The organism is Pseudomonas sp. TREG-RG-20F-10-E-6-01 (assembly GCF_022662455.1).
In the GTDB taxonomy this organism is placed as follows: Bacteria; Pseudomonadota; Gammaproteobacteria; order Pseudomonadales; family Pseudomonadaceae; genus Aquipseudomonas.
Genome location: NZ_JAKNQP010000019.1, coordinates 1 through 57,671, shown reverse-complemented (window position 1 = coordinate 57,671; position 57,671 = coordinate 1). Strand labels below are relative to the sequence as shown.

Below are 57,671 nucleotides of genomic sequence, written 5' to 3'. Positions count from 1 at the left end.
GAGTACCCCACGCGCCTGGAAGAAAGCGACGTGGTGCTCAAATTCAACATGACCTCGCTCAAGGGCCATCGCGCACCGCACCCGGCCTACATACCCGGCGCGCTGCTGACGCTGACGATCTGGATCTGGGTCAACGGGCCGATCTACGTCGACAGCTTCGACGTGGCCGGCAACCTGGTGATCGTCGACCGCAACGGCAAAGAATTGGCCACGGCCGAGCAAGCGCTCAAGTTCGAACACAACGTCGGTCTGTATGGCGGCGAATACTGGGCACCGTCGATGGGCGCCCAGCAGCTGAACAAACTGGTCGCGCAACTGCTCGACACCGCTACCGCCAAACTGGCCAAACCCTGAATTCAAGGAGCAACACATGAAAGGATTGATCAAGCACAGCCTGGTCCTCGCCGCGATCTTGCTGAGCGGTTGCGTGTCCTACTCGCAACACGAACTGCCACCGGTGCAGACTTGGCCGCCGACCGCCAACGCGCCAGCGCAGAAACCCAGCGCATTCGTGCGCACCACAGCGCTGAACCAGGTCAACGGTGGCCCCGCCAACGCCGCCGCCGGCGCCCCGGCAGCGCTATGGGAAAAAGCTGTGGCGGATGCCTTCCGCCAGTCCAACCGCTTTGCGCGGGTAAGCACTGACAAAGTGGACTCGGACATTTACGCCGACGCCAAGCTGTATAACAACGAACAGTTCAGCATGGCCTCGGCGATCATTACCGGTGCCACCTTCTTCATTATTCCGTCCACGGCGAAAAACACCTTCACGATGGAAACGGTGTTCAAGGACAAGGACGGCAAAGAATTGGGCCGGGTGAGCAAAAGCGAATCCGTGCGCACCTGGATGCACCTGGTGCTGATCCTGGGCATCCCGTTCCAGGCGAACACGGGTGAAGTGGTTGAAGCGTTGACGCGCAGCACACTGGACGAGGCGGTGCAGCGCAAGTTGTTCTGATTCGGTGGCGATCGCACCCTGTGGCGAGCGGGCTTGCCACGCGTTGGACTGCGTAGCAGGCCCATTTTTTTGGGGTCGCTTCGCAACCCAACGCGGGGCAAGCCCGCTCGCCACGGTCACCGTGCTCGCCTTGGCAAGTGCGTCGCCGGCTCAGTCCGCGGCCACTGTCACCTCCACCGGTTTGCGCTCACCCGTCGCCGTCACTTCATAAATGCTCATCACAAACGCATCACTGATGACCGTCTCAATCAGGTAATGCTTCTTCGGCTGCACGGTAGCGATCGCACCCTGTGGCGAGCGGGCTTGCCCCGCGTTGGACTGCGTAGCAGGCCCATTTTTGGGGGGCGCTTCGCAACCCAACGCGGGGCAAGCCCGCTCGCCACGGTCACCGTGCTCGCCTTGGCAAGTGCGTCGCCGGCTCAGTCCGCGGCCACTGTCACCTCCACCGGTTTGCGCTCACCCGTTGCCGTCACTTCATAAATGCTCATCACAAACGCATCACTGATGACCGTCTCAATCAGGTAATGCTTCTTCGGCTGCACGGTAGCGATCGCACCCTGTGGCGAGCGGGCTTGCCCCGCGTTGGACTGCGTAGCAGGCCCATTTTTTTGGGGGACGCTTCGCAACCCAACGCGGGGCAAGCCCGCTCGCCACGGTCGCAGTGCTCGCCTTGGCAATTGCGTCGCCGGCTCAGTCCGCGGCCACTGTCACCTCCACCGGTTTGCGCTCACCCGTTGCCGTCACTTCATAAATGCTCATCACAAACGCATCACTGATGACCGTCTCAATCAGGTAATGCTTCTTCGGCTGCACGGTGACGATCGCACCCTGTGGCGAGCGGGCTTGCCCCGCGTTGGACTGCGTAGCAGGCCCATTTTTGGGGGTTACTTCGCAACTCAACGCGGGGCAAGCCCGCTCGCCACGGTCGCAGTGCTCGCCTTGGCAAGTGCGTCGCCGGCTCAGTCCGCGACCACTGTCATCTCCACCGGTTTGCGCTCACCCGTCGCCGTCACTTCATAAATGCTCATCACAAACGCATCACTGATGACCGTCTCAATCAGGTAATGCTTCTTCGGCTGCGGCGTAAACACCTGAGTCGCCGGTTGCGCCGTAATGGCATAGCCAAACATGGAATGCATCGGAATGCCGTTGAGCGTCGCGATCTGCTGCTTGACGTTGGCGTGTATGCGCAGCGGTTTGTTGGCCTCGATCACTTTGTCGATAGAGTCAGTGCCACCGCCGATTTTTTTCAGGTAACCCGGGACGCGGCTGAAGTAATACCCGTCGTAAACCCGCTCGCCAGCCTCGGCCAGGCCATAACTCGACTCCGCGTACGCCAGGGAATAGGTCACGGGGTTGTCGCCTGCGCCGCCCTTGGTGCGAAATGTCAGGCTGGCCTGATGGTCATTGGTGGCCAACGGAACCACCGGCTTCGAGAAGTTTTGCTCGGCAAGCCGATGGCTGCTGCACCCCGCCATCAGCACGGCAAAGGCCAGCGCGACGGGGATTGCGATGGATGCTTTCATAAGAACCTCGAGGTTGAATAATCGTGGTCCGGGGCCAGCACGCCCCGGACCGAGCCACGCCGTCAGCGCTTAAAAGGCATACCGCGCCTTGAGCATTACGCCATCGGCGTCAAACCCGCTGCGCGCCTGGCGGGTGTAGCTCGCGCCCACGGTAAAGTCCGACACCTGGTAGTTCACGCCCACGCTGGCTTCATAACTGTCACGCGCCACCGAAGCGCCGGTGACGGTGAATGGCGAGCCACCCGCCACGAAGCTGGAGGTTTGCGCGACGCGATCGCCTATCAGGTCGTGATAGGCCATCAGGGTTGCTTCCGGTTGCAGCTTGCCAGCACCCATCGGCAGGTTGCCTGCCAACCGCAGGCCGGCGCCCAGCTCACCCACTTCATAGCGTTGCGAGCGGGTGCTCAGCGCTGCCGAAGAGCCCTTCTCGTCGTAGCCATCCATGCGCACGTTGGCATAACGTGCCGCCACGCGCGGCTCGATCACCACCGCCTGCGACGGCTTGAAGCTGTAACCGCCGATCACGCTGGCCGCCAACACATTACTGTCGTAGCTGCCCTTGGCCGTGGTGCCCGCCACATGGCGTTTGCTGTCGTTGTCGTTGTGGCCGTAGCTGAGGCTGCCGTCGACAAACCAGTTTTGCAGCGCCCAGTTGCCGTACAGCGACAGCGCGTGGCCCTCGACGTCAGTCTTGTTGCCCAGGTCGGAATGGATGTTGGAGTTGAGGTAGCTGTAGGCCAGGCCCAAGCGGGTGGTGTCGTTCAAGCGACCGTCCACACCCACCGCCATGCCGCTGCTGTTGGCCGAGTAGCCGTTGTTACCGCCACGGCCGTCCTGGTCCATGTTGCTGCTCAGGCCCTGCACCCACACACCGCCGGTTTGATGGCCTTCGCGCTGATCAGTGAGGCGGTTGAAGATCGCGCCGTTGATCACGGTTTGACCCGACAAGGCCACATCCAGCGCGCCACGGTTGACGTCTGGCTTGAGCTGCTCGCTCACCTGAGCAAGCTGTTGCGCAGTACCGGCGTTGGCGAGGGACTGGAACACGAGGTCGTTCTGGTTCAGCCCGCCGAGCACCTCGTTCTTGAAGGTATTGACCGCCGTCGCCGCTGCGGCGGTGGCACCCGCACCGGCAAGTTCCTGCTGCACTTGCTGGTTGTCTTTAACCGCGACGACAGCCTTGACCGTTTGGGCATCCGCCGAGTAGCTGAGCACGTTGAGCAGCGATGAAGAACTGGCAACAGACAGCCCGTTGTTTTGCACGCTGCTGGCTTGCAGCAGTGTGTACTGGGTGCCGTTGTTGGTGCGGGTGAAGTCGCCAGGGTTGGCGCTCACGGTCAGCTTTGAGGCCTGGGCAAAATTGGCCGTGCCGTTGACCGTCAGGTACGGCGTGGTCGGCACCACGCTGTCGGCCAAGTGCATATCAATGCCCGCGCCGCTGGCGACGTTGAGGTCGCCGGTGATCGTGGTGCCCGGCGCAGAGAGGTTCAACGAACCGGCGTTGACCGAGACCGGCGCGATGATGCGCTGGCCGACGAAATCAGCCTGGCCCGCGACATTCACCGCGCTCAAGTTGAGCAGGTCGCCGGTGATTTTGCCGCCGGTCCAGTTCAGCGTGGCGAGGTTGGCGGCGTCGATGGCGGTGCCGGCGTTACTGCGGATCTCGCCGGCTTGCTGGTTGATTTCGAAAGGCGAGGTTTGGTACCGCGCATCCACCAGGATCGCCGTGCTGTCGGCCTTGATCAGGCCACGGTTGACGATGCCGCGCGCGCCCGTCTGTGGGTTCAAGGTAAAGGTCGCCCCCCGCAGGCTGACAGCGACCGCGTTGGCGCCATTAGCTTCGATGGTGCCAGTGTTGAGCAGATAGTCGTAAGTACCGGAGTCGAACCGAACCGCTCTGGCAAGGCCGCCATTGACCGTCACCAACCCGCTGTTTTCAATGCGCAGGTCACTGGTGTCGGTTTCCACCTCGATGCCCAGTGCCTCCTCACCGGTAACGCGAATGGTCCCGGAGTTGAGAATCTTGCCGCCGACGGTCACCGGCAAATTGTTGTGGGTGTCCAGGATCAGGCCGAAGCCGTAGTAGGACGTCACGTCCACCAGGCCGGAGTTGACGACATCGCCGCCTACGGTGGTGCCGTTGAGGTAGATCCCCTCGCCATCGCTCTCGGGGCCGGAACCCGGCACGTCGACGGTGATGATGGTGCCAGTGTTGATTACGTTGCCGCCGACGGTGGCGGCGCCTACCTCAAACCCTTCGGCCCAGGTCTGGTTGGTCAGCCTGATCACACCGGACTGAACCACATCGCCGGTGATAATGCCGCCACGGGCTCTGAGATCTGAGTCAATCGCACCATCCACCACGAACCCGCGAATGTTGAGGCCACTGCCATCGATGGTGTAGTCGGCGCGGTTGATCAGCGAGCCCTGAATATCGGTCTCGGCAACACTCGCCCCATCGACATAACGCTGGGTCGCCACCACATTGCGCGAACCGACCAAGGTCACAGGCTCGTTGAACACCTGGCCTTTCCACGTGTTCTGGCCGCTGCTGACGTCAAATTCCACCGCAGCAACGTGCGCGGCGCCTGCGCTGACCATCAAGGCCAACAGGGTTTTCTGGAACGGCTTACGCTTCATTTCAAACTCCATGAACTACAGTCAAAGCCGCCAATAAGCCCGGCGGCTGTAGGTGTGCTGAGCGAAGGATCACTTGATCCGAGTGCATGCCCCCAAGGCGCCTTTCTGAAACGCAGGCGCGAGCAAACGCACCGCAGCCGGTGGTGGCAGAAAAGGGAATAGGGAGGCGAGGTTCACATTAATCCTTAATGTATTTTGAAAACGCTGCAGTCCATGCAGCCCGACCGGTTGCGGGTGGGCGGGGTAAAGACCCGGGCTTGAGGGAAATGGTTCCTTTTGCGGTAGGACGCTTCCCGAAACGACTGGGGATTTGCGTAATACCCGTGAGCAGACGGCGGGAAGCGTTGGCGTCGGTGGGGGTTGGGGATAGGACGCAGGGGTTTGAGTCAGGGCGTTGATGCCTTGCGTGGGTTTGGGTGCGGGGCTTATAGTCCGGCCCGTCGCCCATATGGCGATCAGGTTTGGCGACCTGACAACAGAGTGCAAAAGCAACCCGCTTCCATGCAGGTGTTTTTGCACCCGCAAAGCTGTGCATGTTATGGCGGCTGTGCGCGGGAGACCTTCGGGTCTGCCGGTTACTCTGTTCCGGTTCGCCAACCTGCGTACAGCTGCCACCCATTCGTTTGGCGACGAATGCGTGGTGGCTTAATCCACCAACAGAGTACTGAAAATGAACCAATACATGCCCCTAACGGGCCACGACTGCACCGTCCCCGCTCTGCTTATCGACACCAGTGCACCCCTCGACGTGCTCCACGACGCCGCCGCGTACCGGATTCGCGCCGTCACGCAACTGCTGGAAAACCTGGCCTTCCGCGAACAGCTCAGCAGCGATGCCGTGGTGCTTCAAGACTTCGCCCAATTGCTGGCTATTCCGCTGCGTGATGGGTGTGATTTGCTGGATGTCATCAGTCGCAGACTTAACAGCGTCAACTGACCGCGACAGGGCGGCTGACGAGTTGCCCTGTTAACGGTGAGGCAGTGAGTAGGTGCGGGCCACGCCTGGGCAGTAAAAGTGGCCTGTTGCCTATGCAACCTTGGCGCAGCGCTAAAAGCGTGAACAGCTGCTAGCCCAAACCGCCAATTACCTTTATTTTCTCCCGCAACTATTCGACGGAACGTGTGCGATAGCACCAGGCGTCTCTAGATCAGAGAGCAGTCGAATCACGCCACCGCACTGCCAGTCTTGCCTGTGTAGGTACGCCTCATAATCTTTACCTGCCTCAGGAACAAATACACGTGGATCAGGCACACAAGACGCCTCGGCGGCAACCATCTTCATCACAACCACAGACGGCACACCCGCAGGGATCACAAACTCGGCATAAGACTCGCCATAGCTCAGGTGCTCGCTCCTCCAGGAAGCGGGCATTCCGACACTTCGCTTGGTGTGTTGCCCCAAGGTGGAATTGACCTTATCCGCAACGGTATAACCGTAGGCAAAAAGAGGTTCTTTACTCGACGCGCAGTCTTGTCCGGGGTTGATGGCGACAGGCAAGCCGTTATTCCCAAAAAGACGGATACGTGCGGTGGTGGCCTGGTCGTAGGGGATAGGCTTCTCATAGCGCGCAGAGCCGCAGCCACTCAGCAATAGAGCAGAAAAAAGGGTCAACAAAAGTATTTTCAAGACGACTCCTAGGCTCACATATCAAGCGGTTATAGGCGAAAAGGGGATAGATTTATTTAAGCAACAAAGGGCTCGGAAAATTAAATAAATCCTTCCCCTTTCTCTACTGATTGTTTCCCCGCTGTATAATATGCAACGGGATATCCGGCAGTAAAACCCTAGGACGGCGAGCCATATAAACCCCTAACTGGATAAGAGCTTACAGTTTAGCCGCCCTTCAACAGGCCAACAGATTGGAATAATTACAAAAAATAAATCACACTTTTAAAGAGCAACTCTGCTTAACTCTAAAAAACAAAACCGTGGTCTGACCCTTATTTCATGCCCCTATTTCACGCTCGGTCTTGTATACCTGTCACAGATTTCAGAGTACTTAATGGTCACAGAATTAACATCATCAACAACACAATTCCATTTTTTACCAAACTCGTACGCCAACCATAAATACATTTCCATCGACCCTTTTGAGTGTCCCAACTGCATTTCAATCATTGTCCTCGGTGTGGCACCCAACAAAGTTTCCCAATCGAGAATATCTTGCGCATCATAAAAACCTATGAACTTTTCGGAGGTGAGTAATGACACATACAAAGTGGCCTCACCCCAGATCAATACTCCACGACTACGTTTACCCGCGCTGACGACTCCACCTATAGCGTGGAGAAAATCAGCGAACGCGTCTTCATCAATTACCACATCCGATATAATTGATGCTGAGTTGCTCACAGCTATAACCCCCCTTTTTTTGGCTCCATACTCGAATAACTCGTCGACGCTATTAATTACTTTAACCCCTACCTTTTCATAAGCTTTGATCTGCTGCGGCTTAACCACGTTCGGAGCAAAAAGTATGACTTCTTTACGATCAGGGTTAAGCATAGTGTTATTTTGTAACTTCTGTAACTGTTCGATTTTTCCAGGCTTCGGACTGCTGGCAACCTCAATGATAAAACGAGGTGTTTCAGCGTCAATCTCGCCAATCCCCACAGGCCTCCCATCAACAAAACCAGATCTGAATTTGCTTTGATAATCCAAAAGCATCCCTTTTTCGCTCAATGCCCTTCCAACTTGCCCCTCTAAAACCTCTCCCGTGACATCTGATTTAAGAGGGGAATAGGGGTCAGACCACTATTCCTCTATTCTTTTAACTGACACTTTTCGGGCGTCCTGACACGCCCTGCGAAACTCTTTTACCTAACGCCTGCGCGATCTCGGACGCAAACTTCTGATCGCCCAAAACATAATTACCGTTTGTAGAAGATCGAATTTGTTCTATCAGCCCAGGTGAAAGTCGTTCATTGAATATAGACCGGTAAGCTTCGGCTCGTTGCGCGGTGCCGCTACCTAATTCGTTATAAACCGCATGCGGGCTTATAAAGCCTGACAGCTCGCCCTGTGCGTTTGCCCTATAGCTGGTCCAGCGATAGTCGCCCGGATGAGCAACCATACCGGCTCTAACAGGGTTCATTTCGATATATCGATAGCAAGCTAAAACATAGTTGTCTTGTTGAACCAAACAGGAGCGGAAACGGCCTTCCCACAACGTGCCCGTTCGTTGATATGTTCGATTGACATATTGAACGTAGCGCTGCCCCAGCCCCTTCATAAGCAGGCCGGCCCCTGCGCAGCAGCTGGGAGTCAACAACAAATGAACATGATTTGTCATCAAGCACAATGCGTGAACTTTACAGCCGTACAATTCAGCAAGCACGGCTAATGTATCGATGTAAAAAATATAGTCTTCATCTGAATAAAAACACGCAGACCGATTGTTTCCCCGCTGAATAATATGCAACGGGATATCCGGCAGTAAAACTCTAGGACGGCGAGCCATATAAACCCCTAACTGGATAGGAGCTTACAGCTTAGCCGCCCTTCAACAGGCCAACAGATTGGAATAATTACAAAAAATAAATCATGTTTTTAAAGAGCAACTCTGCTGAACTCTAAAAAACGAAAAACGTGGTCTGACCCCTATTTCTGACCCTGCATCTTTTGCACCATTAGATCATGTTGAGCTCTCGCAATCTTTTCTCACTCACAAACTCCAACTCTCCACCACCCACCTTAGAACCATCTGAATAAGTGGAGTGACCACAGACGTTACACTGATAAGCAAGCAACCCGTTATATTTACCGACAAAAATACGCATCCCGTCGGATTGACACCTAGGGCATTGTCTATCGGTCTCGACAGTCACCAACGCTTCCATTGTGTCACGTAAAAATCTCGCAATAAGCTCTGCTTCATTAGCTTGACACCCAAAAATCACTTTCTTTAAATGAGCTATATCGCCAGGTAGAAATGACGAAAATTCAACCGGCATCAAATTCTCATCAATATGCGAAAACTCATCAATCCCATAGGTCGAAAACGGCTCAACCGTGAAGTATTTGTAGTTATCTCTAATCCACAAAAGAATCACCCCAAGAGCCTCCCTTAAAGATGAATTCTCATCCAGCAGTGTCATAGCCAATTGAAGTTCACGCCACACATACACAGGGAGAGTTCGCATTAGTTCACTGCCTTAGCTGGGAAAGCCGTTATCAAGTTACCCGCCTTATCGGTAAATACTTTTATCGCAGAGGTAGGAACACCTCCATCTTTCAGCGTAGTAGTTCCGATGACTCTGCCCGTGTCAACGGTCCTTACAAATTGACCATCTGGTAGCGCAGTAACAGGTGACTTTACGACTGGGCTACTCTGAAGAACCCCCTTCAATTCATTTGGGCTAATAGTAAACACAGGGGGAAAATAAGGGTCAGACCACGATTCTTCTAAAAATATAGTCTTCATCTAAATAAAAACACGCAGACCGATTGTTTCCCCGCTGAATAATATGCAACGGGATATCCGGCAGTAAAACCCCAGGACGGCGAGCCATATAAACCCCTAACTGGATAAGAGCTTACAGCTTAGCCGCCCTTCAACAGGCCAACAGATTGGAATAATTACAAAAATAAATCATGTTTTTAAAGAGCAACTCTGCTGAACTCCAAAAAACAAAACCGTGGTCTGACCCCTATTTCCTTTTTTTACTTTAAGCATTCAACACTGCAAAGCTTACATCACCGGACCTCAAAAATTCTTGAAAACAAGAAATAACGATTTCTATATTTCTTGTGACAAAACTCTCCGGATAGTAATCGCCCAGAACATCAACCAATTTTGCTCCAGTCGACGTATTATTAAGAGTACGCACAACATGCTCACCATCATCAAGGTATTGGTTCAGCATCAGAATATAATTTCCAGAATCAGCATAAAGATTGATTTCGTAAGGTCCGGCTTCAGGTGCCGGGGAAATAGACAACGAAGCGACGCCGTCGACTTTACTATATTCACATATAATGGACCTTACATCTTCCATGGTCGGCTGATCAATGAGAGGGATTTGCGATCTGCCGTGCTCAGGACTAAGGGTATACCCTCCGATGATCATCTATTTTTTCTCCTTAATAGACTTCATACCTGACTCCCAGTAATAGCTTTTCGGAAGTCCTGTTTTATCATCTATAGCTCTTACGGTTAAAGATTTCAACTCAGCCTTTTCTGCGGCAGCGGCTATGTCACCTTTGCAGAATCCGCATACATCTTTCCCTGCGACTGTCATAGACATGTCCGCTCCGGCAGTTTTACCAGAGCTATATGCTTGCTGGATCACACCGATTTCAGCGTGGGCATCTTTCATATTTCCGTTTGGATAAAGTTTGCCAGGATTCGCAGCGGCTTTATCTGCAATCCTATCCGTGATCAACGAAGGTATTTTCGGGTCCGCCTCGTTGAGTGGACGAGCGGTTTGATTGACGTCTTGGAAGGTCTGACCTCCTACTTTTCCCTCTGCCGCCACTTTTGGTGCAGCGCCCTTAGCCGTTCCTTCGATAACATATCTTTCGGTTAATACCGCAGTCTCCGAATCCGTAAGCATGCCTGTTGCATTCGCATTCTTAGACGCAGCGCCTTTTGCATCAAGAGCGCTACCTTTTGCGGTCTCGACATTTCGCGCCGCAGCCGCAGCATCCGCAGTAGCAGCTAACTCCTTGGCCGCAAGACTACCAAATCCTCCTACACCCAACGCTGTACCGCCAGCCGTTGCGGCACCAAAGGGCAACTCAACTGCTGTTAATGACAGTTCGGTACAAACAGCTGGGTTCATCGCACAGGAATTTAACAAGGCAGGACCGAGCAGCACTGCTCCGGCTACAGCTCCAACACCCGCCACGGTATAAGCAAGTGTTTCGCGACGCTCAGCATACATTTGCGCCGAGCACGCATCCGCGCTCATTCCTGCACAGTTTTGCTCCTTGTATCGCTCGTTTTCAGCCTTGACGCGCTCTTCGGCCTTTTGTTCAAGTGTTTTACGTTCTGCTAATGCTTCTGCAATATCACTGAGGGAGTTGTTCTCCACCGCATTGCTTCCCGCCTTTGCCCCAGTAACCGCACCGCCCAGATCACCACCAGCAATCCCCCCAGCCAACCCTGCTGCTAGACCCGAAAGTGCAACAACCGTCTCTCTCTCCTCCTCCGTCAACTCGATTGTCTTCTTGCCCGGATACAACTGATGGGCGATGAATTCACCCGTCGCAGCTCCCGCAGCCCCCGCTCCCGCAGAGTTGCCTTGCGCCTGCGCCACCACCGCACCCAATACGGCATGCGCCATGGTGTTGAGTACAGCGTTGTCTCCGGTGGTTTTCCTGATGACTTGCGCCATGTACGGCGCCGATGCGCCCGCAATGGCTGAACCGATATCGCCTCCCACCAGCCCTTGCAATGCTGCCGTCACCGCCTGCGCTACACGCGGGTAATTGCCGCCGACCCCGTAGTCCGCCATGATCCGTTGATAAGCGTCAGTGGCAATCAGTTGTTTCTTGTAGGCGTCGACGTCCTCTTTTTTGGCATCTTTTCCAGGTTCCTTGATGCCACGCTTATCAAGTTCAGCACGCGCCTCTTTATCAGCATCGATCTGGCCTTGGGTTCGAACGATGTCTACTGCCTGAGTACCAATATCCGCAATCAACTGCACCTGGCGCAGGCGCTTCTGCTCTTTTTCCTTATCAAAGATCGGGCTGATGCTGCCGTTGGCGTGTTCAACATCGTGGCTCAGCGTTGCAACGTCCTGCTGCTGTTTAGCAGGGTCGCGGATGTCGAGAGTACCGTTGGAAATGGCCGATGACGTGGTGCCGCTGTCACTGTCGCCATGATTGAACGCGATCAAGCTACCGGAAGGCATATTGCTGATGAAGGCGTTCGCACTGCTTGCGCCACTGCTGACGCTGGCGCTCTGCAACTGGCTTGTGTAGTCGGCTTTGTTCTTTAAAACGCTCCAGCCGAGGGTGCCGGTGCTCAGGCGGTTTTTGTCCGCTGTTGCAGTGCTGGCGATCACGCTGCCATCGAGTTGCGTGTGGTTGCCCACATCAATCTGATAGCCGCCCTTACCGCCGAACAGGCCGGTTTGCTCCTGCACGCTTTTATAGTTGGAGTCGATCTTGCTCTTGCTGATGCTGAGCGAACCACTGCCCGTCATGGTGCCAAACGTGAAACTTGCGCCACCGCTGACATCGGTTTGTTTGGACTTGTAGTCATCGGTGTCTTGCAGGCTTTGCAGCATAAGATCGCGGCCTACCGCGGCCTTGATCTGATCTGCACTGACCTGCGCACCTTTGAGGACGGTGTCTCGCCCACTGATCAGGCTGACTTGCTTGCCCGCATCCAGCGTCGTTTCCGTCCAGGTTGTGCCATTGCCTTTCTCGCTGCCGGTGCCCTTGTTGGCATTGGCGAAGATGCTAAGGCCAGCACCATTGGAACTCGCCCCAAAGCTAAGGCCTACGGCCCCGCCGCCACTGCTGTTCTTGCCATCGAGTTTTTGTGTGTTGGCGGCTGCTTCCAGGCGGATATCACGCTCTGCTGCCAACAGCATTTCATTACCGGCCTGGAGCTTGCTGCCCTGAACGCGGATGTCTCCATCTGCGCCAGGCGTGCCGTTACCGGCGGCTACAATACTGAGGTTATTGCCACTGGTGAGGCTGCTACCTTGGCTTGCTGTCTGCTCCTGGGTCTGTTTGGAGCTGGATTTTTGCGAGCCGAGCGAGATGGCGATGCCGACAAATTCCCCGGCGTTAGCACCGGTCATGCCGCCATTCTGCTGCGCCGCTTGCCACGCCTGCACGCCCGTCAACCCTGCCTTCACACCCTGCAGCGCCGAGAGGCGGCCGTCGTCCTCGTTCTTGGCTTGCTTGGCGGTCTTATAAGCGGAGTCCACCGCGCTACCCACGGTGCCGGACAACGCCAGGGTCAAACCACTGGTTTTGCTCTTGGAGGTCTGCTCGCTGCGGTTGTTGTTCTCGGAAGCCAGGATGCTGACATTTTGCCCAACCAGGCTGATGTCCTTACCGGCAACCACGTCAGAGCCGCGAATGGTCAGGTCTTTGCCAGCCTGAATATCCACGCTGCCCAGCACACTGCCGATGTTGCTGGCCCGGGTGGTCTCGGTGCTGCTGGTGAAGGTGTTCTGGTTGCTGCTTGAGCCCAACGTAACGCCGATGCCGCCGCTGCTCATCAAGCCCGATTTTTTGGTCGAGGACGAATGGCTTTGTTCAAAGGTTTCCGTCGCCCCATCAATCACCACATTGCGCCCGGCAATCAGGCTGGTGGCGTTGGTAGAAACCACGTCGCTGGCGGTAGTGCCGATGTCCCGACCGGCACGCACAACCACGGTATCAGCGCTGATGGAAGAGCCCTGCTGGCTGATCTGGTTACTGCTGTCGATGCGCGTTTTCTGGGTGCTGGACAGCAACCCTTTGCTGGTTTTGGTTTTGCGGTAATAGCTGTAGTCGCTGTCTTGCGCAGCGTTCAACGCCAGGTCATTGCCTGCGTACAGGTAGGCTTCCTTGCCGGCACTCGCACGGCTGGCGCTGACCACGAGGTCGTTGCCGGCACTGAGGGAGAGGTTCTCACCGGCCACCAACGATGTGCCCACTTGCTGGACGTGGTCTTCCTGGCTGGTGACCTTCTTGGAATTAAACGCCGAATGCTGTTCATTCGCCGCCGACGCCAGGTTCACATTGCCCTTGGCTACCAGCGCCAGATCACGCGTGGCATTCAACTGGCTGCCGATGGCACTGATATCCCGCGCAGCCACCACCTGGAAGTCGCGCCCGGCTTCGATCACGGTGCCGTACTGGTTTGCGCTGCTGCTGCGCATGTTGGTGCTGACGGTGTTGGCATTGCGCTGTTCGGCGGTGGCCAGGTTTACATCGCGCCCGGCTTGAACGCCCAGGTCGGCGCCGCTTTTGAAGGCACCGCCGGTGCTGTTGACGTCGCGCCCGGCTTGCAGGGTGAGGGTGTTGGCGGCTTCGATGCGGGCGGCGTTGTCGACGAAGTCGGTGCGCTCGGTGCGGTAGCCGCTGCTGCTTTGGTGGCTGGTGACGGTGCGCTCGTTGAGTACATCGCCATTCACTGCGCTGACGCTGACGTCGCGCCCGGCGATGATGCCGCCGGCGCGGTTGGTGAGGTTGTTGCCGGCGAGCAGGTCGAGGCGGTTGCCGGCTTGCACGAGGCCGCTGTTGACCATGTTGCGTCCGGCGCTGGCAGCCAGGTTGTTGGTGGCGCGCAGGGTGCCGACGTTGTTGAGGTCGGCGCCACTGACCAGGTTCAGGTCGCTGCCGGTGATGAGTGCGCCGTTGGGCGCCAGGCGGTTGTTGGCCTGGGCCAGGTAGAGCACGGGCACCAGCACTTGCTGGCCAGCGACGGTGGCGTTTTCCATCCACACGATGTCGTGGGTCAGGGCCGCGACTTGCTCGGCGGTGAGGCTCACGCCCACCGACAGGTTAAGCGCCTGCTGGGTGCCAATGGCGTTGTCCATCAGGTACTTGAACATCGAGGCGTCGCTGGTCTGGCCATCGATGAAGCGCTGGCCGGTACGCGCGATCACGGCTTGCTGGATCAGGCGTTGTTCATACAGGCCGTCACCCAGGCGCTTTTGGGCCTGGTCTGGGTCGTAGCCCAGTTTGGACAGCATGTAATCAGAGCTTAAAAACTGGCTGAGGTTGGTCAGCAGCGGGTTGGTTTCGATCAGGTATTTCTGTGGGTTGGAGACGAACTGGCTGTCTGGCAGGCCTTGCACACGGTTGATCACCACGCCGTCGGCCGAGGTGCCGCTGCCGGGTAAGACCGGGCCGGTAACCGGCGTGCGGTCTACACCGCCGCCGCCGAGGGTCCAGCCTTGCGGGCCGGTACTGGCCGGCGCGCTGGCGCTTTCGCCACTGAGGCGGAACAGCCCGCCCTGCCCGCTGGGCAAGGTGAAGCCGGGCAGGCTCAGCGGATTGATCTGCTGTTGGGCGAGGTCAGGCGGCAGTTGCTGGTTAAGGGTGACGCGCGTCGAGTAACCGGCTGCGCCACTGGCGCCCGTGGCATCTGTCGCGGTTTTGGCGCCCGCACCCACATAGGTGTAGCCCGGACGCACCACGGTGTTATCGATATTGTTCTGGGTTATTACATTGGCCGCGCCGCCGGCTTGGATGATACCGGCGTAACGTTGGTCGCCCGTAGCAATTTTGGTGACGCGGCGCAGCGAGACGCTTTCCCGTTCAGTGGTGCCGATGAAAGCGGCCATGGCTGCTTCCAGGCCACCCAGATCATTGGGGTTGTAGGCGGCGCCGCCAACCGAGTACTTGCGGTTGAAGTCTGCCGCCAACGCATACCAGTCACTCGCGTCGCGGGTGCGCTTGGAGCGGAACAAGCGCCAGGTTTCGGTTTCGCCAGTCTCGATGCCGGTGTTGGTCAAGTTGTTGACCGTGATGTTAATCATACCGGCGGCGCCGATGCTGCTGCTTGAATTAAGCAACTGGCCGCCGGTAAGGGTGATGTTTTTTCCCGCACTGATGAGCGATGCCGCACTGGCCTGGAGTACTTCCAGCTTGTCGCGCTGCACAACCTCCCACAAGTGGTTGACCTTCGGGCCTTCGCAGTCGCCAGCGTACTCGGCGCCACGTCGGCAGGGCATTTCGGTGATCGAAGCGGTATAAATGCCGCCGTCGTTGGTTGTCAGCACCGCGCGCTCGTTTCGCATCACTGCCGCTGCCAGACTCAGGTCACCATCACTCTGTATGCTCGACGAGCTATTGATGATGCTGCTGGCCAGGCCGCCCTTGCCGTCACGGTCGACGCTCAGGTTGCCCATGCTGTAGAGATCGGCGTAGCTGTTGTTCAACGCGTCGACACGCAGGCTCATGTCGCCGCCGCTGAAGATCAGGCCGTGATCGTTGAGTAACGCACCGGTGGTAGCGGTCAGTCGCTGGCCACTGCCCAGGGTCGCGTAGTTGTTGATCGCGCCCGCGTTAAGCACCAGGTCGGTGGCGGCGGTGATGCGCCCGCGGTTGTTGAGCGTGCCGGCGATGTTGGCGGTAGTGATGCCGCCGCCGGCGATGCTTGCCGTTTCGCTCAGGGTGGCCTGTGCCGCGCTGAGGTTGAGGTCGCCCAGGCTGCTGATGCGCCCGCTGCTGTTAAGGGCGCCGCTCAACGTCAGGTCGAGCGTGCCGTCGCTGGCGATCAGGCCTTGGGTGTTCCAATTGGCGCCACTGCCGACGAAGCGTCGGGCACCGAGCAGTTGGCCGCTGGCGGTCTGGTCGAGGGTGTCGACGTTGACTGTCAGTCGCCCGGCCTGGATCACGCTGCTGTTGGTCCAGTGGCCCTGGCTAATGGTCAGGTCGCCACGGGTGACCAGGCTGCCGCCCACGTCGTTGAGGTTGGCGGGGGCAATGCCGAAGTTGCCTGTGCCCACGTGCAGTACGTTGCCGCCCAGGTTCTGCAGGCTGCCGGCGTTGAGGGTCAGGTCGTTGTTGGCGGTTTCGAGCACACCGTTGCGGTTGTCGAACAGGCCACCGATGGCGAATTCGGTGGTGCCCGCCGTGCCCAGGGCACGCAGGCGCCCGGTCTGGTTGTCGAGGCTGGCAGCGCGCACCTTGAGGGTGCTTTCGCTTTCGATGATGCCCAGGCGGTTGTTAAGTGCGCCGCTCAGGTCCAGGTCGATTTGTTGACCGGCAATCTGGCCGTCGTTGTCGCCGCTGTTATCAACGTCATGCCCGACCACGCGCATCAGGCCTTTGGCATAGAGCCCGCCGTTGCGGTTGTCGAAATTGCCGGTGGTCACCAGTGCGTTGCCGCCCTGCGCCGCGATGCGCCCGCCATAGTTGTCTACGCTGCCGGCTTGCAGGTTGAGGCTTTGCCCCTGCATCACGCCGCCCTGACGGTTGTTGTTGAGGTCATAACCGTTGCGCAGCACGCCGACCACATGGGTTTGCAGTGCGGCCTTGAGGCTGGCAAGGGTGCCGCCGCGGTTGTCGAGGCTGGCGGCGTTGACACTCAAATCGCCCGCCTGGGCGATCAGTTTGCCGCTCTGGTTGTCCAGCGCGTCGGCCACGTCGACGGTCATGCCGCCCTGGCTTTGCACGGTGCCTTTGCCATTCTCCACGCGGTTGGCCGTGAGGCTGAGGTCGGCGTTCTGGCTGTAGATCAAGCCGTCGTTGCCGTTTTGCACCAGGCCGCTGGCGGTGAGGCTCAAGCGGTCGTTGGCGGCCAGCGTGCCACGGTTGCGGTTGTCCAGGCCGCCGGTCAGCAGGGTCAACAGGCCCTGGCTGGCGATCTGGCCGCCCTGGTTGTTGATCTGCGCGGCACGGCTGATCAGCAGCGGGCCGCCGCTGGACAACTTGCCATTGGTGTTGGTCAGGGTCGCGAGCAGGTCGAGGGTGGTGGCGGTGCCGCCGCTGATGCTGCCGGCGCTGTTGTCCAGGTTTTGCGCGTTCAGGCTCAGGGCTGCGCCGCTGTCGATCACGCCGCCCTGGGCGTTGTTGAGCAAACCGCCCACGTTGAGACGTTGGCCGGCGGCGCTGGAGAGTACGCCCGTGTTGCTGTTGTCCAGCTCGGCGGCGGTCACGTACAGCGCTTTTTGACTCACCAGCGCACCCGCTCCGCTGTTGAGCAGGCTGGCGGTGAGTGTGGCATTAAGGTCGCCATAACGGCTCGACAAGGTGCCGTTGTTGCGGTTATCGAGGTTCGCGCCGCTGACGGTCAGGCCCTGCCAGCCGGACATCAAGCCGTTCTGGTTGATCAGGTTTGTGGCATTGAGCAGCAGCAGGTTATTGCTGATCAGCTTGCCGTTGCTGTTGTTCAACGTGCGACCGCTGAGGTCCAGGGTTTGCGCACTGGAGAGTTCGCCACCGCCGTTGCTCAGGTCACGCAGATGGTTGATGGTCAGATTGCCAGCGGTGGTGATCAGGCCCCCGGCGTTGTTCAGGTCGCCGGTGGCGTTGCCGAAGTCCAGGGCAATTGCGCTGCCCAGCAGTGAGCCATTCTGGTTATCCAGCTCGGCGCTGTTGAGTGTCAGGGCAGCGCCTGCGTTGAGCAGGCCCTGATCGCGATTGGTCAGGCGGCCATCAATGTTGAGTACGGTGTCGCCACGGCTGGTGAGTGTACCGCCGCTGTTGTCGAGGCTGGCGGCGTGCGCGTCGACCGACGCTGCGGCGATCATGCCTTTGACGTTTGCCAGGGCCTGGCCGATGCGCAAGGTCAGCGCGGTATTGCTCAGCAGTTTGCCGCCGCTGTTGTCCAGGTTGTCGGCGGTGAGTGTGAACGCCTGGCTGCTGGAAATCTCGCCGCCCTGGTTATGCACATCTTTGAGGTTGTTGAGCATCAGCAGCGGCGCGTTGATCAGTCCGCCCTGGTTATTGAGCTGACCACGGTTGAGGTCCAGGGTCAGGGCCTCGGCGCTGGTGATCTGACCGCCTTGCTGGTTGTTCAGGTCAGCGGTGGTGATCTGCGCGGCCTGACGTGCGCTCAGGGTGCCTTTTTGGCTGTTGTCGAGACTCGCGCTGTTGAGGATCAGGCGGGCGTCAGTCACCAGCCGCCCGCCCTGGTTGTCCACCGCGCCAAGGGCGTTGAGGGTCAGCGGGCCGGCGCTGGACAGCGTACCGCCGTTGTTGGCCACGTTGCGCGCCGTGACACTCAACAGCCCTTCGCTGCTGATCAGGCCCTGGTTGCGGTTGAACAATTGATCGACATTCAGGCCTGCGCCGCTGCCGGCAATCACCAGCCCGCCATCGCTGTTATCCAGTTGCGTGCCGGTGACCTGCACGCCCGCACGGCTGGACAGCTCGCCGTTGCGGTTGTCGATGTTGGCGACAGTGACCTGCACACCCTCGACGCCGGCGACCAAGCCTTTTTCACGGTTGTCCAGGCTGTTACCGGCCACACTGACCAAGCCTTGGCTGGTGACCAGACCGCCCTGGTTGTTCAGGCTGCCGACGTTAAGGCTCAACGCCTTACCCGCCGTGACCAGCCCCGCGACGTTGTCGAGGGTGGTGACCGTCAGCGCTGCGGTGTCCAGGCTGGAGACTTCGCCGCCCTGGTTATGCAACTCACCGACAACTGCGGTCAGCGGACCGTTGCTGGTGACCAGCCCACCTTGGGTGTTCTGCAGGCGATCGGCCGTGAGGGCCAGGCCGCCGTTGCTCAGAATGCGGCCTTTGTTCTGGTTGTCGACTGTGCCTGCCGTAATCTGCGTGTGCTGTTTTGCACTCAGGGTGCCGCCCTGGTTGTTCAGGGTCTGGGCATCGACGCTCAACGTACGGCTGGCGATGACATTGGTGCCGGTGTTGTTGACGGTCTTGCCGCGCAGACTGACGTCGCCCGCTGCGTTGCGGGTGTTATCGGTGTTGACGCCAGCTTCGATAATGTCGCTATTGGTCAACGTGCCGCCGCTGGACAGCGCAATGCGGTCACGGGCGGCCAGGCTTTGGCGGTTGGTCAGATCGCCTTGGGTTTGCACGTCCAGTGCCGTGCCGGCGTACACCGGCCCCTTGGCATCCAGGCTCGCGGCCTTGACGTTGACCGCGCCGCTGGCGGCGGTCTGCGCCATGCTCAAATGCCCATTGGCATCAAGCTGAATATCCCCACCACTGGCCGCCAACGTCCCGTCGAGCTTCACGCCCACGCCGGCTTCGGTGCCCACCAGTTTGATCGCGCCGGCGTACATACCGCCCAGCGCGCTGGAGTCGATGGCCAGTTCGGGTTTGGCGCTGCCGTCGTCGGCGCGTGCGGTGGTTTTCAGGCTTTGGGCATCGACGTCGTTGCGCCCGGCGATTACGGCCAGTTCGCGTGCGTTGATCTGGGCGTTGATCTTGGCCGAGCGGGTGATGATTTCGAAGCGGTCGACGTTACTGGCGTTCAGGCCCTCGCCGTCGATGGTCACGGCGCCGCCGTCAACCTGGTAGTGGTCCAAACGGCCGACGTTGTCCATCACCGGTTTGCCGGTGGTCAGGGTCACGTTGGGCGTGTTGATAAAACCGCAGCCACTGCACGTGATGCCGTACGGGTTGGCGACGATGACCTTGGCCGACTGGCCCGCCACTTCGGTGTAGCCGCGCAGCTGGCTGGGGCTGCCGCCGTTGACTTCGTTGAGAATGACGTTGGCGGCGCCGCCCTTGAGGTTCGGGTTGCCGACGATGTAGCCGCCGAGCTGCGTGTTCTGCACCGCGCCAGTGGCGTTGTTGAGGATCACGCCGTTGGGGCCGACGTTGTAGTCCTTGAACTGGTTATGGGACAAGCCACTGGCATTGGGCGCAGCGATGTTCACCACCGGCACGCCATTGCCGGCCTGGCCGACGCTGGTGGCCGGATTGCTGACCACAATGCCTTCGGCCTGGGCGAGCAACGGCTGCCAGAACAGCGCGTTGGCCAGAATCAGCACCAGGCCGCGCTTGGGCAGGCCAAGGAACGCGTCCCGGCGCTTCAGGGCAGCAGAAGGTTGGCGGGCCAGAAAGGCAAAGTGGCGAACATCCATTTTCAGATTCTCGTTGCAGCAGGGCGTTGAATTACAGGAAGAAATCCATGCGGAAGTAGATCGGTGCTTCGCGCTCCGTCACGACCCCAGGCCTTTCTAACGAGTGAGCAAACGTCACGCTGGTGCTGACGTATTTGCCCCGGGCGAACAGCTCCACGGAGTTGCTTGAAACGCGGCCGTGGTAGTCGTCGTTGTAACGGTCGTTGCGGATCACACCTTGGTCGTAACCCAGGCTGGTGCCGTATTCGGCGAAGGCCGGGCGCAGCCATTCCAACGTGACCGGGCGGGCCCAGCGCACTTCATTGCGCCAGTAGCCACCGCTGTCGCCGGACAGTTGCTGATCCTTGAAACCGCGTACCGAAGAAGAGCCGCCGAGGCTGATGCGTTGCGGCGAGAACAGCACGTCTTCGCTGCGTTGCCCGGTGGCCAAGCTGGTAAAGCTGAACGACTCGCCCCACAGGCTGAACGGCTGCAGATAACTGACGGTGGCGGTGTATTTGCGGTAATCGGGAGTGGCCGTGAGGTGCCCGTACTGATCGCGATGCTGGTCGTCGCGCTGGGCGTCAAATGCACCGATGCCGTTCTGCACGCCCAGGTCAACGTTGACGAAGGCATTGCCGATGCGCCGGCCGTGGTTGATGCCAAATTGCAGTTCGCTGAGGCGGTTACTGCTGGTTTCGAGGTGGGCGTCGTCGATGTAGTTGTTGGTGCGCAGGTGAGCCAGACCGACGTTGACTGAGGTCTTGCTCACGTCATCGCGGTGAATCACGCGCTCTGCGCGCAGTTGGTGGTTTTCGTTATCGCCCGACTGCTTGAACTTGAAGGTGTCGGTGTAACCCAGCGCGCGGTAATCGCTCTCGCTGTAGGTGTAGCTGAAGTTCCACCAGCCCCACGGCACGTTGTAGTAGAGCATGGTGTTTTTCGACGTTTTCTGGTGGTCGCTGATCGCGTCGTGACCACCGCGCAGCACCAGTTGGTCGGCCAGCCCCAGCGGGCTGTCCCACTCCAGGCCCGCGCCCCATTGCTGCTCGCCGGTGCTTCTTTGCCCATCGTTATTGCGCGACAGGCTGGCGCGCCACGGCTTTTGCGCGGTGTTCTTGACCACCACGTCGCTGCCGCCCACTTCTTTTCCGGGGGTCAGTTCCATTTGTGCCTGTTTGGACGGCAGACGGTTGAGCTGGTCGACCAGTTGCTCGACCTCGCGCAGGTTCAGCGCCTCGCCGACCTTGCCGGGAAAGGCCATGGCCAGCTCGCGGTCAGTCACGTTGCTGCCTTCGGCGCTTCTCAAGGCTTCGAGCTTGCCCTCGACCACCAGCACTTGCAGGTGGCCGCTGGACAGGTCCTGTTGCGGCAGGTAGGCACGGCTGGTGACGCGGCCTTTGGCGATGTAATAGTCGGTGATGACTTTAAGCAGCTCATTGAGCTGCGAGACGCCCAGGCATTGGCCCACATAGGGTTTGAGCAACAGCGTGCGGTCGGCAGCGGACAGGCTGTCGGCGCCCTTGAGCTCGATGTCTTTGATCGGGAAACAGCGGGTGTCAGCGGGCGTCGCCGGGGCTTGGGGCTTGGCCTCTTTGCCGGGCAGGTCCTGGAGTTCTTGCAGGCGCCGGCCCTGCTCTTCGAGCAGGCGATTTTGCCGGTCGCGGATCAAGTCTTGATCCCCTGGCGTGGGAGCGGCTGTGGCGCTGTTCAGGCCCAGACAGGCGAGCAGGAAAGTGCACAGCAAATACCGAGTCCGTGGCAATAACAAAGACATGTTCGATCCATCGAAAATCAAGGGGCGGCAAACTAACATCGAACTCGCGCTAGCCCAAGAAGCTGGACTTGTCGGGCATTCGTACTTATTACAACCGCAACCTATTGATTAATAACAACAAATAATCATCAAACGGTGAAAGCGCTTGTTGTTGAAACTTTTATTCCGACAAGCGGCCACTGTTTTTGATAACCCTTCGGCAAACAACCCAGCAGATGCCACTACTTAGCCATCAACTAAATACCGAGTTAGGTTAGTACAGGGGAATACAGAAAAGTTCGCGCATGTTTTGTGAATTGGATCCCATTTATCGGATGAGTCTGGGATGGCGCCTCTTGTGGCGAGCGGGCTTGCCCCGCGTTGGGGCGCGAAGCGTCCCCTGGTCAGTGTCGCCGCGTTACGTCAGCAAGATCGTGGCGTCAGGTGTGGGGCTGCTTTGCAGCCCAACGCGGGGCAAGCCCGCTCGCCACACAGACCGCTCGCCACAGAGCTCGGGGTAAAGAGCACGGGGCAATTAGCCTGCGCCTTTGTCTTTTTCCTGCCCTGGCACCAGGGTCAGTCCTGGCCGCTCAACGTCACGCGAAACATGGGCCTTCACATCTTCTACGCCGCCCTCGTCATCGTTGTGAATCACCAGCACGCCCGACTTGCGAAACTGCTCGAGGTGGCCGTCGCCCAAGTTGAAGCTTTCACTCAGGCTTTTATCGCTGAGCGCGTTGGCTTCGGCGCGACGCTGGGCAAACTTGCGCCCGCGACGCTGTTGATAGCGTGCCCAACTGATCAGGATCACCGCATTGAACAAGGCGATCCACAGGTAGATCTGCAAGGTGTTGAGCGCCGCAAAAATCGGCGCCTCAATGCGCGGGCCGCCATGGGTTTCCAGCATTGCGCCGATCCCGCGTGCCAGCAGCCAGACCAGCCCGGCCCAAGCCAGCAGGGTGAGCAGCACGTCGATGATCCACATCACTGTGTTCTGGCGAGTTCTGACCAGTTTCATCGTCACGCCTCCTCTTCGCTAGGTTTAATACCGCGGTCCGGGCTGACCCAGCGCGCGCGCTTCTGGTGCTGGTTGAAGAGCACCTTGGGAAAGCTGACCAATGTGGTCAGCAAACTGACCAGCCAGAACACCATCGGGTACCACACGGTCCAGAACAGGGTTTTCCACAGGTCTTTTTCGTAACGCCGATCAATCAGGATGCTCACCGCAAACTGCAGCAGGCACACCATCGCCAGCACCAGCCCGGTAAACGCCGGCGGCACCAGCGAATCCACGGCAATCGCCTGCGGCAGCACCATGAATTTGCCCAGGCCCCAGAAGATCACCGAGAGCAGGAAAGTGAAGGCCCAACCGGTGGACAAGCAGTACTCGAACAACAGCGGCCACAGGTAGCGATGGCGCCATTGCCAGATGCCACGGATGTTTTTGAACAGCACTTCGGCGCCGCCTTGGGCCCAGCGCAGGCGTTGTTTCCACAGGCCACCGACGGTTTCGGGCATCAGGATCCAGCACAGGGCACGCGGCTCGTAGAAGATGGCCCAGTGATCGAGTTGCAGCTTCCAACTGACATCGATGTCCTCGGTGATCATGTCGGTGCTCCAGTAGTCGATGCGGTCCAGCGCTTTCTTGCGAAACGCCACCACCACACCCGACACCGTGAAGATGCGGCCGAACACCCGCTGGGTGCGCTTGATCAAGCCAATGATCGACGAGAACTCGCCCACCTGCACCCGGCCGATCAAGGTCGAGCGCGTACGGATGCGCGGGTTGCCGGTCACGGCGCCCAGGCGCGGGTTGTCCAGCATCGGCGCGACCATGTAGGCCGCCGCATTTTTATCGAGCAAGGCATCGCCGTCGATGCACACCAGGTACTCACTGCGCGCAGCCACCGCGCCCATGCGCAGGGCCACAGCCTTGCCCTGGTTCTGCGCAAGGTGCAGCACGCGCAGACGTGGGTGTTCCAGCGCCAGTGCATCAAGCACCGCGGCGGTGTTGTCTTTGGAGCCATCGTTGACGGCGATCACTTCGATGTTCGGGTACAGCTGGTCCAGCGCCGCATGAATGGTGTCGGCGGCGTTATCGCCCTCGTTGTAGCAAGGAATGATGATCGAGATCAGCGGGTTGCCGGCCAGGGTCGGCGCCGGCGTGTCTTCCTTCCACGGCCAGTGACGCTCCCAGTGCAGCCAGAAGTACAGCCCGCCGGCGATCCACAAGGCCGACATGAACAGCGGGTAGAAAAACACGAAGTCCATCAGGAACTGCCCGGTGACCAGAAAGATCAGGCCAAGGGGCACACCCAACACCAGCGCCAACACGAATAAAGCCAGGATTCTGTCGAACATGGTCAAGGGTTCCATTGGTTGGACAGGGCCGGACGTACCGTCTTCAGGTCCGGCGAATTTTCCAGGAAGTTGTCCGGGTAGTAGCCAAAACTCCTGACCCCCTGGCGTTTGAGCACACCCATCCATGCAGCCATCTGCGCGCCGTCGATATCGGGCGCGTCTTTGGTGCGCCAGTCTTTGGCTTGCAGTTCAAACACGGTGCGCTGCAAGGCATCGGGACGGGCCTTGACGGTGGCCACGAGTTTTTCCAGCCAGGCGTTGGAGTTCTTCAGCGTCTCGCCTTCCATCAGCGGCATGGCCATCGGCGCGGTCCAGTCGTAGGTCTGGAGGAAGTCATCGAGGTTCTGCGCGAACCACGCTTCGCTCGCCGGGTTGAGCATCGGCTCGGCGAAGATATTGCGCGCCGTCTGCACCTGCGGCCCGCGTATGGCGCGCACTTTTGCGGCCAGTTCCTGGGTAAAGTCGATCAGGTAGCGGCTCTTGAAACGCGTCCAGCGCTGCATCACGGCCGGCTCGGCACGCAGCGCGGCAATGCTGCCCGGCAGGCCGTTGGCGGCGTAAGCCTTGAGCGCTGCGGGGCTGGCGTCTTCGAAATCAGAGAGGACCGCGTCGTCGTGGAACAGCACGCCGTCGATGGCCGTGTTGCGCGCCAGGTCTTCATAGATCTCACCGATCTGCTGGCGCACGGCCGGGTCAAACGGCGACAGGCGCTTGTACTGGTCCGGGTCGAGGCCGACCTGGCCGGTTTTCGGGTCCATTCGCGTGACACGCGGCAACGAAGGGTCGAGCGCAAAGCTCAGCACTGGCATCCACGCGTAGATCGCCACGTGGCCACGGGTACGCAGTTGCCAGGTGACGCGGTTGAACAAGTCGCGGCGCACCGGCAGATGGCGGTTGGGGAAGTACAGCGAATGCACCAGGCCGTCACCCTTGGGGTCGGCGAAGGCTTGCAGGAACACGGTGCTGGCGCCCATGTCGACCACGCGCTGCACCAGCTGGTCGAGGTTGCGTGCCTCTTGGGCCGGGTCCGGGTCGTAGACGTTATCCAGGTCCACGTGCAGCACGCGCATCGAGGTCCGCGCCTGAGTACCGACAATCGCGTTGGCGTAGTGCTCGCCGTCCGGGTCGGAGGCCACCAAAAAGCGTGGGCTGCTTTTGAGGTTGGCGAGGTCGTCGAGGCCGTCGTCCAGGGTCAGGGCCATCTGGTAGCCCTGTTCGCCGACGACCGCCAACGAGGTGCCGTCGGCGGCGCCGTAAGGCCACACCCATACACGCGGCGCCTTGCCGGTGACGGCGCGCAGTTTGTGGGTGATGGCCGTAACGTCGGCGCGCATCCGCGCCTGGAACTGCGCCTCGGTTTCATAGGTGCCAGTGGCGGCGTCATAACGTCGCGTTGCGGCGGCCGGCTCCTGGTTACCTTGTGGGTTGGCCAGGATGCCGGTGTGGCTGGCGTCAGTGTGGGCGGCGATTTCGACCAGGCCCGATTTGAAGATCTCGCGCACCTGCTCCCATGTCAGGAAGTCGGAACGCGCGCGCGGTGTGCCGGCAAAATCCACCGGTTTATTCAGCGGCGTGTCGATCCAATAGCCCACCGGGGCCAGAATTGCCGGCCAGTTATAAGCACGCAAAATCGGTAGCACGCGGGTATAGAAGCTGGAGTAGCCGTCGTCGAAGCTGAGCAGGATGGCTTTGGGCGGCAACTGCGGCCCACCGCTGCGCGCTGCCAGGATTTGATCGACACTGACCGGCCGGTAGCCGTTCTCGCGCAGCCAGGCCAGTTGGTAGACCAACCGTTCGGTGCGCACCGCCACCACCGCCTGATCGGGGTCGCGATCTTCGATGTCGTGGTAGGCAATGCCCAGGAAATGGTTTTTCGGCCACGGCGCTTCACGCGCAGGTATCGGCCGCTCGGCGGGTGGGGTATAGGGCGCAGGTTGCTGGGCGCACGCGCCGGCCAGCAATACACCCAGGACCAATAAACAACGGCTGAGGACAGTCATGTTCAGGCTCTTTTAGAAACGGTAAGTGAGGTCGACGAGCAGGCGCAGATCGCGTTCGCGATCGCCGTCATAGGTGCGGCTGATCAGGCTCAGGTTGGCGCCGGCTTCCAGCACGTCGTTCCAGCGAAAACGTTGGCCGTAGCCGATCAGGCCGACCCCACTGGTGGAATAATCGCGCTGGCTATAGGTACCCGCACCGACCTGGAACTGCTGACTCCACTGGGTCTCATAGCGGTGATAAAGCACGTGATTGACCGTCATGGTGGGCAACACGCTGAAGTCCGATTTCGGGTTGAAATACACCACGTCGTCCTTCGTGTTGCGGCTGGCGCCGACTTCCAGGCCCAGGTCCACTTGCACATGCGGCGAGCTGTAGATGCCCTCGCGGCCGGTGAGCAGCGCTTCGAGGCGGTTGTTGCCGTCGCTGAAATGCGACGGGCTCAGAGACAGCTTCCATTCGCGGCTTTCATTCTCGCGCCAGCGGACAAAGCCACTGCCGCCATTGGCTGTGACATCGGCATTCAATGCGCGCAGCGGCGTGGTCGCCAGGAGGTAACCGAGGCTGCCGCCGTACTGCCAGTTGTCATTGATGTCGCGGGCAATCGACACGCTCGCGCCTTGCTTGGAGCCATAACCGTAGGAGTGGTTGGACACCTCGGCTTCCAGGGTCATGTCGCGGGTGCGCTGCTCGACGCCGACGCGCTGGAAGCGATGCTGGCCGGTGCCTTCGGTAAAGTCTGCGGTGGCGTAGCCGGCGCCGGCGAAGACGCGCCAGTCTTCATCGATGGGCGGGCTGTAAAGCACGCTTTCGATGCCCCAGTCGCGGCTGCCCGCCACTGCGCCCACATCATCATTACCGCCACCGCCGTAGCTTTTACCGGTGTAGGCTTCGACGCGCAGTTCGGCCATGTCGTGTACGTCGCGCAGGCGGCTGAGGCGCTGCACCTGGCGGCTGTCGGGGTTGCGCGCCAGCACGTCATCGGTCAGCGCGTCCATTTGCCGCCATTCCTGCAGGTCCATGGCGGTGTAGGCCTGGGACACTTCCAGGCCGATATCGCGCGGGGCCTGGGTTTCAACTTCCTTGAGCGAGCCTTCGGCGCGCCGCGGCCAATCACGCGCGCGGTACATATCAGCCTGGGCCAGGCGCAGGCCGACGTTGCCAGGGGCTTTCGCCACCAGGGCTTCCAACCCGGTTTCGCTGCCTGGCAGGTCACCGCCGTAAGTGCCGGCCTGGGCCGCCAGTTGCTGCGCGTCCATCCAGCTGTCATTGGGGTTGCCGATGGGCAAGCCCTTGAGTTCAACGCGAGGTTTCTGGTTGGTGGCCAGGTTATTGGCGACTTCGCGCGCTTGCATCACCTTGTCGCTTTCGAGCAAGGCGTAAAACAATGCGGTGCTGTCTTCGACGTGGTCACCCGGATCAGCATCCGGTGCCGTCAGCGCCTGGCGGTACAACGGCTCGGCTTTTTCCGGCTGGCGCTGGTCGAGGTAGGACGCAGCCACCCAGCGCAAGGCGTAGGTCGGCAACTGCACGCGTTCGCCAGTGAGGGTTTCGTACTCGCGGATCACCTCGGCGGTGCGCGCGCGTGCCTTGAGGGCGCCCAGGCGGTCGATGCGCCAGCGCACCACGTCGTCATGGGCGCTCTGGTCAGGGGTCCAGCGGGCGAGCAGTGTGTCGTAGTCGCTGAGGGCGCGATCAGCGACCACATAACGTTCTTTCTCGGTGCGCGTGGCGTACTCGGCCATGCGCACACGTTCGGCGGCGAGGTCGCCTTCCAGGCGGCGCTGGGTCACAACATCGAGCACGCCTGGGTGCTTGGCCGACAGGCGCAGGGCCGGCTCCGGCAAACGGGCCTTTTGCAGGGCGACGATGTATTCGCGCACCACTTCGGGTTTGTCACCCGCGCGGATAAAAGCCTGGTCGAACTCGAACAGGGCGTCGTAATTCAAGCCCGCGCGGGTCAGCGCGTAGCCCAGGGCCATGCGGCGGTTGGGGTCATTGGGTTGCGCCGCCACCAATGCGCGGGTGCGTTGCACCGCTTCGTTGGTTTGGCCCCCGTCGGCCTGGGTCAGGGCCTGGCCCAGTTGCAGGTCGATATTATTCGGTTCACGCAGCAGCGCCTGCTGATAAACCGCCAGGGCCTGAGGCCACTGCTTTTGATTGCGATAGGTACGGGCGACCGTGGCCAGCGCCTGTGTAGTCAAGTTGCGATTCTTGCCTTGCGCCTCGTACACCTTCAGCACTTCGGCGTCTTGCCCGGCCCAGCCGGCAATCACAATGTGATCGCTGATCTGGCCTGGCGTCTGGCGCTCGGCAGGTAATTGGCGCAGTTGGGTAAGGGCCGGCGTGAAGTTGCCGTTTCGCGCCTGAATAATCAACGCGTCGTAGGCCGGATCGGCCAGGGCGAGGCCGGGCATCAGCAATTGACTGCACAAGGCAGCCCCGATGAGCAGTCGCAACCGGCCTGAAGCACTGATGGGTAGGTTTCGCAACATATCGTGAGCTTCCTTACACGCGGAAAGCTGTAACGATAGGTGGTCCTGAGCGGTTTGCATCAGGGTGCCGGCGTCTGATGACCCGGCCTAGCTTTCCTGTAGGAACTATCCCCTATGAATGTAGGAATATGTCCGATTCGGAACAATTGTTCAGAATTGTCCCGTCAACAGAAAAGCCAATGGGGGAGCAGACTTGCCTGGGCTGACCGGTCACCGCCGGCCCGTATGCCGACTGTTTGACCGCTGCCCCAGGCAACCCTGCTCCCCCATTATTTATTTCTTACTGATGTAAGAAATCTTACTGCGCGCCGCTGACCGCGCCGGCTTTGGCCATCACAAACCCGATGAATTGCTCAACTGTCATCTTTTGGCCGTTGAAGGTCACTTCATTGTTGGCGTAATGCAGCTTGGAGACCACATCCGTGCCCACCAGGGTAGCCAACTGGGTGCCGACGGCCATGCCGCTGACCATCTCGGCCGCCATCTGCGATTGCTGCTCGATGGCTTTAGGGTCGGTCACGCCGCCCACTTGCGCTTGCAGTGCAGCAACGTCACCGATCATTGGCTTGGACAGGGTCAGGTTGGCATCCAGCAGCGCGATGACCTGCTTGCCCAGTTCAACCGGCGGCAGCTCCATGGAAGCCGGCTTGGTCAGGTCGACCACCAGGTTGAATTTGCTTTCGCCGTGGGTGGTTTTCAGCGACAGGTTTTCCACCGCCACCTGCGGCTTGGCAGCCAGCACCTGATTGACGTTGGCCTCGGCCAGGGTCTGCTCGGCTTCGGTCAGTTGCAGCTCAGGCACAGGCTGACCAGCAGCGGCGGCGGCTTGCACCGGCTGCATCTTGTCTTGATAAAGCTTGGTCAGTACCAGCATGGCCGGGATGTCGACGTTTTTCATGCTCAGGGCCATGGCGGCCGAACCGACAGGCTTGCCCTGGTAACCGATCTCGTCAATTTTGTAATCGACGCGGCCAGCCAGGTTGTTGTCCTTGGTCTCGCTGGTGTCTTTCTGCTCGAAGCCCTTGAGGGTCAGCACGGCTTTCTGCGGGCCGTAGGTCACTTTGGTGTCGGTCAGCTCAACGGTGTTTTGCCCGGTGTAGAAACCAAACGTGGTTTTTTCCAGGTTGCTGGCCACGGTCAGGCCGGACAGCTCGGCTTCAAAAGGCGCGCCGTTGGCATCGATCACCGCGACCTTGAGGCTGTTCATATAACCTTCAGCCTTGACCTTCTGGCCTTCGGCGGTGCCGTCGAAGTCCAGGTTGGCGCCGGAGAAGCTCACCGAGGACTTGTCGTCCTTGAGCTCCAGAGGCAGCAGTTCGACGTTGCCATCGACCGAACGGTTGTAGCCGATATTGGCCACGCCTCTGAGCGGCGACACGTCTTTGCTGGCGGCGAACCATTTTTCGGTGGTGGCGTTCTTCTCCAGCTCATAGTGACTGGTGGCCATAACCGGCAGCCACTTCAGCGAAACCAGGCGCGAGAACGGCAGCGGGCCGTGTTCGATGTGGTCGACAAACAGCAGCTCAGGGTTCGGGTTTTCTTCGCCGAATACGCTGCCTTGACCCTTGAGGCGGTAGTGAGCGGTGCTGCTGAACAGGCCACGGTCCAGGGACACCAGCTCCAGGTTCACGCTGCCGTCGACGCCGGCCATGGAGGTCTGCAGTTCCTTGTTGGCGTTCTGGATCGCGGTCTGCAGCACCGGTTCCAGTTGCTTACCGGTGTACCAGGCGCCGCCTGCACTGACGACGCCGACGGCGACAACGAAACCCAAAAGAACGACTGCTGGCTTATTCATGAAGTGACCTGATCAAATCCTGTGAGAAGTGGGCTGTCTTCCTTGAACCCCAAGAGGGGTTGGCTCAAACCCGCCGAAAACGGGGGAAGATTAGCACTGGCGGCCGCGAACGGCCCAACTTTTCAGAGGGGTCAGGTCAACCGTTGGTTCACGAGTACTCCAATTCAATCTCATCGAGTTGATGATCAAAACTCTTCAAACGTGCGGTCCAGGTGTACACCAACACCTCGAATTCGCGGTGTATGACGGCGTTTCCCGGGGTGTCGACCTTGGGGTTGCAGAAGTCCAGCTGGTAGCGCTCGCGTGCCATGGCGTTGGCCACGTCGGACAATTCCCGTGCGTTATTCAGCCAATGCCTACCGTCGGCTACCTGCTGGTCGAGCAGCACGCACTGTTTTTTCAGGGCTTCGAGGCTTTTTTCCAGCGGGGTGCCGGTGAGTTCGCCCATGACTTCCTGGAAGGTCCGCCCGGGCTGCCAGTAGCTGCCCCAGAAATAGCGGTCGAACACGGTTTCGACGCGGCGCAAGGCGACTTTGGTGTCCCAGATCGCCACGCGGGTCTTGCCTTGTTCGAGCAGTTTTTTCTTCACCCGTTGATTTTGATACGACGCCCACGCCACCACGCCAATGGACAACGTGCCAATCACCAGGCACGCGCTGTCGAGAAACACCATGGCCTTGTCGATTTGATGGGCAAGCATGACGCCGTAGAAATAGGCAGCCGATAACAACACCAGTGCGAAGCACACGCACCAGAAAGCGGGAGCATAAGGGTTTTTCATTATTGGAATCCCCATGAGCAAACGCGAGCAGTGTCAGGTGAGCCGCCACGGCGACTCACCTGACAAAGCATAGCTTTTAGCTCAGGGTTTGCTGGCCTGAGACGCTTGCGTTCGTCCGCTTTCCCAACCACCGCCCAATGCCAGGAACAGATCGATCTGGCTCATGGCAACCTGGGTGTTCGCCGCCGCCAGCTGCGCGCGCACATCGGTGTAGGTGCGCGTGGCTTGCAGGTCAGCCAGGAACGAGGCGCGCCCGGCCTGGAAGAAGCGGTGGGTCTGCTCCGACGCTTCTTTGGCAGACTGGCCGGCATCGGCCAGCGCGTCGCGGCGTTGCAACTGCGCGGTGTATTGCGCAAGGCCGGTCTGGGTTTCGCGGATGGCATTGAGCACCACGCCGTCGAAGTGCGCCAGGGCGCCCTGGGTCGCGGCTTCGGCTTCATGAATGCGCGCACGCGCGCCGTTGGTCGGCACCGACCAACTGATCAACGGGCCAAAGCCCCAGCGATTGGTGGCCGGCGTGCCCAAGTCATCGAGCAGCCCCACTGTGCCCACGGTGGCGCCGATACTGATGTCCGGGTACAACGCGCCGGTGGCCACGCCGATACGCGCGGTGGCGGCGGCCAGTTGGCGCTCGGCCTGGCGCACATCGGGACGACGTTTGAGCAGGGTCGCGCCGTCGCCCACCGGCAGCAACTGGGCGATGTGCGGCAGCTCGGCGCAAGTGCCGGTGCCCGCTGGCAGTTGGTCTACCGGCTTGGCCAGCAGCATCGACAACCGGAACAAGCCCGCCTGGCGCAATGCTTCGTAGCGCGGCATGTCGGCGCGCAACGACTTGTATTGGGTTTGCGAACGCGTCACCTGGGTTTCATCACCACGCCCGGCGTCACGCAGGCGCTGGGTCAGTTTGGTGCTCTGGGCCTGCAGGTCGAGGGACTCGTTGGCGATCGCCAGTTCTTCGTTGGCCGCGCACACCTGGGTGTAGGAGCGCACCACATCCGCTACCAGCGTGATGCGCGCGATGTCAGCGGCGGCCTGGGCGGCGTCGGTGGTGGCCTGGGCGCTTTCGATGCCGCGCTGCAGGGTGCCGAACAGGTCGAACTGGTAAGAGGTGCTGATGCTGGCGCTGCCGATGTTGCCGACCGGGACTTTCTCGGTCAGCAAAAACGCTTCACCTGATTCCTGCAAGCGTTGGGCCTCAGCCTTGGCGCCGGCACTCCAGCCGCCTGCCGATTCAGCCTCCTGGGTCTGGAAACGCGCGCGTTGCAGGTTGGCGGCGGCCACTCGCAAGTCAGTGTTGGAGGCCATGGCCTGACGCACCAGCTCGTCCAGGCGCGGGTCTTTGTAGAGCTTCCACCAGTCCGCCGGCACCGGCGCCGACACCACGTTGTGGCCCTCGCCCGCGATCTGCCCTTGCAGGTCGCCACGGTTGATAGCGGCCTTGTCCGGCAACTTGTAATCCGGGCCTACCACCTGGCAGGCCGACAGCAGCAAACCCAAGCCAGCCATGGCCAGCAACGCCGCCGGTTTCATGGTTTTTCTCCCTGCTGCGCGTGTTCTTTGGCGGCGGTCTTGTCATCGATGATCGACACCGTGGCTGTGCGCCCGGCGATCATGCGGAAGTCCGCCGGCACATCATCAAAGGCAATGCGCACCGGAATCCGCTGGGCCAGGCGCACCCAGCTGAACGCCGGGTTGACGTTGGGCAGCAGGTTGGAGCCACTGGTGCGGTCACGGTCTTCGATACCGGCAACAATGCTTTGCACATGGCCACGCAAGCGCGCGTTGTCGCCGATCACACGAATATCCACGGCCATGCCGACGTGAATGCCGTCGAGCTTGGTCTCTTCAAAGTAACCGTCGATGTGGAAGGAGTTGCTGTCGACCACCGACAGCACCGGGCGCCCGGCGGTGACGAACTCCTGGTTGCGCGGCGCACGGTCGTTGACGTAGCCGTCCACGGGGCTGCGGATCACCGAGCGGTCAAGGTTGAGCTGGGCGGCGTCCACCGTCACCTGCGCCTCGGCCAGGGCCGATTGGGCGCGGGCCACGCGGGACTGGCTTTCTTCCAGCTGCTCACTGGGCACCAGGTTGCCCAGGCCGCGGTTACGCTTGTACTCGCGATTGGCCTGGGCCAGGGTTTCCTGGCGGTCGGCCACGGCGGCCTGGGCCTGGCGCAGGGCCAGCTTGAAGCGGTCCTGGTCCACGGCAAACAGCACCTGGCCCTTGGTCACCAACTGGTTGTCGCGCACGTCGACTTGCTGGATCAACCCGGACACGTCCGGAGCGATCTGCACGATGTCGGCACGGATATGCCCGTCACGGGTCCAGGGCGCAAACATGTAGTACATGACCATGCGCCACACAACGACGACAGCGAAGGTCACTACCAATAACGTCAGGACAACACGGCCGATGGTCAAAAAAGGTTTTTTCATGTCATCAGATATCGACTGAGTGAGTCCACCGCGCCCAGCAACAGCGCGTAGAGCCCCACATTGAACAATGCCCGGTGCCAGACCAGGCGATAGAAGTGAATGCGCGTCAACAACCCGTGCACCACCAGAAACAACACGTACGTAATACCCATCAGCACCAGCAGCGTAGGCAGGAACACCCCGCTGATATCCAGATCACCGATCATAAAGGCGCTCCATCAGGCAGCGGCGCTTCCATTTCAGTGCCGCCAATAAATTCCACGCCGGGCAGCAACGACAGGCGCAAGCCGGCCAGTGCGTGCAGCAGATGCAGGCGGGTGTCGTCTTCGTCTTGCAGGCCTTGCCCGTTGAGGGCGCGGCGCGTGCGGTCCAGGGTCATCAGCAGACCGCTCGGCGCGGGCAAGCGTTCACCCGCCTTCAGGCAGGCCTTGAAGTAACCGCCCACGCCTTCCACCACCTGGTTGAGCAGTACCCGTGGCACACCGTAGATACGCGGCGAGTAGGCCAGCAGGTCGAGCAGGTTCAGCGCCACACGCAAATCGCGCAGGGCGATGCCGGTGTCCTGGCCGGTGAGGGCCAGGCGCGGCAGGTGCTGCATCAGGCGGTCGAGCATTTGCGCAGCCATGTGCCGGTGTTCGGCGAGGGTCGCAGGTTCGGTCAGGGTGACGATGTCGCGCCAACTGAAACGGGTCAGGCGCTTGGCCGCCAGTTCGGCGCCGAACGGCCGTGCAATCAACGTCCACACAAAGGCGAACAACAAGCCCACGGGACCGGCCAGGTTAACGTTGGCGAAGTTCAGGAAGTCCGCGTCATAGGCGCCCTGGATGCTGATGAACGAGGAGGTATTGACCAGCGTCAGCAGCATGCCGAGGTAAAAACGCGGCTGCACGGTGAGCGTGCCGATGCAGATAAACGGCACGGCAAACGCCAGCACCAGCATCGGAAAATCATGCAGGTTAGGCAGCACCAGAAACAGATAAAGGCTGGCGAACAGCACCGACATCGCGGTCCAGAAAAAGAACCGGTAGATCTGCGGCGCCGGGTCGTCCATCGAGGCAAAAAAACTGCAGGCCACGGCCGCCAGGATCACCGCGCTGCCGCCGTCGGTCCAGCCCAGCAGAATCCACAGCACCGAGGCGACGATGATCGCGGTAACGGTGGAAAACGCCGAATAGAACATCAAGCCACGGTCGAGAAATGGCGTCAGCCGGCCCAAGCGCCAATGACGGTACACCGCGCGCCAGGTGTCCTGGCTCTCGCACTGGATGGCGGCCTGCAGGCTGCGACAGTCTTGCCACAGGTCGATCCACTCGCCGAGGCGATACAGGGCGTTGGAGAACAATAGTGTGTGCCGGTCGTCCAGCGCTTCGCCTTGGGGTTGCAGGGCATCGACCTGATCGCGCAGCACGCGCCAGCTTTCCAGTGGGGCGGTTTCAACGGTGCTTTCCAGCCACTGCCGGCTTGCCTCCAGCACCGGCGTGAGCCGGTCGAGAAACTCCGGCGCGCGGTGTTCGACGGCGTAGAGGGCGTCGTCGAGCGCATCCACTACGGGCAGCAAGTGAATCATGCGCCCGCGCAGTTCCTTGGTGTTACGGACGGTCTGCGGCCGCGCGCCTTCGTGGGGCAGCTGGCCGATCATCAATTCCAGGGTGTTGAAGGTGGCGACCATGCCGCCGCGCAAGGTGCTGACCTCTTCCGGCTGCACGTTGCGCGTCAAAAAACGCAGGCTGTAGACCTGGGCATCGGCAAACCATTTGGTCACCGAGCCATCGAACACCGGCATCAGGCGCCGCGGCCAGAACATCGCGCCGACGACCGCCGCCACGGCGATGCCAAGAAAGATCTCCTCGGTACGCGCCTCGGCCACATCCCACACTGCCAGCGGGTTATCCACCACCGGCAAGGCGATCAGCGGCAAGGTGTAGCCGGCCAGCATCAGCGCGTAGTTATTCGCGGTGCGCAGGTGCATGGACAGGAACAGCAAAATGCCCGTCCACAATGCAATCACCACCACCAACACGTACGGCGCCTGCACAAACATCGGCACAAACACCACCGCCGCCGCTGCACCCATGAAGGTGCCGATGGCGCGGTACAGCGCCTTGGAACTGGTAGGACCGACAAACGGGCTGGAGACGATATACACCGTGGCCATCGCCCAGTACGGACGTGGCATTTGCATGAGCATGGCGATGTACAGCGCGATCATTGACGCTGCGAACGTCCGTACCCCGTAGAACCAATCGCGGGCTGGCGGAAAACCGGTAAAAAATCCGTTCAAGGCGCTGCAACCCCAGCCGCTTCGAACGCCCGCAGCACGCGCAGGGCGGCTTCAAGGTCGCTGTGGGCAATGTCCGCCAGCACTTCCTGACGCAGGCGCACCAGCTGCACTTCCACCGCTTGCACCAGTTCGCGGCCGCGCTCGGTGAGGCTCAAGGCCTTGGCGCGGCGGTCGTGGACGTCTTCGGTCCGGCACACGTAGCCGCCGGCGCACAACTGATCAAGCAGGCGCACCAACGACGGGCTTTCCATGCCGGAGGCCTGGGCGACTTTGACTTGGTGCACACCGTCGCCCAAGCGGCCGATCATCAACAACGGCACGGCGCAGGCTTCGGAAATACCGTAGCTCACCAGCGTGGTCTGGCAGATTTTGCGCCAATTGCGGGCGCCCACCACCATGCTGCTGCTGAGGTTCATCTGAAGTTGTTCGAGGGTATGAGGCACTGGATTGTTCGCATACAGTTAGTTTGCTAACTATCAATATGGTGGATGCGTCCAAAGCAGTCAAGTTTTGAAACAAATTTGTGATCGGTGGCGCGGGGCGCTGTGGGTAAGTAAAGCGGGTTTGAGTGGGCGTGCTGGTTTTTCCACTTTGGCTCCCACATTGGGTCAGCGTTGGCCTCGCACCTGACGGTTATCGGTACAAGCCGTCGGCAAAATCCCAAACACCAGGGAGGCCACTATTTTTACCCCTCACGCCCCGTCCGCAACAACACACTCAGCTGGTCCACCACTTCCGCCCAATCCGCATCCTCCAAAATCTCTTCGCGCAAAAACGCTCGCTGACTGGCCGTCCAGAAAAACGCATCGGCCAGATGCAGCTCAGGTTTGAGCGGTGAATGTACCGTCACAAACTGCTCGATACTCACCGGGTCATCCGGCAGCCCCAGCTGTTTGAACAGTGAGGGCAAGCTGTGCACAGGCGATTCCATGGTGGGTTCCTACAAAGACCATTCCTGTGAGTCTAGTCCAGGCGCCAGCCAGGCCAACAACCACGTGACGCACTGCTGTGCCATCAACGAAATCGTAAACCGGCTTAGTGTTTTCGAAGCGATTGGCCCGGAACAGGCGTTCCGGGCATGTACTTAATGCCGATGCTTGATTAACGGCAACCCTCGGGTTGCGAGGGCTCTGGCCCGCGGCACAGCACAAACAAGCGCGCCCGCGCTCCGCCGCCGACTTGCTGCAGAAGCTGGCGCCAATCGGCGGGAATCGGGGCGAACTCGTCCGGCATATCCGTGCTGCTGATCAGCCACACGCGGTGCGTATCGGCCGGCAATGCCGACAAACGGTCCAGGTAAATACGCCCGCCGTCCTGATCCACCAACGTGCCGAAACCGTAGGCGTTCGGCCGGGTCGGCGTGCCGTCGGGTTTGGGGGGCGTGTAGAGCTGCAATTGGGCGTCGGTCTCGTCGTAATACACGTAGGGCAAGTACCACAGCATATCGCTGAGGACGATGCGGTCGTCTTCCTGATAGTTGCGGTTAACGAACTCCACCGGCACGTTGAATTGATCATGCACATCCACGGTGGCGTTGTTCTTCAACCCCAGCAGTTCCACACCCACGAACAACACGAACAACGCCGCGCCCAACCATGCAAGGCGCTTGGGCAGGCGGTCGATGGCCAAGGCCATCAGGATCGGCAAGCCGAGTGCGTAGACCGTGAGGTAGCGCTCGATAAATACCGGGGAGATGAAAGAGACGCCGTACACCAGCAACAGCGGCAGCAGGAAAAACAGCGCCAGCAGGCATGCCGGGCGATAGCGCTCACGATCACGCCAGGCCGCGATGCCCACGACGGCGATCAACAGCAGCGGGAACAGCCAGAACAGCGGCGGCCAGAAACCGATGCCTTCATCCTGAAGCATGAACTGCCAGACCATCGACGGCACGGAAATCAGCGAAACCGGATCTTCCCAGCCAATGTCACCGCCAACCTTGAGCTGCTCAATGTGCTGGGTGAGGTCCAGCAGGTTCGGCAGCCACGGCAGGTACAACGCCACAATGAGCGCATTGGCGCACCACCACGACGGGCGAATGATCAAGCGTTGGCCGGGTGCCTGTGAGCGGCACAACACGCCCAGATAAGCCCAATGCACCAGCACACACAGCGCGGTGAAATAGTGGGTGTAGAACCCGGCCGCCATCAGCACTACATAGACGGCCAGGTAACGCGTGCGCTCGGGCTGGCGCACCCAGTACACCAGCGCCAGCGTGGCGCCCAGCAACCATACAGCCAGCAGTGAGTACATGCGCACTTCCTGGCTGTAACGCACCGCCGTCGGAAACAACGCCAGCAGCACGCCCGCCAGCACTGCCGTCCGACGCGTGGACAGTTGTCGCGTGAGCCAGATGCCCAGCCCCACCGCCGCGATCCCGGGTAGGGCACTCATGCCGCGAATCGACCAGATGCCATCGCCAAACAGCTCGATCCAACCGCGCAGCATGAAGAAGTACAGCGGCGGGTGCACATCATGGGCGGCGTGAAACCACAGGTCCTCCATGGCGTATTCGCTGAGCAGCAGGCTCGACGCTTCGTCGCCCCAGATCGCCGAAGCGGTCAGGCCATAGAAACGCACGGCCATGGCCAGCGCCAGAATCGGCACCCACCATAATCGGCTGAGCCAACCGGCACCCTCCCAGGCGCCTGTGAGGCGATTGACTGCGGGAAACGTCCCAATTTTGTCGTCTTGCTCTACCACAGACCGTCGCACCTCAATTCCCCTGACACTGCCCATTTCCCGGGCAAACCCTGCACACGCGCAAACAAGCGCCACTCTAGGACAAAAGCCCCGGTTTCGCTCGCTGTTTTACAACCGTCGGGCGGCACACCGCGGGATTTGACTTGAAGCTCATAGACCCGCCACTGCGCCCGGATTTCGCTGAGCATTGCCACGACCAAAAATCGGACAAATCAGCAATTTGTGTAGGCCTTCACCGAAGCTGCTGCCGGATCAAGCTATGATTGGCACCCTCCAAGGACTCAGGATCAAGGACACGTCATGCGCATCGGTTTTTTGTCACCCCTGGCTCTGGCCCTGCTTGCCGGCATTTCCCTACCGGCCCAGGCCAGTTCGGACGACTCGTGTTACCCCGACTGGCGGGTGTCGCGTGACACGCTGGACCCCTGCAACAACCTGCCGTTCCTGAGCCCTGGCAATGACAGCCGGGCCAATCTGCGCTTGTTGCTGGCCGACAAGAACGCCGCGCCGCTGACGCCCAATGCCCTGAGCGAAGATGACCTGGCCGAGGGTTTTGGCCCGGTGCCGTTCCCGGTATATCGCCTTGTGCCGCGTGGCGAAGCCGAGCCGGTCAGCACGTCCGACGCCCCCAACACCTCGCCACTCGATGCACTGCTTGAACCGCTGGGCATCAAGCGCGACGACGCTAAAGCTGCCGGCGATGCGTTTCTCAATGGCGAAGGCAGCCGCTGCCGCAGCAATGACGACAACAGCGCCGCCGCGTTTATCAGCCAGGTGGTCAAAGCCGACATGCCAGCCACCGAACGCGATCTGCTGGTGAAGGCGCGCCTGCAATTGCTCACCGCCTGTGAATGGGTAGGCCCGGTGGTGGAGCCACCGCAAGATATCCAGTCGACCGAAGGTCAGCTGTTTCGCACGTACCTGCAAGCCGCCGCCGATTTCTACACAGGCCGTTTCACCGAGGCCGGGCCTGGCTTCGTCGCCCCCCAGAACGCTACTTCGCCCTGGCTGAAAGAAACCGCGCTGTACATGATCGCGCGTAACTCACTCAACCAGGCCCAAGCCAACACCTATGACGAAGACGGCGTGCCGCACCTCGACCGTGTGGATAAACCTGCGCTCGCCGAGGCCGAGAAAGGCTTCGACGCTTATCTGAAAACTTATCCACAGGGCGAGTACAGCGCCTCTGCGCGCGGCTTGCTGCGCCGGGTTTACTGGCTGGCGGACGACAACGAAAAACTCGCCGAGGCATTTGCCTGGCAACTGACCCAGGCCACCGACGAGCAGCGCAATGTGTCGGTGGATGAATTGGTCGAAGAGGCCGACCTCAAGCTGTTGATGGTCAATAGCGACACGGTCAAGACGCCGATGATCCAACTCGTCAGCGACCTGATGGTCATGCGTGGCGGCAACCAGCCCGCGCTCAGCCGCGCAGACCTTGAGAAGCAAAAAGCAGCGTTTGCCGATGAGCCGGCGTTTTACGACTACTTGTTAGCCGTGAGCGCGCTGTACGTCGAGCATCAACCGGATGCCGCCTTGAAGCAGTTGCCGCAAAGCGTGCCGTCGAGCCTGAATTACTTCGCCTTCAGCCAACAAACCCTGCGCGCCCTGGCCCTGGAAGCCAAGCAAGACTGGAAAGGCGCACAAGACCTGTGGCTGCAACTGCTGCCGCTGGCCAAATTGGCGCTGCAACGCGACCAGTTGGAGTTGGCCCTGGCACTCAACTACGAGCGCAGCGGCCAGCTGGCCAACGTGTTCGCCGCGGATTCGCCGATCAGCGCCAAGCAAGTGCGTTACATCCTGCTGCGCAACGTTGCCGGGCCTGACTTGCTGCGCCAGCAGATCGCCAAAGCCGACGACCCGGTGGAGCGCCAGACCGCGCAATTCGTGCTGCTTTATAAGGACTTGCTGCGCGGCCAGTTCGCCACCTTCGCCGACGACCTCAAGCAACTGCCAGCGCCGGCCCCTGAAGACAAGCTGGGCACCAGCCTGGGCTACGTCTACAGCGGCGGCCAGAGTTTGAAGCTGTTCCAGTGGAACGGTGAAAAAGCCGAATCCGGCTACAGCTGCCCGACCATCGCGCAAACCGCCGCCACCTTGCAAACCGATGCGAAAAACTCGCAAGCCCTGAACTGCTTTGGTGAATTCATCTTGCGCAATAACCTCGACGGCATGCCCCTGGAGCAGACACGCGCCGCCGGCAGCCTGGGCAGCACCGCGTCGCCATTCCCCGGTGAAACCTTCTCGCGGCTCAACGGCTACAAGCAGGTGATCGCCAACGCCAAGGCGCCGAAGAACGACAAAGCCTACGCACTGTTCCGTGCCATCAACTGCTATGCACCGGCCGGCTACAACAGCTGCGGCGGCGATGACGTTGAACCGGCCGTGCGCAAGGCCTGGTTCCGCCAGCTCAAAAGCGGCTTCGCCGACACCCAGTGGGGCAAATCGCTGCAGTACTACTGGTGAAGCACCTGTGGCTCGGCTTGCTCCTGCTGGCGAGCCCGGCCTTTGGCGCCGTCGACGCTCGCGACTACGACGCCTTCTGGCTGTGGAGTGGCGTTACTCCACAGCCAGTCCTCAAGCAGGCAAAAACCCTGTACATCCTGCAAGGCCAGATCAACTCCACCCGCCGCGCCCCCGAGCGCGGCGTGCAACTGATCGCCCAAGGCCTCGGCATCCCGCGCCTTACCCGGGGCGACGTCTGGGTGGTCTACCGCGCCCACACTTTGCACTGGCCAGAACCGGTCTACACCCAACTGCTCGGCCAGGTGCAACGCTGGCGCGATGCGGGCAACCCGGTGGTCGGCATCCAGATCGATTTCGACGCCCGCACCCAATACCTGCACGAATACGCCGACTTCCTGCGCGACCTGCGCCACCGCCTGCCCGCCGACTTGAAGCTGAGCATCACCGGGCTGATGGACTGGAGCAGCAATGCCGACCCAACCGCCATCGCGCAGCTCAAAGGCGTGGTGGATGAAGTGGTGGTGCAGACGTATCAAGGGCGCCACAGCATCCCGGATTACGCCGCGTATTTACCGCGCATGAACCGGCTGGGGCTGCCATTCAAGGTCGGCTTGATTCAGGGCGGCGTGTGGGAGGCGCCGGGGTATTTGAAGGGGAATGAGTGGTTTCGCGGGTATGTGGTTTTTCTGCAGAATCCGTGACCCACGCACGGTTTCCATGTGGGAGCGGGCTTGCCCGCGATAGCGGCAGTTCAGTCAACGTGATGTTGAATGATATGCCCTCATCGCGGGCAAGCCCGCTCCCACAGGGTGTTGTGTTTAGCCTGCGGGATAAACAGACTGCCACCCGCCGCCCAGCGCCTTGTACAACCCGACCATGGCCAGCGACACGCCGGTGGAGCTTTCCACCCACTGTTCCTGCGTCGCGAGCAGCGCGCTTTGCACGGTCAGCACATTGACGAAATCCACCACGCCTTCGACGTACTGCTGTTGCGCGGTGCTCAACGCGATCTGGTTCTGGCGCACCGCTTCGGCGAGGCTGTCGCGGCGCAGTTGGCTGGCGTTGTAGCGGGTCAGCTGGTCGTCGATTTCATGCCAGGCGCGCAGCACGGTTTGCTGGTAGGCCAGCGCGGCTTCCTGTTGCTGCGCTTCACGCAGGTTCAACATGCCTTGCAGGCGCCCGCCGTTGAACAGCGGCAGGCTGAATTGCGGGCCGAAGGCGAACGCACGCGAGCCCCATGAGCCGAAATCCGACAGTTGCAGGGCCTGGGAGCCCAGGCTGCCGGACAGGGTGATGCGCGGATAGAAGTCACCCTTGGCCACGCCGATAGTGGCGGTGGCCGCGTGCAGGCGTGCTTCGGCCTGGCGTATGTCGGGGCGGCGTTCAGCCAACTCCGACGGCAAGCCGATGGCGACCTGGCGCTGGGTTTGCGGCACGGCGGCGTCCTTGGACAACTGCGCATGCAGGGCTTGTGGCGGCTCGCCCATCAACAGGCTCAGGGCGTTGATCAATTGGTCCTGGCGCTGCTGCAAATCCGGCAGGCGCGCTTCAATGGCGGCCACTTGGGCAGCAGCTTCGGCCACGTCCAGGTCGGTCGCGACACCGTCGGCCAGGCGCAGTTGCGAGAGTTTGAGGCTGTGGCGCGCCACGTCGAGGTTTTGCTCGGTGACGGCGCGGGTGTTCTGCACGCCGCGCAACTGGATGTAGTCCTGGGCGGTTTCGGCGAGCACCGACAACAGCACGGCGCGGCGGTCGTCTTCGGCCACTTGCAGGGTGGCGTCGGCGGCTTCGGTTTCACGTTTTACACGGCCCCAGAAGTCCAATTCCCAGGCGGCAGAGAAGCCCATGTCCCATTGGTTGAACGCCGAACGGCCATTCTCGCCGGACGGATCACTCAAGCCTTTAGCGCTGTTGCGCTCACGCTGATAACCACCGGTGGCGTTGACGTTGGGATAACGCTCGGCGGTGGTCACCTGGCGCACGGCGCGGCTTTGTTGCAGGCGGCTGCTGACCAGTTTCAGGTCGAGGTTATCGGTGAGCGCACGGCGTGTGAGCGCTGAAAGTTGCGCGTCGTGGAACACGTCCCACCAACGCTCCTGCAAAGGCTCGGTGACGGCGCGGCTGGCGGCTTGGCGCCCTTGGGGCTCGCCCCATTGCGTGATGTGCGGGCCTTGCGGCCGCTGGAAATCCGGGCCAACGGTACAGGCACTGAGGCTGATGAGGCTCAAGGTGAGCCAGGCAAATGGCTTCATTGCTGGGCCACCTCACGCGGCTGCGCAACAGGCTGGGTGTCGACGCTGGCCTCCACCGACATGCCGACACGCAAGCGCTCGGTCAGTGGCTGATTGGGTTCGAGCACGATTTTCACCGGAATGCGTTGCACCACCTTGGTGAAATTGCCGGTGGCGTTGTCGGGTTTGACCGAGGCGAACGTCACGCCCGTGGCGGGTGCGAGGCTTTCCAGATGACCCTTGAGAAGTTCGCCGTCGAGGCTGTCGACACGCACCTGCACGGCTTGGCCGGCGTGCATGTGCCACAACTGGGTTTCCTGAAAGTTGGCCACCACATAAGCCTCGGCCAAGGGCACCACGGCGAGGATCTTGCTGCCCGGCGTCACATAGGCGCCCACCCGTACCGCGCGCTCACCGACCATGCCGTCCACTGGCGCGACGATGCGCGTGTAAGAGAGTTGATAGCTGGCCATTTCGAGCGCTGCCTGGGCACGTTTGAGCCCACCTTCGGCGGCATCGCGCTGGGCGGTGAGGATTTCCACCTGCTTGCGTTCTGCGGCGAGCACCGCCGTGGCATTGGCCAGGCGCGCGGTGGCCTGGTCGATGCGGGTCTTGGCTTGCTGGGCGTTCTGCACGGTGCCCGCGCCTACACCGGCGAGGTGGCTGTAGCGGTTCAGTTCGTGTTCGGCAAAAGCCACTTCGGCACGGTCCGCCGCTACGGTGGCCTGGGCCTGGGCGATCACCGAGCTTTGGCGTTCGAGGGTCGCGGTGGCGTTTTTCAGTTGGGCCTGGGCGACGAGCGTGTCGGCATCGGCCGCCTGGGCGGCGGCGCGAAAATCGCGGTCATCGATCAACGCCAACAGCTGGCCGGCCTTGACGCGCTGGTTGTCTTCCACCAGCACTTCCTTGATAAAACCGGCCACGCGCGGCGCCACCAAGGTGAAGTCGGCGGCAACGAAGGCGTCGTTGGTGGTCTGGCGCTTGCTGCCCAACAGGCCGGGCGCAACCAGATAAACCAGTACACCGACGGCAAACACAGCAATAACGGCGACGGCAATTTTGTCTTTGCGTTTCATGAGAAATCCTTTTGGCTAGGTCGGTGCGCGCGGTGGAAAAATCCGCGTCGGCATCCAGAAAATCAGCAGAATCAGCGCCACCGCGACAGCGGCCATGACGTAATAGAGGTCCGAAGAAGTCAGCACTACGGCCTGCTCGTGCAGGCGGTGCGCCAGGCCCGGCGCGTCGCCGTCGGCCAGGGGCGAGTTGCCCAGGCGGTCCACCAACATGGTCGAGTGAAAGTGCAGACGCTGGGTGGTCAGCGTGTCCAGCACGGCGGTGGCGATCACGGCGGCCAGGCCTTTGACGGTGTTGAACCACGCCGAGGCGAACGGCCCGTCCATCGGTTGGATGCTGCCAGTGGAGAGCATCAGCAGCGGCAGTACGGCCATGGGCTGACCAAAGATTTGCAGCAGGTAGAGGCCGTAGAAATCGTCGCGAATCCACTCCGACGTCAGGTGCGAGCTGCCCACACAGCACAGCACCAGCATGCTCAAGCCAATCCCCAGGACCCAGCGGCAATCGACCCAGCGCAGGTTGCACAGCGCCGCCACCAACGGCAGCGCAATCAACTGCGGCAACGCCATCAGCAGCATCACCGGCGCAGTTTGCAACGGCCGGTAACCCTGAACCTGGGCGAGGAAACTCGACGGGATGATGATGACCGACGTCAGCACCATCAGCACACCCGCCAGCACGATCAAGGCAAACGCCAGGTTGCGCAGGCCGAGCATCTGCAACTTGAAAAATGGAATCGGCTGCGACCATTCATTGATCAGAAACAGCACCAGCAACAGCGTGCCGCCGCTGAGCAGAAAGGTGATCAGGCCGGACTCGAACCAGTCCAGGCGATTGCCCTGCAACAAGCCGATCACCAGCATGCAGATCGCGGGAAAGCCCAGCAGCACGCCGCGCCAGTTGAACTGCTTGAAGCGCTCCAGGCGCACCGGGTCTTGCGGCAAGCCGTAGGCCACGGCGGCCATCGCCAGCAGGCACGGCGCGACGATCTGCCAAAACGCCCATTGCCAGCCGACGTATTCAGTCCACAGCGCCGCCAACGGCGTGCCCAGGCTTGGGCCGAACGTGGCGGTGAGTGCGTAACCCGCCAGGCCATACAGCTTGACGTTGGCCGGCAGGAAACGCAGCGCCACGGTCATCAGCATCGGCGGCAACGCGCCACCGGCCAGGCCTTGCACGGTGCGCAGCACCAGCAGGGTTTGGTAGTTCGGCGCAAACGGGCACAGGATGCCCAGCACGGTGAACACGCCGATGGCACACAGCGTGAAGCGGCGCAGGGAAAACGTCACCGAACACCAGGGCGCGAAGGCCATCGCCGCCACGGAGGTCGCCGTATAAGCCGCGACCAGCCAGGTGCCTTCGTCAAAACCGATGTACAGCGCACCACGGATGTCGGCGAGGGCGACTTTGGTGACCATCTCGTTGAGACCGGACACCAGCACCGCCAGCAATACGCCGACCAAGCCAATGATGATGCGCGGGCCGAACACGGGCGGGTTGAGCGCAATGGGTTTGGCTGCAGCCTGGAGGGCGGGGGCAGCGAGGGAGGTCATGGACAGGTAACTCGGGATTAGAAATACCCGAGCAGTTTAATCAGGCACACCCATAACAAAAAGTTACTTGCTGGAAGCTTATAAGTGCGTCAGACGCAACTGTTGGGCCACGCACTTATCCCGTGGTAGCTGGCTTGCCGTGGCGAGCGGGCTTGCCCCGCGTCGGGCAGCGAAGCGGCCCCGATAAAGACACTGAGAGTTTTCTGATGAAACTCAGCGCCTGGCTTTGGGGCCGCTTCGCAGCCCAACGCGGGGCAAGCCCGCTCGCCACGATAAGCCAGTGCCTACACTTTAGGTGGGCTGCGCTTCCAGCCAGGTAGCGTGGCAGCTTTCGCGCATGGTTTCGCGCAGCCACTTATGGGCAGGGTCTTTGTCGAAACGCGGGTGCCAGAACTGGGCCAGCATCAGCGTCGGCAGGGAGATTGGCAATTGGAATGCGCGCAGGGGCAGCTTCAGGCGATTGGCACTCAGCAGGGCTTCCTTGGGCACCGGCAGCAGCAGGTCGGAATCGGGCAGCATGAACATCGCGCCATGAAAGCCTGGGGCGATCATGGCCACGCGGCGCTCCAGGCCCAGGGCATTGAGCGCTGTGTCGATTGGCCCGCGGGCGATGCCGCGTCGCGAAATGCTGATGTGGGAGTAGCTGGCAAACCGCGCGGCGGTGATTTCTTCGTCGAACAGTGGGTGGTCCTCGCGCGCAAGGCCCACAAAGGTGGTGGAAAACAGGTTCTGCACCTTCACTTCGGGGCTGGACGGCATGGAATTACTCACCCGCAGGTCCAGCCGGCCTTCACGCAATGCCTCGTCATCGGTGTCGCCTTCGGGCACAAAACACAGCTCGCACAGCGGTGCCATGCGTTCCATGGTGTCGAACAGCCGACCGCCATACACGCCGATAAAGAAGTCATTGGCACGCACGCTGAAACGCCGGCGCAAGGTGCTGAGGTCAACCTGGTCTGCCGAGCGGAACAACAACGCCGCCTGCTCCACCACGTTGCGCACCTGGCCTTGCAACTGCAGCGCCTTGGGCGTTGGCACCAGACCACGCCCGGCGCGCACCAGGATCGGGTCGCCCACCGCTTCGCGAATACGCGTGAGGGTGCGGCTCATGGCGGCCGGGCTCAGGTTCATCCGCCGTGCGGCGCCGACCACACTGCCCTCGTCGAGCAAGGCGTCGAGGGCGACCAGCAGGTTCATGTCCGGTAATTGCATGCCAAGCACTCGTGTTCAGTGGGGCGTGAAGCGCACGCAATCGTAGCAGGCTTTACAGGTAGCGCCTCAAGTTGCGCGGCAGGTACTGAGCATAAGTGGATTTGGGATGAGCCTGACACTTGCGCACGATATCCGGCAGGGATTTTTCCAGTTCATCGGCTCGGGCCAGGCTCTCGTTGTAGTCGCTTTTACCGGTGAACGCCGGAAACATCACCGCCACACGGGTAATAGCAAAACTCTTCATGGCGATCAACGGGCGGGCGGGATGGTCACGGCGAAATTGGCTGACTTCTTCGCTCAACGCGCGGCAGGTTTGATAGGTAGTTTGCGTAAAAGACAGTTGAGTCGCTTCTTCCTTGCTTGCCGGTTCAGGCGTGAAAACCATATCGTTTTGCGCCTCAAGCACCGCTGGCTGATCGGCGTTTACCGCCCAGGCTTTGAACCGCCATTGACTCGCCGCCTCCACGGCAGCCGCGCCGAATGCAGGCTGGGTGGCACTGATCGCTTTGACATCGCTGACGGTTCCGTCGTTGTGAATATTCAGGCTGATGCGCGCATGCCCTTGGAGGTTGACCAGGTTTGCCGGGTAATGCGGCTAGGGCATGGACACCGCTTCAGGCTTGAATTGAGCAAACACCGACGTCGACAAAAATAAAGCCGCAGCCAAGACAAAAAACCGCATCGCCGTAAATCCTTCTACCGGGAATGCCTGACGTCAAGGCGACGTCAGGTTCGGCCGGCATTATCGGACTCAGCGAGACCAATGAGCAATCATTCCTATTTGAAGAGGATCGTTCCTACAGATAAGTAGGATCAACGCTGCATGCCCCAGCGCTTCACCGTCAGCCGTTCAACGGTGTTGAACACCAGATTTTCGACCAGCAACCCGATCAGGATGACCACGGCCAAGCCGGCAAACACCTTGTCGGTGTACAGCTCATTGCGGTTCTGGAAGATGTACCAACCCAAACCGCCCTTGCCGCTGCTGGCGCCGAACACCAGCTCGGCGGCGATCAACGTGCGCCAGGCAAATGCCCAGCCGATTTTCAGCCCGGCAAGGATCGACGGCAGCGCCGCCGGGATCAGGATGAACAGCACAAAACGCATGCCCTTGAGGCCGTAGTTGCGGCCGGCCATGCGCAGGGTTTCAGACACGCCGAGAAACCCCGAATACGTGTTCAGCGCCAGGGCCCACAGCACCGAATGCACCAGCACGAAAATCAGGCTGTTCTGCCCCAGGCCGAACCACAGCAGGGCCAGCGGCAGCAACGCAATGGCCGGCAGCGGGTTGAACATCGAGGTCAGTGTGCTCAGCAGGTCGCGGCCAAGCTGGGTCGAGACCGCCAGCGTGGTCAGGGCAAACGCCAGCACGATGCCGATCACGTAGCCCTTGATCAGCACCGCCAGCGAGATGCTCACTTTGCTCAACAACTCACCGCTGAGCAGGCCATCGAATAACGCTTGAGAGGTCTGCAGGAAGCTCGGCAGCAGCAGGTCATTGTTCTGGTAACGCGCGACTGCCTCCCAGAGGACCGCCAGCACGATCAGGATCAGGCCCTTGCGCAGCCAGCCTTGCTGCCACAAGCGTTGGCGCAGCGGCAGCTCGCGTTCAACGGGAACGCTGAGCAGCGGTTCGAGGTGTACTTCAAATTCCTGGCGCATAGGTCGGCCCCTTAGTAAGCGATGCGGATATCGGCGAAACCCAACTCACGTTCGGCCTCGGGCGCTTCATCGAACAGCAGGCGATGAATGCGCCGCGCCGACGCCTGGAATTCCAAACCGCCGAGGCTGTGCAGGTCGTATTGATGGCTATGGATTTCCGCACGCACACGCCCCGGGTGCGGCGACAGCAACAGGATGCGATTTCCCACCACCAAGGCTTCTTCGATGGAATGGGTGACGAACAACAGCGTGAAGCGCACCTCTTCCCAGAGCAGCAGCAGTTCTTCCTGCATCTTGCGTCGGGTCAAGGCGTCGAGGGCGGCGAAGGGTTCATCCATCAGCAGGATTTTTGGCTGCATGGCCAGGGCGCGAGCGATCGCCACACGGGCTTTCATGCCGCCGGACAGGGTGTGGGGGTAAGAATCGGCAAAAGCGCTGAGGCCGACTTTTTCGAGGTAGTACAGCGCACGCTCTTCGGCTTCGCGACGCTTCAAGGTTTTGGACGCCAGCAGCGGGAACATCACGTTCTGCTTGACGGTTTTCCACGGCGGTAACTGGTCGAATTCCTGGAACACCACGATGCGATCCGGGCCGGGTTGTTCGACCTGTTGCCCGAGCAGGCGAATCTCGCCTTCGCAGGGTTTGATAAACCCGGCGATGGACTTGAGCAAGGTGGATTTGCCGCAGCCCGAAGGGCCGAGCAGCACGTAGCGATCAGCCGGGTCGATCTCGAAACTGACTTGATGGGTGGCCCGCACTACGCGCTCGGGGGTGCGGTATTCGAGGCTGACGTGGTCCACCGCCAACAGCGGCTGGGCGGTGTTCAGGTTGCTGGCCGCGTGGCCTTGCAGGGGCGCGTTCATTTCAACTCTCTTGCCGAGGATCAGGATTAGAAAGGCGCATCGCCCTGAATGGTGGTGCGAAACAGCTTGCGGCGCAGGTGGCTCGGGCAACCGGCGGCCAGGTGGATCAGCGAGCGGTTGTCCCAGAACACCAGGTCGTGGGGCTGCCACTGGTGGCGGTAGATGTTGTGCGGCAGCACGCTGTGGGCGTAGAGCTGGGCCAGCAGGTCGCGGCTTTCATCTTCGGGCAGGCCGACGATGCGGGTGGTGAAACCTTCACTGACGAACAGCGCCTTGCGGCCGTTTTCCGGATGAGTGCGCACGATCGGGTGCACCACTTCGGCCACTTGGGCCAGCTGCTCAGGCGTCAGGGTTGGCCGCCAGTTGCCTTCGAATTTGGTTTCGCTGTAGCGCGCGGTGTAGGAATGCGCGGCGCTGCGGCCCTCCACCGCTTTGCGCAGGTGCTCGGGCAGTTGGTCCCAGGCTTTGTGCATGTCGGCAAACAGTGTGTCGCCGCCTTCGGAGGGCAGCTCCTGGGCATGCAGCATTGAGCCCAGGCTTGGCAGCTCTTTATAGGACAGGTCCGAGTGCCAGAACTTGCCCGCGTCCCCCAGGCCGATGGATTGGCCGTTTTCGATGATGTTGGAGACGATCAGGATTTCCGGGTGGTTGGCCAGCAGGAACTGCTTGAGCACGTGGATCTGCAACACACCGAAGCGGCGGCTGAAGGCGATCTGTTGTTCGGGGGTGATGCGCTGGTCGCGGAACACCACGACGTGGTGATCCAGGTGCGCGCGGTGGATGCGTGCGAAGTCCTGGTCGTTAACCGGGCGAGACAAATCCAGGCCGACGATCTCGGCGCCAACGCTGCCGGGGAATGGGCGGATCTCGAAGGTTTGGGCGGTTGGGGTCGCTGTTGGAACAGTAGAGGTGGCGGACATGAGGGCACTCCCGGTCGGACAGGAGAGTGACTTTATAGATATAAGAACGGGCGATTAAATACCGTTAGTGAATATCGATATGCATTAGGGTGGGGGTCTGTGGTGAAGCTGATGGCGCCATCGCAGGCAAGCCAGCTCCCACATTTTGATTTGTGAACACATTCAAATGTGGGAGCCGGGCTTGCCCGCGATGAGGCCCTGGCAGGCGATAGAGATTACCGCTCGTGCAACGCCTCGGCCCGCGCCTTGATGATCGGTTTGAGCAGGTAGCTCAGGATGCTTTTCTTGCCCGTGATGATGTCCACCGAGGCCACCATGCCGGGGATGATCAGCAGCGGCTTCTCATCGGTGCCCAAATGGCTGCGGTCGGTGCGCAAGGTGATCATGTAGTAGGTGGTTTTCTTGTCTTCGTCGGTGATGGTGTCAGCACCGATGCGTTCGAGCTTGGCCTTCAGCCCGCCATAAATGGTGTAGTCATAGGCGGTGAATTTGACGATCGCTTCTTGCCCAGGGTGCAGGAACGCAATGTCTTGCGGGCGGATCTTGGCTTCGACCAGCAGGGTGTCGTTAAGCGGCACGATTTCGACCATGTCGCTGCCCGGCTGGATCACGCCGCCGACAGTGTTGACCAGCAGCTGCTTGACGATACCGCGCACTGGCGAGGTGACCAGCGTGCGGCTGACGCGGTCTTCGAGGGCGCGGCCGGTGGATTCGGCCTTATTCAGTTCGGTGCGCGCTTCGTTGAGTTGGGTCAGCGCTTCACTGCGGAATTTGCCCCGGGTTTCGTCGATCTTGCGCTGCACTTCCTTGATCGCTGATTCGGCACGGGGAATCGCCAGGGTGGTGGCGTCCAACTGGCCGCGGGTTTCCATCTCGGCGCGTTTGAGGCGCAGCACTTCCACCGGCGACACCGCTCCCTGGGCCACCAACGGCTCGGACATGTTGATTTCCTGACGCTGCAGGGACAACTGGTTGCGGTACTGGCCTTGCTTGGAGGTGAACTCGCGCAGTTCCTGTTGACGCTGCACCAGCTGCTCCTGCAAACCGCCGACTTCGTCTTTCAACTGCTGGCGACGGCTTTCATACAGCGAGCGCTCGTTGGCCGCCTGGCTTGGCGCGGCCTTGAGCACGTCGTCGGGAATGTTCAGCGGGCGGTCATCCACCTGCGCGCTCAGGCGCTCGACGCGCAGTTGCATGGCCAGGCGCAAGGCTTCGGTTTCGCCAGCATTGGAGACAAACCGCGTGTCGTCGAGGCGAATCAGCGGCGCGCCGGCTTCGACGATCTGGCCTTCCTTGACGAACAGCTCGGAAACGATGCCGCCTTCCAGGTTCTGGATTTTTTGCAGCTTGGACGACGGAATCGCCTTGCCGTCGCCACGGGTGACTTCGTCGATGCTGGAGAAGCCCGCCCACACGACCAGGAATACGAAGAACGCAATGATTGCCCAAATGGTCAGGCGGATAACCCGCGGTGCATCTTCGATCAGCGCTTTGTTGACCTCAGGCAGCGGCTGGCCCTGCAACGAATCGGAGCCTTTGAAGTAGCGGCCGACCGCGCTTTTGATGGAGTTAAGCAACACTGATCTGCCCCTTTTTCAACGCTTCCATAACCACGGCTTTCGGGCCGTCCGCGAGGATCTGCCCACGGTCGACCACCAGCAGGCGGTCCACCAGCGAGAGCAGTGAGGCACGGTGCGTGACCAGCACCACGGTCTTGTTTTGCACCACGGCTTGCAGGCGTTGTTTCAAGCGTTCTTCACCGGTGTTGTCCATGGCGCTGGTGGGTTCGTCCAGCAGCAGGATGGGCGGGTTGAGCAGCAATGCGCGGGCCAGGGCGACGTTCTGGCGCTGGCCGCCGGACAGGTTCTGCCCACGCTCGCCAACTTGCAGTTCATAACCCTGCGGGTGCAGGCGCGCGAATTCGTGCACGCCAGCCAGTTCGGCGGCTTGCAGGACCATTTCGTCTTCGACATAACGCGCACCCGAGACCAGGTTGTCGCGCAGGGTGCCGGCCAGCAGTTGGATGTCTTGGGCGACGTAGCCGATGTTGTGGCGCAACTCGCTCACGTCGATCTGGCGTACGTCCACGCCGTCCACCAGCAAGGCGCCGGAGTCGGGCTGGTACAGGCCGACGATCAGTTTGGCCAGGGAGCTTTTGCCCGAGCCGCTGCGGCCGATGATGCCGATTTTTTCGCCGGGCTTGATCACCAGGTTGATGTTTTTCAGCGCGGCGTTCTGCTGGTTCGGGTAGGTGAAGTTCAGGCCACGGCACTCGATGGCACCTTGCAGGGTGCGGCGGCTCATCGGGCGTTCTTCGAAATTGCGCTCCTGGGGCAGCTCCATCATCTGGTCCACCGAGGTCATGGTGACCTTGGCTTGCTGGTAGCGGGTCAGCAGGCCCGACAACGAGGCCAGCGGGCTCAGCGCACGGCCACTGAGCATGTAGCAGGCAATCAGGCCGCCCATGCTGAGGTTGCCGTCGATGATCTGGTACACGCCGAACACGATCATGATCACGCCGGCCAGTTGCTGGATCAGCAGGGTCATGTTCATCGACAGGCCCGACAGCAACTTCACGCGCAGCTCCAGCCGGCTGAGGGTGCCGATGGTTTGTTCCCAGCCGTACTGACGCTCGCTCTCGGCGTTGTTGACCTTGACCGCGTCCAAACCTGCGAGGGTTTCGATCAGGCTCGACTGGCGCTCGGCAGCCAGGGCCATGGTCCGCTCCATGGTCGCTACCAACGGTTTTTGCAGGGCGTAGCCGATGCCCAGGGCAATCGGGAAAGCCAGTACCGGAATCCACACCAGGTGGCCGCCAAGGATGGCGATCACCAGGAAAATCAGCAGGGTGAACGGCAGGTCGATCAGGCTGGTGAGGGTCAGCGACGCGAGGAAATCGCGCAGGCTTTGAAACTCATGGATGTTCTGCGCGAAGCTGCCGACCCTTGCCGGGCGGTACTTCATGGACATGCCGACAATGCGCTCGAACAGCGTGGCCGAGATGATCAGGTCGGTTTTTTTGCCGGCCAGGTCCAGGCACAGGCTGCGCAGGCTCTTGAGCACCAGATCGAACAGGTACGCCCCGCCGATGCCCACGGCCAACACCCACAAGGTGGACGTGGCCTGGTTGGGCACTACTCGATCGTAGACGTTCATCACAAACAGCGGCGCCGCCATGGCGATGATGTTGATCAGGAAGCTGGCGGCGATGGCGTCGGTGTAGAGCCAGCGCGAACGCTTGAGGGTGTCGCGAAACCACGAGCGCGCTCGCGGGATCAGCGTGCCGTGGTTGACGTCGAATTTGTGCTGCGGCTGGGCGAAGAAGACTTTGCCGATGTAATCGTCGACCAACAGCTCACGCTTGATCAGCACCTCACCGCCGTCGCTTTCGCTGAGCAGAATGCGGGCTTCGTCTTCGCCTTGCCAACCCACCAGCACGGTACTGCGACCGTCCTTGAGCAACAGCAGCGCCGGCAGTGCGATGGTCGGAATCTGCTCCAGCTTGCGTTGCAGCACCCGCCCTTGCAGGCCGGCACGCGCGGCTGCGCGCGGCAGCAGCTCGGCACTCAGGCGCTGCGAAGGCAGCGGCAGGCCGGTGGTGAGCATGGCCGCGCTGGCCGGTTTTTGATGCAAGGCACAAAGCGCCAACAACCCGTCAAGTAACGGGTCGTCGTGCAGCGTGCGTGGATCATGACTGAGATGAACTCGACTGACTTCGGATTCCACGCGCTGCACTCTCGACTAACAGATGGGGCTATAGGGGTGACTCAATTCATCCCAGGCAGTTGGACTTTTGGCTTCACGTCGTTCTGTACGACGGAGGCCATCGGTGCGACCACGCCCTGGCTTTTGAGCAATTCGCCCATGGTCGCCTTGATTCGATATTGAGTAAATAACTGAATGTTCTTGATCTCTTCCAGACGACGCGAAGCGGTGAACAATTCGTTCTCGCTGTCGAGCAAGTCGAGCAGGGTACGTTGGCCCAGGCTGAACTGCTGCTGGTAAGAGGTGCGCACGCGGGTGCTGTGATCCACGTATTGCTGGGCTACCGGCAATTGCGCGTTGGCGTTGTTCAAGGCGTTCCAGGCCAGGCCCAGTTCTTCGTTGAGTTGGCGCAGGGCGTTGTTGCGGATATCCAGTGCCTGGTTGGCCTGGTAGGACTTCGATTGCAGGTCAGCCTTGTTGCTGCCACCGGCGAACAGGTTGAAGCGCATGCGCACCATGGCTTCCCAACCGTTGCTGTGGCCGGCATCGCCGCCGACGTTGTTGTCGGCATTAGTGCCCAGCTCTGCATCAAAGTGCGGGTAGAAGGTGGACTTGGCAGCTTCGTACTGACTTTCGGCGGCGGAAATATCCGACTCGGCCGAACGCAGGACCGGGCTGTTGTCGAGCATCTGGCGACGTGCTTCGTTGAAGTCAGCCGGCAGCATGGCCACGAACGGCGCCGGGCGCTCGAGCTGGTCGGGCATCTGGCCGACGGCGCTGAGGTAATTGACCTGGGAGTCGGCCAGGTTGGTCTGCTCGGTGATCAGGTTGTTGCGGGCCTGGGCCAGACGCGCTTCGGCCTGGTCCTGGTCGGCACCGTTACCGACGCCGCGCTGGGTGCGCAGCTTGATCTGGTCGTAAATGCGTTCGTGGTTGCGCAGGTTTTCTTCAGCCAGGCGCACGAACTCACGGCGTGTCAGCACATCCAGGTACACCTGGGCGACAGTCAACCCGGTGCGCTCGGAAGTACCCAGCAAGGAGTAAGCGCGGGAATTGACGTTGGCTTGTTGGCGCCCGACTTCGCTGGAGGTGGCGAAACCGTCAAAAATCATCTGCTGCAGACGCAGGCTCGATTCGCCGCGGTTGTGGGTGTCCCACTGGTTGCCGTTCGGGCCGCTGGCGGCGCGCGTGTTGGAATCGTCGGTGCCTTCACGACCATAACCGGCGTTCAGGTCCACGCGAGGCAAGTAACCACCTTGTGCAGCGCGTAAATCGTAATCAGCGGCGATACGGCTATTCACGCCGGCTTGAATTTCCGGGTGCACGTCTAATGCCTGTTGCATGGCCTGGGGCAATGTTTGGGCTTGTACAAAACTGGCGGCGAGTACGAACGGTATTGCCTTGAACAGGTGCAAACGCATTTAAAAATTCCCCAGGACTTCTTGTCTCAAATCACAGCGATTGGCCTCGCTGAGTCGGATAATGGCTACCGTAATGACCGTACGTCGGAAAGTTCAAAAAGCGGAACTGCTTCACACATGTAGGACGGTTCGCCGCATGAATATCAATGTGACATTACAGGGCCAATTGTTTAGGATGGCGACCAGAAGGTCAATAGTTTGGCATAAACTAGATAGCGAATAAATCTAGCCAATTATTTGACGCCAATAAGTAATTAGACTACGCCCCCTCCTGTTTGGCCCTCGCACTTGCGAGCGGCCGCATGGATATCATCAGAAACGGATCGCCGGAGAAATCTTTAATGAGCAGTGTTGTTGCCATCGTCAAAAGCATTGTTGGTCAAGTTTTCGTTATTTCTCCGGAAGGGACACGCCGCGTCCTCGTTGAAGGTGATCGCCTGTTCGCGGGCGACCAGGTAGACACCGGCATGTCCGGCGCGGTCAGCCTGGAACTGGCCGACGGCCGCACGCTGGACCTCGGTCGGGATACCCAATGGAGCGCCGACATGCCGGACTCCAGCCTCGATCTGGCCGCAGCCACCGAGCAGGCCGCGCCGTCGGTTGCCGAGCTGCAGCAAGCCATCGCCGCCGGCGCCGACCCGACCACCGACCTGGAAGCCACTGCCGCAGGCGCAACCGCTGCCGGTAACGGCGCCGCGGGCGGCGGCCACAGCTTCGTCGTGCTGGACGCGACCGCAGGCCGTGTCGACCCGACCATCGGCTTCCCGACCGGCCCTCTGGGCCAGACCACGGCGACACAAACCCAACTGGCGGGCGCCCAAGGCTCGACCGACAACAGCGGCAACCTGGTGCTGCAGGCGTCCACCCTGTCGCTGAGCGCAACCCCGAGCATCACCGAAGCCGGCGGCGTGCTGACCTACACCGCCACGGTGACCCAGGCGCCTTCCAGCAACCTGAACATCACGCTGTCCAACGGCGCAGTGATCACCATCATTGCCGGCCAGACCACCGGCACCGTCAACGTACCGCTGGCGCCGAATGACAGCCCCTACATCGATCCAAGCCAGATCAGCGTCAACGTCACCGGCACCACTGGCGGCAACAACCTGGTACTGACCCTCGACCCCAATCCGGCCGTGACTCAGATTACCGATACCATCGACACCACCACGGTGACGCTGACAGCGGGCGAGACTGTCACCGAAGGCGGTCAGATCACTTACACGGCTACGCTGACTAATCCTGCGCAGACGCCGGTGACGGTCACTTTGAGCAATGGCTCGGTGATCACCATCAAGGCCGGAGAATCGGTTGGCACCGTGGTGGTGGATACGCCGGCTAACGACGTTTACAACAATGGTTCGACTGTCAGCACCACTATTACCGGTGCAACC

Annotated in this window: 42 protein-coding genes (1 of these 42 running past the window's edge); 6 read left to right on the top strand and 36 right to left on the bottom strand. The window is 60.6% G+C overall.

The window, feature by feature from the left end:
• Both L8K08_RS28785 and L8K08_RS28780 read left to right on the top strand, forming a co-directional pair.
• Positions 1 to 354: the 3' portion of a hypothetical protein gene (locus tag L8K08_RS28785; RefSeq protein ID WP_242201735.1), read on the top strand. Its footprint begins 258 nt before the window's first position; the window shows 354 of its 612 coding nt (coding positions 259–612); its start codon lies off the left edge, out of view; the stop codon is at positions 352 to 354.
• 16 nt (positions 355 to 370) lie between these two features.
• Positions 371 to 958 carry a hypothetical protein gene (locus L8K08_RS28780; protein ID WP_119738306.1) on the top strand — a complete coding sequence of 196 codons (588 nt, stop codon included), beginning with the start codon at positions 371 to 373 and terminating at the stop codon, positions 956 to 958.
• A 150-nt stretch (positions 959 to 1,108) separates the two neighbouring features.
• Here the strand turns inward: L8K08_RS28780 and L8K08_RS30325 are convergent, their stop codons facing one another.
• The 5 genes from L8K08_RS30325 to L8K08_RS28770 form a co-directional block, all read right to left on the bottom strand.
• Positions 1,109 to 1,231: a hypothetical protein gene (locus tag L8K08_RS30325; RefSeq protein ID WP_277933770.1), complete on the bottom strand. Its 123-nt coding sequence runs from the start codon at positions 1,229 to 1,231 to the stop codon at positions 1,109 to 1,111.
• Positions 1,232 to 1,377: 146 nt separating this feature from the next.
• On the bottom strand, positions 1,378 to 1,500 hold the full coding sequence (locus L8K08_RS30320; RefSeq protein WP_277933770.1) for a hypothetical protein: 123 nt from the start codon (positions 1,498 to 1,500) through the stop codon (positions 1,378 to 1,380).
• A gap of 148 nt (positions 1,501 to 1,648) precedes the next feature.
• A complete protein-coding gene (locus tag L8K08_RS30315; RefSeq protein WP_277933770.1) occupies positions 1,649 to 1,771 on the bottom strand; it encodes a hypothetical protein in 123 nt (40 codons plus the stop codon).
• A 146-nt stretch (positions 1,772 to 1,917) separates the two neighbouring features.
• Positions 1,918 to 2,484: a hypothetical protein gene (locus L8K08_RS28775; protein ID WP_242201731.1), complete on the bottom strand. Its 567-nt coding sequence runs from the start codon at positions 2,482 to 2,484 to the stop codon at positions 1,918 to 1,920.
• Between the two features lie 69 nt (positions 2,485 to 2,553).
• Entirely contained in the window at positions 2,554 to 5,124 is a 2,571-nt protein-coding gene (locus L8K08_RS28770) for an autotransporter outer membrane beta-barrel domain-containing protein (protein ID WP_242201730.1), read from the bottom strand.
• A gap of 682 nt (positions 5,125 to 5,806) precedes the next feature.
• Between L8K08_RS28770 and L8K08_RS28765 the strand changes: the two genes are divergently transcribed.
• Positions 5,807 to 6,061 carry a hypothetical protein gene (locus L8K08_RS28765; RefSeq protein ID WP_242201728.1) on the top strand — a complete coding sequence of 85 codons (255 nt, stop codon included), beginning with the start codon at positions 5,807 to 5,809 and terminating at the stop codon, positions 6,059 to 6,061.
• A 153-nt stretch (positions 6,062 to 6,214) separates the two neighbouring features.
• Here L8K08_RS28765 and L8K08_RS28760 read toward each other — a convergent pair whose 3' ends face one another.
• The 20 genes from L8K08_RS28760 to L8K08_RS28665 all read right to left on the bottom strand — a co-directional run bounded on the left by L8K08_RS28760 (position 6,215) and on the right by L8K08_RS28665 (position 39,182).
• A complete protein-coding gene (locus L8K08_RS28760) occupies positions 6,215 to 6,751 on the bottom strand; it encodes a hypothetical protein (RefSeq protein ID WP_242201726.1) in 537 nt (178 codons plus the stop codon).
• Between the two features lie 327 nt (positions 6,752 to 7,078).
• Positions 7,079 to 7,807 (bottom strand): hypothetical protein, encoded by a 729-nt coding sequence (locus L8K08_RS28755; protein ID WP_242201725.1) that lies wholly within the window; start codon positions 7,805 to 7,807, stop codon positions 7,079 to 7,081.
• Positions 7,808 to 7,895: 88 nt separating this feature from the next.
• Positions 7,896 to 8,585, bottom strand: a complete 690-nt coding sequence (locus L8K08_RS28750) for a transposase (protein WP_242201724.1) — start codon at positions 8,583 to 8,585, stop codon at positions 7,896 to 7,898.
• Positions 8,586 to 8,754: 169 nt separating this feature from the next.
• Entirely contained in the window at positions 8,755 to 9,267 is a 513-nt protein-coding gene (locus L8K08_RS28745; protein ID WP_242201722.1) for a hypothetical protein, read from the bottom strand.
• A gap of 525 nt (positions 9,268 to 9,792) precedes the next feature.
• Positions 9,793 to 10,194 (bottom strand): hypothetical protein, encoded by a 402-nt coding sequence (locus tag L8K08_RS28740; protein WP_119738319.1) that lies wholly within the window; start codon positions 10,192 to 10,194, stop codon positions 9,793 to 9,795.
• Entirely contained in the window at positions 10,195 to 20,586 is a 10,392-nt protein-coding gene (locus L8K08_RS28735) for a hemagglutinin repeat-containing protein (RefSeq protein ID WP_242201720.1), read from the bottom strand.
• A gap of 31 nt (positions 20,587 to 20,617) precedes the next feature.
• Positions 20,618 to 22,342 carry a ShlB/FhaC/HecB family hemolysin secretion/activation protein gene (locus L8K08_RS28730; RefSeq protein ID WP_106577327.1) on the bottom strand — a complete coding sequence of 575 codons (1,725 nt, stop codon included), beginning with the start codon at positions 22,340 to 22,342 and terminating at the stop codon, positions 20,618 to 20,620.
• 514 nt (positions 22,343 to 22,856) lie between these two features.
• Positions 22,857 to 23,339, bottom strand: a complete 483-nt coding sequence (pgaD, locus tag L8K08_RS28725; protein ID WP_106577326.1) for a poly-beta-1,6-N-acetyl-D-glucosamine biosynthesis protein PgaD — start codon at positions 23,337 to 23,339, stop codon at positions 22,857 to 22,859.
• A gap of 2 nt (positions 23,340 to 23,341) precedes the next feature.
• Positions 23,342 to 24,682 carry a poly-beta-1,6-N-acetyl-D-glucosamine synthase gene (gene pgaC, locus L8K08_RS28720; protein WP_124416133.1) on the bottom strand — a complete coding sequence of 447 codons (1,341 nt, stop codon included), beginning with the start codon at positions 24,680 to 24,682 and terminating at the stop codon, positions 23,342 to 23,344.
• Between the two features lie 2 nt (positions 24,683 to 24,684).
• Positions 24,685 to 26,682 (bottom strand): poly-beta-1,6-N-acetyl-D-glucosamine N-deacetylase PgaB, encoded by a 1,998-nt coding sequence (gene pgaB / locus L8K08_RS28715; protein ID WP_242201717.1) that lies wholly within the window; start codon positions 26,680 to 26,682, stop codon positions 24,685 to 24,687.
• A 12-nt stretch (positions 26,683 to 26,694) separates the two neighbouring features.
• Positions 26,695 to 29,175 carry a poly-beta-1,6 N-acetyl-D-glucosamine export porin PgaA gene (pgaA, locus tag L8K08_RS28710; protein ID WP_242201715.1) on the bottom strand — a complete coding sequence of 827 codons (2,481 nt, stop codon included), beginning with the start codon at positions 29,173 to 29,175 and terminating at the stop codon, positions 26,695 to 26,697.
• Positions 29,176 to 29,473: 298 nt separating this feature from the next.
• Positions 29,474 to 30,970, bottom strand: a complete 1,497-nt coding sequence (locus L8K08_RS28705; RefSeq protein WP_145159633.1) for a YdgA family protein — start codon at positions 30,968 to 30,970, stop codon at positions 29,474 to 29,476.
• Positions 30,971 to 31,118: 148 nt separating this feature from the next.
• Positions 31,119 to 31,751 (bottom strand): NADH:ubiquinone oxidoreductase subunit N, encoded by a 633-nt coding sequence (locus tag L8K08_RS28700; protein WP_106577321.1) that lies wholly within the window; start codon positions 31,749 to 31,751, stop codon positions 31,119 to 31,121.
• A gap of 81 nt (positions 31,752 to 31,832) precedes the next feature.
• Positions 31,833 to 33,281 carry an efflux transporter outer membrane subunit gene (locus L8K08_RS28695; protein ID WP_242201713.1) on the bottom strand — a complete coding sequence of 483 codons (1,449 nt, stop codon included), beginning with the start codon at positions 33,279 to 33,281 and terminating at the stop codon, positions 31,833 to 31,835.
• Positions 33,278 to 34,186, bottom strand: a complete 909-nt coding sequence (locus L8K08_RS28690) for an HlyD family secretion protein (RefSeq protein WP_242201711.1) — start codon at positions 34,184 to 34,186, stop codon at positions 33,278 to 33,280. Before L8K08_RS28690 ends, L8K08_RS28695 begins: the two co-directional genes overlap by 4 nt.
• Positions 34,183 to 34,392 (bottom strand): DUF1656 domain-containing protein, encoded by a 210-nt coding sequence (locus L8K08_RS28685; RefSeq protein WP_016969155.1) that lies wholly within the window; start codon positions 34,390 to 34,392, stop codon positions 34,183 to 34,185. The genes L8K08_RS28690 and L8K08_RS28685 overlap by 4 nt, the downstream gene beginning before the upstream one ends.
• Entirely contained in the window at positions 34,389 to 36,467 is a 2,079-nt protein-coding gene (locus L8K08_RS28680; protein ID WP_242201710.1) for an FUSC family protein, read from the bottom strand. Before L8K08_RS28680 ends, L8K08_RS28685 begins: the two co-directional genes overlap by 4 nt.
• Positions 36,464 to 36,883 (bottom strand): MarR family transcriptional regulator, encoded by a 420-nt coding sequence (locus L8K08_RS28675; protein WP_106577317.1) that lies wholly within the window; start codon positions 36,881 to 36,883, stop codon positions 36,464 to 36,466. Before L8K08_RS28675 ends, L8K08_RS28680 begins: the two co-directional genes overlap by 4 nt.
• Positions 36,884 to 37,152: 269 nt before the next feature.
• Positions 37,153 to 37,398 carry a DUF2789 domain-containing protein gene (locus L8K08_RS28670; protein ID WP_145159625.1) on the bottom strand — a complete coding sequence of 82 codons (246 nt, stop codon included), beginning with the start codon at positions 37,396 to 37,398 and terminating at the stop codon, positions 37,153 to 37,155.
• Positions 37,399 to 37,568: 170 nt separating this feature from the next.
• Complete coding sequence (locus L8K08_RS28665) at positions 37,569 to 39,182, bottom strand: glycosyltransferase family 39 protein (RefSeq protein WP_242201708.1); 1,614 nt, start codon at positions 39,180 to 39,182, stop codon at positions 37,569 to 37,571.
• Positions 39,183 to 39,470: 288 nt separating this feature from the next.
• Between L8K08_RS28665 and L8K08_RS28660 the strand changes: the two genes are divergently transcribed.
• Positions 39,471 to 41,636: an outer membrane assembly lipoprotein YfiO gene (locus L8K08_RS28660; RefSeq protein ID WP_242201706.1), complete on the top strand. Its 2,166-nt coding sequence runs from the start codon at positions 39,471 to 39,473 to the stop codon at positions 41,634 to 41,636.
• On the top strand, positions 41,633 to 42,337 hold the full coding sequence (locus tag L8K08_RS28655) for a DUF3142 domain-containing protein (RefSeq protein WP_242201703.1): 705 nt from the start codon (positions 41,633 to 41,635) through the stop codon (positions 42,335 to 42,337). The genes L8K08_RS28660 and L8K08_RS28655 overlap by 4 nt, the downstream gene beginning before the upstream one ends.
• Positions 42,338 to 42,454: 117 nt before the next feature.
• Here L8K08_RS28655 and L8K08_RS28650 read toward each other — a convergent pair whose 3' ends face one another.
• From L8K08_RS28650 to L8K08_RS28600, 11 genes are all read right to left on the bottom strand, one after another.
• On the bottom strand, positions 42,455 to 43,888 hold the full coding sequence (locus tag L8K08_RS28650) for an efflux transporter outer membrane subunit (RefSeq protein ID WP_242201701.1): 1,434 nt from the start codon (positions 43,886 to 43,888) through the stop codon (positions 42,455 to 42,457).
• Positions 43,885 to 44,943: an HlyD family secretion protein gene (locus L8K08_RS28645; protein WP_242201699.1), complete on the bottom strand. Its 1,059-nt coding sequence runs from the start codon at positions 44,941 to 44,943 to the stop codon at positions 43,885 to 43,887. Before L8K08_RS28645 ends, L8K08_RS28650 begins: the two co-directional genes overlap by 4 nt.
• A gap of 15 nt (positions 44,944 to 44,958) precedes the next feature.
• On the bottom strand, positions 44,959 to 46,494 hold the full coding sequence (locus L8K08_RS28640; RefSeq protein WP_242201697.1) for an MFS transporter: 1,536 nt from the start codon (positions 46,492 to 46,494) through the stop codon (positions 44,959 to 44,961).
• Between the two features lie 291 nt (positions 46,495 to 46,785).
• On the bottom strand, positions 46,786 to 47,706 hold the full coding sequence (locus L8K08_RS28635) for a LysR family transcriptional regulator (protein ID WP_145159612.1): 921 nt from the start codon (positions 47,704 to 47,706) through the stop codon (positions 46,786 to 46,788).
• Positions 47,707 to 47,758: 52 nt separating this feature from the next.
• A complete protein-coding gene (locus tag L8K08_RS28630; RefSeq protein WP_242201695.1) occupies positions 47,759 to 48,091 on the bottom strand; it encodes a hypothetical protein in 333 nt (110 codons plus the stop codon).
• Between the two features lie 428 nt (positions 48,092 to 48,519).
• Positions 48,520 to 49,368, bottom strand: a complete 849-nt coding sequence (locus L8K08_RS28625) for an ABC transporter permease (protein ID WP_242201692.1) — start codon at positions 49,366 to 49,368, stop codon at positions 48,520 to 48,522.
• 11 nt (positions 49,369 to 49,379) lie between these two features.
• A complete protein-coding gene (locus L8K08_RS28620; protein ID WP_242201691.1) occupies positions 49,380 to 50,231 on the bottom strand; it encodes an ABC transporter ATP-binding protein in 852 nt (283 codons plus the stop codon).
• 26 nt (positions 50,232 to 50,257) lie between these two features.
• Positions 50,258 to 51,151 carry a TauD/TfdA family dioxygenase gene (locus L8K08_RS28615; RefSeq protein WP_242201688.1) on the bottom strand — a complete coding sequence of 298 codons (894 nt, stop codon included), beginning with the start codon at positions 51,149 to 51,151 and terminating at the stop codon, positions 50,258 to 50,260.
• A 215-nt stretch (positions 51,152 to 51,366) separates the two neighbouring features.
• Positions 51,367 to 52,731 carry an HlyD family type I secretion periplasmic adaptor subunit gene (locus L8K08_RS28610; protein ID WP_242201687.1) on the bottom strand — a complete coding sequence of 455 codons (1,365 nt, stop codon included), beginning with the start codon at positions 52,729 to 52,731 and terminating at the stop codon, positions 51,367 to 51,369.
• A complete protein-coding gene (locus tag L8K08_RS28605) occupies positions 52,721 to 54,877 on the bottom strand; it encodes a type I secretion system permease/ATPase (RefSeq protein ID WP_119738405.1) in 2,157 nt (718 codons plus the stop codon). Before L8K08_RS28605 ends, L8K08_RS28610 begins: the two co-directional genes overlap by 11 nt.
• A gap of 41 nt (positions 54,878 to 54,918) precedes the next feature.
• Positions 54,919 to 56,277, bottom strand: a complete 1,359-nt coding sequence (locus tag L8K08_RS28600; protein WP_145159602.1) for a TolC family outer membrane protein — start codon at positions 56,275 to 56,277, stop codon at positions 54,919 to 54,921.
• A 341-nt stretch (positions 56,278 to 56,618) separates the two neighbouring features.
• On the opposite strand from L8K08_RS28600, the gene L8K08_RS28595 reads away from it, so the two are divergent.
• Positions 56,619 to 57,671: retention module-containing protein (locus L8K08_RS28595; protein ID WP_242201685.1), on the top strand; the 1,053-nt coding region annotated here is incomplete at its 3' end.

What these genes read in the sequence shown, in the direction of transcription:
- L8K08_RS28780 (WP_119738306.1), top strand. Translation starts at nt 371, where the DNA reads ATGAAAGGATTGATCAAGCACAGCCTGGTCCTCGCCGCGATCTTGCTG.
- L8K08_RS28775 (WP_242201731.1), bottom strand. Translation starts at nt 2,484, where the DNA reads ATGAAAGCATCCATCGCAATCCCCGTCGCGCTGGCCTTTGCCGTGCTG.
- L8K08_RS28770 (WP_242201730.1), bottom strand. Translation starts at nt 5,124, where the DNA reads ATGAAGCGTAAGCCGTTCCAGAAAACCCTGTTGGCCTTGATGGTCAGC.
- L8K08_RS28765 (WP_242201728.1), top strand. Translation starts at nt 5,807, where the DNA reads ATGCCCCTAACGGGCCACGACTGCACCGTCCCCGCTCTGCTTATCGAC.
- L8K08_RS28750 (WP_242201724.1), bottom strand. Translation starts at nt 8,585, where the DNA reads ATGGCTCGCCGTCCTAGAGTTTTACTGCCGGATATCCCGTTGCATATT.
- L8K08_RS28745 (WP_242201722.1), bottom strand. Translation starts at nt 9,267, where the DNA reads ATGCGAACTCTCCCTGTGTATGTGTGGCGTGAACTTCAATTGGCTATG.
- L8K08_RS28740 (WP_119738319.1), bottom strand. Translation starts at nt 10,194, where the DNA reads ATGATCATCGGAGGGTATACCCTTAGTCCTGAGCACGGCAGATCGCAA.
- L8K08_RS28735 (WP_242201720.1), bottom strand. Translation starts at nt 20,586, where the DNA reads ATGGATGTTCGCCACTTTGCCTTTCTGGCCCGCCAACCTTCTGCTGCC.
- L8K08_RS28730 (WP_106577327.1), bottom strand. Translation starts at nt 22,342, where the DNA reads ATGTCTTTGTTATTGCCACGGACTCGGTATTTGCTGTGCACTTTCCTG.
- pgaD (WP_106577326.1), bottom strand. Translation starts at nt 23,339, where the DNA reads ATGAAACTGGTCAGAACTCGCCAGAACACAGTGATGTGGATCATCGAC.
- pgaC (WP_124416133.1), bottom strand. Translation starts at nt 24,682, where the DNA reads ATGTTCGACAGAATCCTGGCTTTATTCGTGTTGGCGCTGGTGTTGGGT.
- pgaB (WP_242201717.1), bottom strand. Translation starts at nt 26,682, where the DNA reads ATGACTGTCCTCAGCCGTTGTTTATTGGTCCTGGGTGTATTGCTGGCC.
- pgaA (WP_242201715.1), bottom strand. Translation starts at nt 29,175, where the DNA reads ATGTTGCGAAACCTACCCATCAGTGCTTCAGGCCGGTTGCGACTGCTC.
- L8K08_RS28705 (WP_145159633.1), bottom strand. Translation starts at nt 30,970, where the DNA reads ATGAATAAGCCAGCAGTCGTTCTTTTGGGTTTCGTTGTCGCCGTCGGC.
- L8K08_RS28700 (WP_106577321.1), bottom strand. Translation starts at nt 31,751, where the DNA reads ATGAAAAACCCTTATGCTCCCGCTTTCTGGTGCGTGTGCTTCGCACTG.
- L8K08_RS28695 (WP_242201713.1), bottom strand. Translation starts at nt 33,281, where the DNA reads ATGAAACCGGCGGCGTTGCTGGCCATGGCTGGCTTGGGTTTGCTGCTG.
- L8K08_RS28690 (WP_242201711.1), bottom strand. Translation starts at nt 34,186, where the DNA reads ATGAAAAAACCTTTTTTGACCATCGGCCGTGTTGTCCTGACGTTATTG.
- L8K08_RS28685 (WP_016969155.1), bottom strand. Translation starts at nt 34,392, where the DNA reads ATGATCGGTGATCTGGATATCAGCGGGGTGTTCCTGCCTACGCTGCTG.
- L8K08_RS28675 (WP_106577317.1), bottom strand. Translation starts at nt 36,883, where the DNA reads ATGAACCTCAGCAGCAGCATGGTGGTGGGCGCCCGCAATTGGCGCAAA.
- L8K08_RS28670 (WP_145159625.1), bottom strand. Translation starts at nt 37,398, where the DNA reads ATGGAATCGCCTGTGCACAGCTTGCCCTCACTGTTCAAACAGCTGGGG.
- L8K08_RS28660 (WP_242201706.1), top strand. Translation starts at nt 39,471, where the DNA reads ATGCGCATCGGTTTTTTGTCACCCCTGGCTCTGGCCCTGCTTGCCGGC.
- L8K08_RS28650 (WP_242201701.1), bottom strand. Translation starts at nt 43,888, where the DNA reads ATGAAGCCATTTGCCTGGCTCACCTTGAGCCTCATCAGCCTCAGTGCC.
- L8K08_RS28645 (WP_242201699.1), bottom strand. Translation starts at nt 44,943, where the DNA reads ATGAAACGCAAAGACAAAATTGCCGTCGCCGTTATTGCTGTGTTTGCC.
- L8K08_RS28640 (WP_242201697.1), bottom strand. Translation starts at nt 46,494, where the DNA reads ATGACCTCCCTCGCTGCCCCCGCCCTCCAGGCTGCAGCCAAACCCATT.
- L8K08_RS28635 (WP_145159612.1), bottom strand. Translation starts at nt 47,706, where the DNA reads ATGCAATTACCGGACATGAACCTGCTGGTCGCCCTCGACGCCTTGCTC.
- L8K08_RS28630 (WP_242201695.1), bottom strand. Translation starts at nt 48,091, where the DNA reads ATGGTTTTCACGCCTGAACCGGCAAGCAAGGAAGAAGCGACTCAACTG.
- L8K08_RS28625 (WP_242201692.1), bottom strand. Translation starts at nt 49,368, where the DNA reads ATGCGCCAGGAATTTGAAGTACACCTCGAACCGCTGCTCAGCGTTCCC.
- L8K08_RS28620 (WP_242201691.1), bottom strand. Translation starts at nt 50,231, where the DNA reads ATGAACGCGCCCCTGCAAGGCCACGCGGCCAGCAACCTGAACACCGCC.
- L8K08_RS28615 (WP_242201688.1), bottom strand. Translation starts at nt 51,151, where the DNA reads ATGTCCGCCACCTCTACTGTTCCAACAGCGACCCCAACCGCCCAAACC.
- L8K08_RS28600 (WP_145159602.1), bottom strand. Translation starts at nt 56,277, where the DNA reads ATGCGTTTGCACCTGTTCAAGGCAATACCGTTCGTACTCGCCGCCAGT.